The sequence below is a fragment of the Pseudomonas sp. m6p genome (assembly GCF_055760375.1).
Genome location: NZ_CM147084.1, coordinates 6,307,223 through 6,363,909 on the forward strand (window position 1 = coordinate 6,307,223; position 56,687 = coordinate 6,363,909).

Sequence of the window (56,687 nt, forward strand, 5' to 3'; positions counted from 1 at the left end):
TCGATGATGCGCTTGAGGCTGGCCGGCGCGCTGCCGTCGGCGGCGACCTGCTGCGACAGCGATTGCAGCAACTGGATGCGGCTTTCCAGCCAGGTCTGGATGTTGCTGGTCGTCAGACTCCCCAGCTCCTGCATCGAGGCTTCGGTGCTGCTGCCTAGGGCTTCGCGTTGTCGATAGTCGTTGAACAAAATGAAACAGGCGAACGCAACGGCCACCACGAGGGCGGCAGCCAACAAGATCTTGTGGCTGAATTTCATGTTTCTGGTCATCGAATGAACTACCGCGAAGGGGCTGGTCGAGAAAGGGCGGCAATTTGCCACACTCGGGGGCTTTGCGCTGCTCTTATTTCGACCGCTGTGCGCCAAAGATTAGGCGTCTTTGGTGAAATGCGACGAAATGCTCAATAGCCGCAGAAAGTGTCTGATTTGCCGACAAATGCCAGACGAGCGGAGCGATAAATAGCCATTTCTGAAGGGAACCAGATGAGGGTTTTCTCTTCTAAGCTTCTGGTTGGCACCATGCCATCCCCCTTCCGCTCCAGGAGTTACTTCATGTCGCTGCGATCTATCGCCCTTCTGACTTTTTGCGTGCTGTTGGCCGCGTGCAGCAAGGTCAATCAGGAAAACTATTCCAAGCTTTCGGCCGGCATGGCCAAGGCCGAGGTTGAGACGCTGCTCGGCAAACCCACCGACTGTTCGGGTGCGCTCGGCATGTCCAGTTGCACCTGGGGCGACAAAAACAGCTTTATCAGCGTGCAGTACGCCGGTGACAAAGTGCTGATGTTTTCTGGCCAAGGCCTGAAGTAAACCGGGGCCAAGCGCCCACGGGAGAAAAATAATGAAGCGGTTATTGTTCGTCCTTTTTGCCGGCCTGGTACTGGCCGGCTGCGCCACTCACGGTGAAGATCCGCTGGCGCCCAAGACGGCTCACAGTGTCAACCTCAAGCGTTATCAGGGCACCTGGTATGAACTGGCGCGCCTGCCGATGTACTTCCAGCGCAACTGCGCGCAATCCGAAGCCCATTATTCGCTAAGGCCGGACGGCAACGTCGACGTGCTCAATCGTTGCTTGACCGCCGACTGGCAATGGGAAGAAGCCAAAGGCAAGGCTTATCCACAGGTGCCAGGCAAGACCGACAAGCTGTGGGTCGAATTCGATACCTGGTTCTCGCGCTTGATTCCCGGAGTGGCGAAAGGCGAATACTGGGTGTTGTACGTCAGCGACGACTATAAGACCGCCATCGTCGGCGACCCGAGCCGCAAGTACATGTGGTTGCTGTCCCGCACGCCGACCGTCAACGGTGTGGTGCGTGAGGAGTTGCTGAGCAAAGCGCGTCAGCAGGGTTACGACACCACGCGACTGATCTGGCGAGCGTCGGATCGGCAGATGGCGAAGACTTCGAATTAAAGACCACCACCAATCAAATGTGGGAGCGAGCCTGCTCGCGAAGAGGGTGTGTCAGTTAACGAAAATGTTGCTGATACACCGCTTTCGCGAGCAGGCTCGCTCCCACATTTTTGTTTTGTGTCAGCCTAAGGAAACTCTGAAAAAGACTTTCTGATTTGGCAAAATACCGCGACCCCACCCACCGAGTTTCCCGATGAAGCAGATGACCTTCGCCGACGCCGAGTACGCTGGCAAGCGCAAGCAAACCCGCAAGGAGTTGTTCCTGATCGAGATGGATCGGGTGGTGCCGTGGAAGGGCTTGATTGCTTTGATCGAGCCACATTATCCGAAAGGTGAAGGTGGCCGTCCGGCCTACCCGTTGATGGCGATGCTGCGTGTGCATCTGCTGCAGAACTGGTTCGGCTACAGCGATCCAGCGATGGAGGAAGCGCTGTACGAAACCACGATCCTGCGCCAGTTTGCCGGGCTGAACCTGGAGCGCATCCCCGACGAAACCACCATTCTCAACTTCCGCCGCTTGCTGGAGAAACACGAGCTGGCGGCCGGCATCCTCGCTGTCATCAATGGCTATCTGGGCGACCGCGGCCTGTCGCTGCGCCAGGGCACCATCGTCGATGCAACGCTGATCAATGCGCCCAGTTCGACCAAGAACAAGGACGGCAAGCGCGACCCGGAAATGCACCAGACCAAGAAGGGAAACCAGTATTATTTTGGCATGAAGGCCCACATCGGCGCCGATGACGAATCGGGTCTGGTGCACAGCGTAGTGGGCACGGCGGCCAATGTGGCGGATGTCACCCAGGTGGACAAATTGCTGCATGGCGACGAAAACGTGGTCTGCGCCGATGCAGGCTACACCGGTGTCGAAAAGCGGCCCGAGCATGAAGGACGTGAAGTTATCTGGCAGGTGGCGGCACGCCGCAGCACCTACAAAAAACTCGATAAGCGCAGCGTGCTGTACAAAGCCAAGCGCAAGATTGAAAAGGCCAAGGCTCAGGTGCGCGCCAAGGTCGAGCATCCGTTCCGGGTAATCAAGCGCCAGTTCGGTTACACCAAGGTGCGCTTTCGCGGCTTGGCCAAAAACACGGCGCAACTGGTGACACTGTTCGCTCTGTCGAACCTGTGGATGGCGCGCCGACATTTACTGACGAATGCAGGAGAGGTGCGCCTGTAATGCGGGAAATGGCCACCGGAGTGGGGTCCGGGTGGCGAAAACGTAAGAAATACTCGTCGAATTGATTGTTTTTTGATCATTTGGCGAGTTTAAAAGTTGCGCTAGGTGGTATGCCGGGGAAATACATGGCTACTTCAGACCATCCCTAAAAGTTCGCGCAGAACCTGGGTGAAGGCGCGTGCGCTTTCCTCTTCGCCTGCATGCCGGCCATCGCGCACCACCCACTGGCCATTGACCAATACATCGCGCACCTGTCGGTCAGCGCCAGCGAACAACCAGCGATTCAAAATCCCGTCACCACTGGCCGTGGCCAGATACGGATCATTGCCGTCGAGCACGATCCAGTCGGCACGCTTGCCGACTTCCAGCGCGCCAATCGGCTGCCCCAACGCCTGCGTCCCGCCGTCCAGCGCCGCGTCATACAGCGTGCGCCCGACCATCGGCTGATCCGCCCCATACAAACGGTTGCGCCGCTGGTCGCGCAGACGCTGGCCGTATTCCAGCCAACGCAATTCCTCGACCACGCTGAGCGACACATGGCTGTCGGAACCGATGCCCATGCGTCCGCCCTGGGCGAGGAAATCCACCGCTGGGAAAATCCCGTCGCCCAGATTCGCTTCAGTGGTCAGGCACAGGCCGGCGATGGCGCGACTTTTGGCCATCAGCGTGACTTCCTCGGGATTGGCGTGGGTGGCGTGAACCAGGCACCAGCGCTGATCGACTTCGGTGTTTTCATAGAGCCATTGCAGCGGCCGACGACCGCTCCAGCTCAGGCAGTCATCGACTTCCTTCTGCTGTTCGGCGATGTGGATGTGCACCGGGCACTGCTTGTCGCTCGCCGCCAGCACTTCGCTGATCTGTTGCGGGGTGACCGCGCGCAATGAGTGGAAGCACAGCCCCAGCGATTGCGCTTTTTGCTGAGCCAGCAGCGGCTGCAGGCGCGCTTGCAAATTCAGGTAGTTTTCGGTGCTGTTGATAAAGCGGCGCTGCCCGTCATTGGGCGTTTGGCCGCCGAATCCGGAATGGCTGTAAAGCACCGGCAACAGGGTCAGACCGATGCCGCTGTCGCTCGCTGCCTGGCTGATACGCAGTGCCAGTTCGGCCGGATCGGCATACGGCTGACCGTTGTTGTCGTGGTGCACATAGTGGAATTCAGCAACCGAGGTGTAACCGGCCTTGAGCATTTCGATGTACAGCTGACGGGCAATCACGCCGAGCTGCTCCGGGCTGATTTTTCCGACCAACCGATACATCAGATCACGCCAGGTCCAGAAGCTGTCGTTGGGATTGCCAGCCACTTCGGCCAGTCCCGCCATCGCGCGTTGGAAGGCATGGGAATGCAGATTGGGCATGCCCGGCAGCAGCGGACCGCTCAGCCGCTCGGCGCCATCTGCGGTGGAATCGGCCTGGATTCGGGTCAGCATGCCATCGGCACTGACTTCGAGACGTACATGGTTGGCCCATCCGTTAGGCAGCAGCGCGCGTTCGGCAAAGAAGGCGGACATGGTTCAGCACCCCATCGTGTGTTATTTGTATATACATATACAGACGTTTGCCTGCCCGGTAAACTCCGGCAAGCTAGCAACCTTCATCCAATGAACAGGGATCCACCGTGCCGACTCCGCCTCCAGTCTCCCCGTTGGCCGCGAACCTGGGCGACAGTCCGGCGCCCTTGTACGCCCGCGTCAAACAGATGATCACCCAGCAGATCGACAGCGGTAACTGGCCACCGCACTACCGCGTGCCATCGGAAAGCGAACTGGTCAGCCAGCTCGGTTTCAGCCGCATGACCATCAACCGCGCGCTGCGCGAAATGACCGCCGACGGCCTGCTGGTGCGCATGCAAGGTGTCGGCACGTTTGTCGCCGAACCGAAGAGCCAGTCTGCGCTGTTCGAAGTGCACAACATCGCCGACGAAATCGCCTCCCGTGGCCATCGCCACACCTGTCAGGTGATCACCCTCGAAGAAGAGGCCGCCGGCTCCGAGCGCGCGTTGGCGCTGGACATGCGCGAAGGGCAGAAGGTCTTCCATTCGCTGATCGTGCATTACGAAAACGACATTCCGGTGCAAATCGAAGACCGTTTCGTCAACGCGCTGGTCGCTCCGGAATACCTCAAGCAGGATTTCACCCTGCAAACCCCTTACGCCTATCTCAACCAGGTCGCGCCGTTGACTGAAGGCGAGCACGTGGTCGAAGCGATCCTCGCCGAGCCGTCCGAGTGCAAGTTGCTGCAGATCGAGAAAGGCGAGCCGTGCCTGTTGATCCGTCGTCGTACGTGGTCGGGCCGTCAGCCGGTGACGGCGGCGCGCCTGATTCATCCCGGTTCTCGTCATCGTCTGGAAGGACGCTTTCATAAATGAGCAGTGAAGTGAAAGTTTTACGCGCCGAAGGTTACCCGCGCATGCCGTGGAAAAACGGCGGCGGCAGCACCGAAGAGATCACCCGTGACGCCGGTGCTGGCCTGGATGGTTTTGGCTGGCGTCTGTCGATTGCCGACATTGCCGAGTCGGGCGGTTTCTCGACCTTTGCCGGTTACCAGCGAGTGATCACCGTGTTGCAGGGTGACGGCATGACCTTGTGCGTCGATGGTGATGACACGCGTCCATTGTTACCGCTGGACCCGTTTGCATTCAGCGGCGAAAGCCAAGTGTCCTGCACCTTGCTCGGCGGTGCGATACGCGACTTCAACCTGATTTACGCACCGCAGCGTTACCACGCGCGGTTGCAGTGGCTGGACGGTGAACAGCGGTTTTTCAGCTCGGCCTCGACGGTGCTGGTGTTCAGTGTCAGCGAGCTGCTGCAAGTGCGGGTCGGTGACAGCACTGCGCAACTGGCCCGACATGATTGCCTGCAACTGCACGGTAACATCGGTCTGGTTGAAGTCGCGGTCAATGCCGCGTGCTGCGTGATCGAGCTGACGGCACGCTGATCCAACTCTGGTAACACTCCTGTGGTGAGGGGATTTATCCCCGATGGCGGTGCAGCAGACCTTTTGGGACCGCTACGCGCTCCATCGGGGATAAATCCCCTCACCACAATTGCATTTCAATTCCTGTTTCCCTCAGCGCACCAACTTGTTACCGAACGCCCCAGCGTGGCGCAAAGCCACGGGTTCGTAACGATCTTCCGCGACCTCAATTCTCCCCCCGCAAAAAATTTCATCCGCGCCACAACCCTTGTTTCCAGCGCTCTGTAGCCCTGTTCGCGATTTTTCTTGAACGGCTCTTCAGTGAGTTGGCCGCTTGATTGCATATGCTTGTATGTACAAGTAAAGACGTATGCGTATGAGTCCGCAGCGTCCACTGATTCGCTTGTCGCGCATTGAGGCGCGCAGGCTGCTTGCCCACTGCCAGGGTTGGTTTGAATTGATCGCTGAGGAGTCTTTTTCGTGACTGACACAAAACCTACTAAGTACCGTGACGTCGAGATCCGCGCTGCACGCGGCAACAAGCTGACCGCCAAGAGCTGGCTGACCGAAGCGCCGCTGCGCATGCTGATGAACAACCTCGATCCGGAAGTGGCCGAGAACCCGAAAGAGCTGGTGGTTTACGGTGGTATCGGTCGCGCCGCGCGTAACTGGGAGTGCTACGACAAGATCGTCGAAAGCCTGACCAATCTGAACGACGACGAAACCCTGCTGGTGCAATCCGGCAAACCGGTCGGCGTGTTCAAGACTCACAGCAACGCCCCGCGCGTACTGATCGCCAACTCCAACCTGGTGCCGCACTGGGCGAGCTGGGAACACTTCAACGAACTCGACGCCAAAGGCCTGGCCATGTACGGCCAGATGACCGCCGGCAGCTGGATCTACATCGGCAGCCAGGGCATCGTTCAGGGCACCTACGAAACCTTCGTCGAAGCCGGTCGTCAGCACTACAACGACAACCTCAAAGGCAAGTGGGTCCTGACCGCCGGTCTGGGCGGCATGGGCGGTGCTCAGCCGCTGGCTGCAACTCTGGCTGGCGCCTGCTCGCTGAACATCGAATGCCAGCAGGTGAGCATCGATTTCCGCCTGAAAAGCCGTTATGTCGACGAGCAAGCCAAAGACCTCGACGACGCCTTGGCGCGCATCGCCAAATACACCGCCGAAGGCAAAGCGATCTCCATCGCCCTGCTGGGTAACGCCGCAGAAATCCTTCCGGAACTGGTCAAGCGCGGCGTGCGTCCGGACATGGTCACCGACCAGACCAGTGCCCACGACCCACTGAACGGCTACCTGCCGGCGGGCTGGACCTGGGAAGAGTACCGCGCCCGCGCCAAGACCGAGCCGGCTGCCGTGATCAAAGCCGCCAAGCAATCGATGGCGGTCCACGTCAAAGCGATGCTGGCGTTCCAGAAGCAAGGCATCCCGACCTTCGACTACGGCAACAACATCCGTCAGATGGCGCAGGAAGAAGGCGTGGAAAACGCGTTCGACTTCCCGGGCTTCGTCCCGGCCTACATTCGCCCACTGTTCTGCCGTGGCATCGGCCCGTTCCGTTGGGCGGCGCTGTCGGGTGATCCGCAGGACATCTTCAAGACCGACGCCAAAGTCAAAGAGCTGATCCCGGACGACGCCCACCTGCACAACTGGCTGGACATGGCCCGCGAGCGCATCAGCTTCCAGGGTCTGCCGGCACGTATCTGCTGGGTCGGCCTGGGCCTGCGTGCCAAGCTCGGTCTGGCGTTCAACGAAATGGTGCGCAGCGGTGAGCTGTCGGCACCGATCGTGATCGGTCGCGACCACCTCGACTCCGGCTCGGTCGCCAGCCCGAACCGCGAAACCGAATCGATGCAGGACGGTTCCGACGCCGTGTCCGACTGGCCACTGCTCAATGCGCTGCTGAACACCGCGAGCGGCGCGACCTGGGTCTCACTGCACCACGGTGGTGGCGTGGGCATGGGCTTCTCGCAGCACTCGGGCATGGTGATCGTCTGCGACGGTACTGACGAAGCGGCCGAGCGTATTGCGCGCGTGCTGCACAACGACCCGGCCACTGGCGTCATGCGTCACGCCGATGCCGGTTACCAGATCGCTATCGACTGCGCGAAGGAGCAGGGGCTGAACCTGCCGATGATTACCGGTAAATAAACCGATAGCCCTGTAGGAGCTGCCGAAGGCTGCGATCTTTTGATGTTGATTTTTTAAGGTCAAGAGATCGCAGCCTCGTTTCACTCGACAGCTCCTACAGGTGTAGGAACCAACCCAGAATAACAATCCACAGAGGTTGAATCATGGCTGTAACCCCCGATCGTGCAGGTAACAAACCGTTGATCGAAAGGCGTTCGATCGACTACATCCCGGAAGCGGAAAGACACGGTCGTCTGTTGAGCCAGTTCACTCTGTGGATGGGTGCGAATCTGCAAATCACTGCGATTGTCACCGGGGCCCTGGCCGTGGTGCTGGGCGGTGATGTGTTCTGGTCGTTGATCGGTCTGTTGATCGGTCAACTGCTCGGCGGCGGCGTGATGGCGCTGCACGCGGCGCAAGGGCCGAAGCTGGGTCTGCCGCAGATGATTTCCAGCCGCGTGCAATTCGGCGTCTACGGCGCGGCGATCCCGATCGTGCTGGTGTGCCTGATGTACCTGGGCTTTACCGCCACCGGCACCGTGCTGTCCGGTCAGGCGCTGGGGCAGTTGTTCGGGGTCAGCGACACCGTCGGCATCCTGCTGTTCGCCAGTGTCATCGTGGTGGTCACCGTGCTCGGTTATCGGGTTATCCACTGGATCGGGCGGGTCGCCAGTGTCATCGGCGTGATTGCCTTCGTGTATCTGTTCAGCCGTCTGCTGAGCCAGGTGGATGTGGGCGCCCTGTTGCAGATCCGTCACTTCAGCTGGAGCAGCTTCCTGCTGGCGGTGTCGCTCGCGGCGTCCTGGCAGATCGCCTTCGGCCCGTATGTGGCGGACTATTCGCGTTACTTGCCGAGCAAGGTTTCCTCGGTGAAAACCTTCTTTGCCGCTGGCGCCGGTTCGGTCATCGGCGCGCAGGTGGCGATGGTCCTCGGCGTGTTCGCCGCGGCGTCGGCCAACGGCCAGTTCGCCGGGCATGAAGTGGCCTACATCGTCGGGCTGGGCGGCACCGGTGCCACGGCGGCGCTGCTGTACTTCAGCATCGCCTTCGGCAAGGTCACCATCTCGACGTTGAACTCGTACGGCAGCTTCATGTGCATCGCCACGATCATCAGCGGCTTCCGTGGGCACCTGACGGTCTCGCGCCTGCAGCGTCTGGTGTTCGTGCTGGTGATTGTCGGTGCGGCGACCCTGATCGCACTGCTTGGCCAGCACTCGTTCCTCGGTGCGTTCAAGTCGTTCATCCTGTTTCTGCTGGCGTTCTTCACGCCATGGAGCGCGATCAACCTGGTCGACTACTACTGCATCACTCGTGAACGCTATGACGTACCGGCGCTGGCCGATCCAAATGGTCGCTACGGCCGCTGGAACCTGCTCGGGATCAGCGTCTATGTGTTCGGTGTGCTGGTGCAGCTGCCGTTCATCTCCACCAAGTTCTACACCGGCCCGCTGGTGGCTGCCCTCGGTGACGTGGATATTTCCTGGATCATCGGCCTGGTGCTGCCTGCCGCGCTGTATTACCTGTGCGCGAAAAAATGGCACGGCTCGGTGCCTGATCAGCTGATTTTGCCGCTCGAGCAGAACAGTGTTGTACAACCTGAAAAAAGTGGGGCCGGGCGCGCTGCGGCGCAGGCCTGATTGGACGTGGACAGGGCTGGATGCCTCTTGACTGCCGTAAGCCAATTCATGATTAGGAGCGTCGCAATAATGAAATCGAACAAGACCCTGCTCACCACACTGCTGTCCATGGGCCTGCTGGCCAGTGCCGGCGCCACCCAGGCTGCCGGCTGGTGCGAATCCGGCAAACCGGTGAAATTCGCCGGCCTGAACTGGGAAAGCGGCATGCTGCTGACCGACGTGCTGCAAGTGGTGCTGGAGAAAGGTTACGACTGCAAGACCGACAGTCTGCCGGGCAACTCCATCACCATGGAGAACGCCTTGAGCAGCAACGACATTCAAGTGTTCGCCGAAGAGTGGGTCGGCCGCAGCGAAGTCTGGAACAAGGCTGAGAAGGCCGGCAAAGTCGTCGGTGTCGGCGCCCCGATCGTCGGCGCTATCGAAGGCTGGTACGTGCCGCGCTACGTGATCGAAGGCGATGCCAAACGCAAGATCGAGGCAAAAGCCCCGGACCTGAAAAACATTGCCGATCTGGGCAAATACGCGACGATTTTCAAGGACGCCGAAGAGCCGTCCAAGGGCCGTTTCTACAACTGCCCGGCGGGCTGGACCTGTGAGCTGGACAACAGCGAAATGCTCAAGAGCTACGGCCTGGAAAACAGCTACACCAACTTCCGTCCGGGCACCGGCCCGGCGCTGGATGCGGCGGTGCTGTCGAGCTACAAGCGTGGCGAGCCGATCCTGTTCTACTACTGGTCGCCAACCCCGCTGATGGGCCAGATCGACGCGGTCAAACTTGAAGAAAAACCGGGCGTCGACAAGAGCGTGAGCATCAAGGTCGGTCTGTCGAAAACCTTCCACGAACAGGCGCCTGAACTGGTGGCCGTGCTGGAGAAGGTCAATCTGCCGATCGATCTGCTGAACCAGAACCTGGGCCGCATGGCGAAGGAACGTATCGAGTCGCCAAAACTGGCGAAAATCTTCCTCAAGGAACATCCTGAGGTCTGGCACGCGTGGGTCAGTGACGACGCAGCCAAGAAAATCGACGCGGCGCTGTAGGTCGATACCTCCCGGTCAACCGTGAGGCTGGCCGGGAGATATGCCGTCATCGCTTGATTGAGATTTCTGATTGAGAGCCGCTTATGTTTCCCGAAAGCTTTACCTTTTCCATCGCCGACTGGGTCAACGGTTGGGTCGATTCGCTGGTCACCAATTATGGTGATGTGTTCCGCCATATCTCCGACACGCTGCTGTGGGCCATCGTCAACCTCGAAGGCCTGCTGCGTGCCGCGCCGTGGTGGTTGATGCTGGCGATCGTTGGCGTGGTCGCCTGGCACGCCACGCGTAAAGTCGTGACCACCGCCGTCATCGTCGGTCTGCTGTTCCTGGTGGGCGCTGTCGGCCTGTGGGACAAACTCATGCAGACGCTGGCGTTGATGATGGTCGCGACGATCATTTCGGTGCTGATCGGCATTCCGCTGGGGATTCTCTCGGCGCGTAGCAATCGCCTGCGTTCGGTGCTGATGCCGCTGCTCGACATCATGCAGACCATGCCCAGCTTCGTGTACCTGATTCCGGTGCTGATGCTGTTCGGCCTGGGCAAGGTCCCGGCGATTTTCGCCACGGTGATCTACGCCGCGCCGCCGCTGATTCGCCTGACCGATCTGGGCATTCGCCAGGTCGACGGTGAAGTGATGGAGGCGATCAACGCCTTCGGTGCCAACCGCTGGCAGCAACTGTTCGGTGTGCAACTGCCGCTGGCTCTGCCGAGCATCATGGCCGGGATCAACCAAACCACGATGATGGCCCTGTCGATGGTGGTGATCGCCTCGATGATCGGCGCCCGAGGTCTGGGTGAAGACGTACTGGTGGGGATTCAGACCCTCAACGTCGGACGCGGCCTCGAAGCCGGTCTGGCGATCGTGATTCTCGCAGTGGTCATCGACCGCATTACTCAGGCGTACGGTCGGCCACGGCATGAGGTGAGCAAATGAACAACGCAACCGTGAGCAAGATCGAAGTCAAAAACGTCTTCAAGATATTCGGCAACCGCGCCAAGGACGCCTTGGCGATGGTCGGCCAGGGCAAGACCAAGGATCAGGTGCTGAACGAAACCGGTTGTGTGGTCGGGGTCAACGACCTGTCGCTGAGCATCGGCACTGGCGAGATCTTCGTGATCATGGGCCTGTCCGGTTCCGGCAAATCGACGCTGGTGCGCCACTTCAATCGCCTGATCGACCCCACCAGCGGCGCGATCCTGGTCGACGGCGTGGACATCCTGCAATACGACATGGAAGCGCTGCGCGAATTTCGCCGGCACAAGATCAGCATGGTGTTCCAGAGCTTCGGCCTACTGCCGCACAAGACCGTGATCGAGAACGTCGCCTACGGCCTGAAAGTGCGCGGCGAGAGCAAGCAACTGTGCGCCGAACGTGCGCTGCAATGGATCAACACCGTGGGCCTCAAAGGCTACGAAAACAAATACCCGCATCAGCTCTCCGGCGGCATGCGTCAGCGTGTCGGCCTGGCCCGCGCGCTGGCGGCGGACACCGACATTATCCTGATGGACGAAGCGTTCAGTGCGCTCGATCCGCTGATCCGCGCCGAGATGCAGGACCAGTTGCTGGAGCTGCAAAAGACCCTGCACAAGACCATCGTCTTCATTACCCACGACCTCGACGAAGCCGTGCGCATCGGCAACCGCATCGCGATCCTCAAGGACGGCCGCCTGATTCAGGTCGGCACCCCGAGAGAGATCCTGCATTCGCCGGCGGATGAGTATGTTGACCGGTTCGTGCAGCGGCGGGCGGCAGTAGTCTGAAATGGATTGCCTTTGTGGCGAGGGGATTTATCCCCGATGGGTGGCGAAGCCGCCCCCAAACATTGCATGCGGTGCACCTGAAACATCCTGGCTGCAGGTTTTGGGGCTGCTGCGCAGCCCATCGGGGATAAATCCCCTCGCCACAGGGTGTATAAACAGAATAGGCATGAGGTTTTAGATGTCCCAGGCTGAAAAAATCATCATCACCGGCAGCCCCCTGCACTGGCAGGACGTGGTCGCCGTCGCCCGTCATGGCGCGCAACTGGAACTGTCGAGCGAAACCTGGGCACGCATCGAAAACGCTCAGGGCATCGTCCAGCGCATCGTCGAAAGCGGCGAGCGTGCTTATGGCGTCAATACCGGCCTGGGTGGTTTGTCCAATGTCTCGCTGAAGGACGAACAACTCAGCCAGCTCTCGCGCAACACCTTGCTCAGTCACGCCTGTGGTGTCGGCCCGGTGCTGCCCGATGAGCAGACCCGCGCGATCATCTGCGCGGCGATTCACAACTACAGCCACGGCAAATCCGGTATTCATCGCCGCGTGGTCGAAGCGTTGCTGGCGCTGCTCAATCGGGGCATCACCCCGCAGGTGCCGTCGCAAGGTTCGGTGGGTTACCTGACGCACATGGCGCACATCGGCATCGCGCTGCTGGGCGTGGGCAATGTCAGCTATCGCGGGCAAATCATCTCGGCGCAGCAGGCGTTGGCCGAAGAAGGCCTGCAACCGGTGCAGCTCGGCGCAAAGGACGGTTTGTGCCTGGTCAACGGCACGCCGTGCATGACCGGCCTCAGCTGCCTGGCGATTGCCGATGCGACGCGACTGGTGCAATGGGCCGACGTGATCGGCGCCATGAGCTTCGAAGCCCAGCGCGGCCAGATCGCCGCGTTCGACGCCGAGATCATCGCGCTCAAACCGCACCCGGGCATGCAGCAGGTCGGGAGCAATCTGCGTGCGTTACTCGATGGCAGTGAAGTGATCGCGACCAGCAAAGGCATTCGCACTCAGGATGCGCTGAGCATCCGCTCGATCCCGCAGGTGCACGGCGCAGCGCGCGATCAACTGGAACATGCGATCAGGCAGGTGGAAGCCGAACTCAATGGCTGCACCGATAACCCGTTGCTGCTGGGCACGCCGGACAACTTCCGGGTGATGTCGCAGGCTAACCCGCACGGCCAGTCAGTGGCGATGGCAGCGGATCTGCTGGCGATTGCCATGGCCGAAATCGGCTCGATTGCCGAGCGTCGTCTCGATCGCCTGGTCAACCCGCATGTCAGCGGTCTGCCGGCGTTTCTGGTGGCCAATCCGGGGGTGAACTCCGGGATGATGATCGTGCAATACGTCGCCGCCTCGCTGTGTGCCGAGAACCGCCAACTGGCGCAACCGGCGGTGCTCGACAACTACGTCACCTCGGGCCTGCAGGAAGACCACTTGAGCATGGGCACCAGCGCTGCGCTGAAGCTGCACCGCGCCCTGGAAAACTGCACGCAGATCCTCGCCATCGAGTACCTGCTGGCGGCGCAGGCCTTTGAATTTCTCAAGGCGCAGCGCTTTGGCGCGGGCACCGACCGGGCGTGGCGCCTGCTGCGTGAAACCGTCCCGGCCTACGATCAGGATCGCTGGCTTGCGCCGGACATCGCTGCCGCCGCAAGCGTTCTGAAGCACCCGGATTCGCTGCACAACGTATTACCGAATCTGCACTGACAATACCCATACCAGCGTGCCAAGGCGTGGATCGTCCACAAGACGAGAAACGACGGATAACGGAATGCTCCGGAGCGACTGGTAGTTAATAACAATGCCTAAACAGGAGCATTTAAATGACTGCGCTGAACCTGATTCCCGGCCAATTGAGCCTGGCCCAACTGCGTGACGTTTATCAGCAACCGGTCAAGCTGACCCTCGACCACAGCGCCTCCGCGCAGATCGAGGCCAGCGTTGCGTGTGTCGAGCAGATCCTCGCCGAGAATCGCACCGCCTACGGCATCAACACCGGTTTCGGCCTGCTGGCCTCGACCCGCATCGCCAGCGAAGACCTGGAAAACCTCCAGCGTTCGCTGGTGCTGTCGCATGCGGCCGGCGTCGGCCAGCCGATCAGCGATGAGCTGGTGCGGCTGATCATGGTGCTCAAGGTCAACAGCCTCAGCCGTGGTTTCTCCGGGATCCGCCGCGTGGTGATCGACGCGCTGATCGCGCTGATCAACGCCGAGGTGTACCCGCACATTCCGCTCAAAGGTTCGGTCGGCGCATCCGGTGACCTCGCGCCGCTGGCGCACATGTCGCTGGTGCTGCTGGGCGAAGGCAAGGCGCGTTACAAGGGCGAGTGGATGGAAGCGACTGAGGCGCTGAAAGTCGCCGGTCTGACCCCGCTGACGCTGGCGGCGAAAGAAGGTCTGGCGCTGCTCAACGGCACTCAGGTGTCCACCGCATTTGCCCTGCGTGGTCTGTTTGAAGGTGAGGACCTGTTTGCCGGTGCGCTGGCAATCGGCGGTCTGACGGTGGAAGCGGTGCTCGGTTCTCGCTCGCCGTTCGATGCACGTATTCACGCCGCTCGCGGTCAGAAAGGCCAGATCGATGCCGCTGCCGCTTACCGTGATCTGCTCGGCGAGCGCAGCGAAGTCTCCGATTCGCACCAGAACTGCGAGAAGGTGCAGGACCCGTACTCGCTGCGTTGCCAGCCACAGGTCATGGGCGCCTGCCTGACCCAGTTCCGTCAGGCCGCCGATGTGCTGGTGGTCGAAGCCAACGCCGTCTCCGACAACCCGTTGGTGTTCGCCGCTGAAGGCGATGTGATTTCCGGCGGTAACTTCCACGCCGAGCCGGTGGCCATGGCCGCCGACAACATGGCCCTGGCCATTGCTGAAATCGGCTCGCTGAGCGAACGCCGTATCTCGCTGATGATGGACAAGCACATGTCGCAACTGCCGCCGTTTCTGGTGGCCAATGGCGGCGTCAACTCGGGCTTCATGATCGCTCAGGTGACCGCCGCGGCACTGGCCAGCGAGAACAAGGCGCTGGCCCATCCGCATTCGGTCGACAGCCTGCCGACCTCGGCCAACCAGGAAGACCACGTGTCGATGGCTCCGGCCGCCGGCAAGCGCCTGTGGGAAATGGCCGAGAACACCCGCGGGATTCTCGCGGTGGAATGGCTGGCGGCGGTGCAGGGGCTGGACCTGCGCAATGGTCTGAAGACCTCGGCCAAGCTGGAACAGGCGCGGGCGATTCTGCGCCGCGAAGTGCCGTTCTATGAGAAGGATCGCTTCTTTGCGCCGGACATCAATGCGGCGACCGAGTTGTTGGCTTCGCGGTGCTTGAGCGAATGGGTTCCGGCGAAATTACTGCCTAGCCTGTAATGGCCTCTTCGCGAGCAGGCTCGCTCCCACAGGGGAATGCATTTCAACTGTGGGAGCGAGCCTGCTCGCGAAATCGATTTTGAATACTGTGGAGACTAAGGGATGAAAACCCTCTGGCAACACTGCCACGTCGCAACCATGGCGCAAGGCGTCTACTCGATCATCGAGGATGCGGCCATTGTGACGTCCGGTGCGCACATCGAGTGGATCGGCCCGCGCAATCAATTGCCCTCTGGCGAATACCCGGCGGTCAACGACCTGCAAGGCGCGTGGGTCACCCCCGGCCTGATCGACTGCCACACCCACACGGTGTTCGGCGGCAACCGCAGCGGCGAATTCGAAAAGCGTCTGCAAGGCGTCAGCTATGCCGAGATCGCGGCGCAGGGCGGCGGTATCGCCAGCACTGTGCGCGCCACCCGTGAAGCGAGCGAAGACGAGCTGTTCGCCAGCGCCGCCAAGCGTTTGAAAAGCCTGATGCGCGACGGCGTGACCACGGTCGAGATGAAGTCCGGCTACGGTCTGGATCTGGCCAGCGAACGCAAGATCCTGCGGGTCATTCGCCGGCTCGCCGCGCAACTGCCGATCAGCGTGCGCAGCACCTGTCTGGCCGCCCACGCCTTGCCGCCGGAGTACAAGGATCGCGCTGACGACTACATCGAGCACATCTGCGCCGAGATGCTCCCGGCATTGGCCGCCGAAGGTCTGGTCGACGCCGTGGATGCGTTCTGCGAGTACCTGGCGTTCTCGCCGGAGCAGGTCGAGCGGGTATTCATCACCGCGCAAAAGCTTGGTCTGCCGGTAAAGCTGCATGCCGAACAATTGTCGTCACTGCATGGCTCCAGCCTGGCTGCGCGCTATAAGGCGTTGTCCGCCGATCACCTGGAGTTCATGGATGAAGACGACGCCATCGCCATGGCCAAAGCCGACACCGTCGCCGTGCTGTTGCCGGGCGCGTTCTATTTCCTTCGCGAAACCCAGTTGCCACCGATGGACGCCCTGCGCAAGCACAAGGTGAAAATCGCCATCGCCAGCGACCTCAACCCCGGCACCTCGCCGGCGCTGTCGTTGCGCCTGATGCTGAACATGGCCTGCACCTGTTTCCGCATGACCCCGGAAGAAGCCCTGGCGGGCGCGACCCTCCACGCGGCGCAAGCGCTGGGCATGGCTGACACCCACGGTTCGCTGGAAGTCGGCAAGGTCGCGGACTTTGTCGCCTGGCAGATCGACCGCCCGGCAGACCTGGCCTATTGGCTCGGGGGCGATCTGGACAAACGCGTCGTGCGTCACGGCGTTGAATCAAGTCTGTAGGAGAGCGGTTGTGGATAAGGTTCTGAACTTCAAACAAGGTCGCGTGCCGCTGCTGATCAGCATGCCTCACGCTGGCGTACGTCTGACCCCGGCGGTCGAGGCCGGATTGATCCCGGACGCGAAAAGCCTGCCGGACACCGACTGGCACATTCCGCAGCTTTACGATTTTGCCGAGGCGTTGGGCGCCAGCACGTTGGCCGCCGAGTACTCGCGGTTTGTCATCGACCTGAACCGCCCGTCCGACGACAAACCGCTGTACGCCGGCGCCACCACCGGGCTGTACCCGGCGACGCTGTTTGACGGTATCCCGTTGTTCAAGGAAGGCCTGGAGCCTTCGAAAGAGGAGCGCGCGACCTATCTGGAACAGATCTGGACGCCCTATCACCGCACCCTGCAGCAAGAGCTGGCGCGGCTGAAGGCTGAGTTCGGCTATGCGCTGCTGTTCGACGCGCACTCGATCCGCTCGGTCATCCCGCACCTGTTCGACGGCAAACTGCCGGATTTCAACCTCGGCACCTTCAACGGCGCCAGTTGCGATCCACAACTGGCGACGCAACTGGAAGCCATCTGCGCCCGTCACGACCCTTACAGCCACGTGCTCAACGGGCGCTTCAAGGGCGGCCACATTACCCGCCATTACGGCAACCCGGCCGAGCACATCCACGCCGTGCAACTGGAGCTGTGCCAGAGCACCTACATGGAAGAGTTCGAACCTTTCCGCTACCGCGCCGATCTGGCGGAGCCGACGCGGGTGGTGCTCAAGGCGTTGCTGCAGGGTTTGCTCGCCTGGGGCGAGAGCCACTACCCATCCTGAACACAGACCCACACCCCCTGTGAGAGCGAGCTTGCTCGCGAAAGCATCGTGTCAGTCGATTATGAGGTGACTGATTCACCGCATTCACGAGCAAGCTCGCTCCCACGAGGGGGCGGTGGTCCGTCCGGGTCGCCGCTGTGCAAAACACAGTCGCCACCGTTCATCTTTCCCTCTCGTCGCCTGCGTAATGTTGCGGCCACGGTGCACCAGACACCGACCTGACAATAATCCGCTGCCGCACGAGAACCCCCGAATGAAAAAGCTCTTCACTCGTTGTGCGTTAATCCTCACCGGTAGCGCGCTGTTCAGCGCTGGCGTCATGGCCAATGACGACGCCTCCTGCAAAACCGTGCGCATGGGCGTGGTCAACTGGACCGACGTGATCGCCACCAGCGGCATGGCCGATGTGTTGCTCAATGGTCTCGGCTACGACAGCAAGCAGACCAGCGCGGTGCAGCAGATCATCTTTGCCGGCATTCGCGACAAGCGTCTGGACATCTTCCTCGGCTACTGGAGACCGGCGATGGACAACAACATTGCACCCTTCCTCGCTGCCAACCAGGTCAAAGTCCTGGACAAGCCGAGTCTGGCAGATGCTCAGGCGACGCTGGCGGTGCCGGATTACGTGGCGGCGGCCGGGTTGAAAACCTTCGCCGACATCGCGAAGTTCAAGGATCAGTTGGGCGGCAAGATCTACGGCATCGAGCCGGGCAGTGGGGCCAACACCACCATCAAGAGCATGATCGAGACCAACCACTTCGGTCTGAAGGATTTCAAGATCATCGAGTCCGGTGAGGCAGGCATGCTCGCCGCTGTGCAACGCGCGGTGAATCGCAAGGAGTTTGTGGTGTTCGTCGGCTGGACCCCGCACCCGATGAACATCAACATGAAGATCACCTACCTGACCGGCAGCGAAGACGTCTACGGCCCCAACGAAGGCGCCGCCACCGTGTCCACCGTGACCGCGCCGGATTACGCCGAACGCTGCCCGAACGTCCATCGCCTGCTGCAAAACCTGACATTCACTGCCGCCCAGGAAAGCCAGCTGATGGTACCGATCATGGCGCGCAAGACGCCGCAGGAAGTGGCGAAGAACTGGCTGCGTGAACACCCCGAGGATCTGCAGCGCTGGCTGGCCGGGGTCAGCAGTTTCGATGGCAAGGATGGCGTGGGCGCGGTTCAGGCCAGTCTGAAAAACTGATGAGCCATTATCCGCTGACGCCGGCCATGGCGGCCTTCGTTACCCGAACTGAAAGTTTCGTCAGTGATGACAGCAGTCTCGCAGGACTGCGCCAGGCCTATGACGCCATGTGTCGGGTCTTCACCCCTGAACGGCCCGCAGGGCTGGAGGTCGTCGACTTCCAGTTGAGCGGCGTACCGGTGCGTTCCTACCGGCCGCCGCTCAAGCCACCGGCCAGCGGCTGGCCTTGCGTGTTGTACTTGCATGGCGGTGGTTGGGTCGTCGGTGGGCTCGACTCTCACGACTTCATCTGTTTCGAGCTAGCCATGGCGCTGGGTGCGATGGTGGTGGCGGTGGATTATCGGCTGGCGCCAGAACATCCATACCCGGCGGGGTTCGAAGATTGCCTGAGTGTCTGGCGCGCGTTGCGCAGCGGGCCGTTCTGGTTTGACCCGCAGAAACTGCTGGTAGCCGGCGACAGCGCCGGTGGCAATCTCGCCGCCGCGTTGTGCCTGGCGTTGCGCGATGCCGGCGAGGCAATGCCGGCGGCTCAAGTGCTGATCTATCCCGGCCTTGGCGGTGACGACCGGTTGCCGTCACGCAGCGAATGCGCCGATGCACCGTTGCTCGGCAGCCATGATGTGCACAGCTATCACGCGTTATACCTGCGCGGCAGCCCTCGGCCGGATGCTTATGCCATGCCGCTGCTCGCTGACGATTTCAGTGGTTTGCCGCCAGCCTGGATCGCCGTGGCGCAATTCGATCCGCTGCGCGACGACGGCGTGCGCTACGCCGAACGACTGGCCAGCGCCGGCACAGACGCTTCGCTCTATTACGGCGAAGGGTTGGTGCACGGTTGTTTGCGTGCGCGAGGTCAGGTCGCCGAGGTCGACCGGCTCTACGAAAACCTGTTGAGGTTCATGGCTGACAAATTGTGACTGCGTGCGGGCATGCTCATTGATGTAAATCGGGTTTATGATGCCGGACGGCAGAATAATAGAAGTCCCCCCAGGGATGACCTCGACCCCTTACGGAGCACGCAATGCAGACATTGTTTCCGCAGATCAAACCCCATGCCCGGCACGATCTGGCTGTCGATGACACCCACACGCTGTACGTCGACGAAAGCGGTTCGCCGGAAGGCTTGCCGGTGGTGTTCATCCACGGTGGCCCCGGCGCCGGTTGCGACGCGCAGAGCCGTCGCTATTTCGACCCGAATCTGTATCGCATTGTCACCTTCGACCAGCGCGGCTGCGGACGCTCCACCCCCCACGCCAGCCTGGAAAACAACACCACCTGGGATCTGGTCGCCGACCTCGAGCGTATCCGCAAGCACCTGGGCATCGACAAATGGGTGCTGTTCGGCGGTTCGTGGGGCTCGACCCTGGCGCTGGCCTACGCACAAACCCATCCGGAGCGTGTTCACGGTCTGATCCTGCGTGGGATCTTTCTCTGCCGTCCGCAGGAAATCGAGTGGTTCTATCAGGCCGGTGCCAGCCGTCTGTTTCCTGATTACTGGCAGGACTACATCGCGCCGATCCCGCTGGACGAGCGCGACGATCTGCTCAGCGCTTTCCACAAGCGCCTGGTCGGTAATGATCAGATCGCCCAGATGCACGCGGCCAAGGCCTGGTCGACGTGGGAAGGGCGCACCGCGACCCTGCGGCCGAACCCGCTGGTGGTCGACCGTTTCTCCGAGCCGCAGCGCGCCCTGTCGATCGCGCGGATCGAATGCCACTACTTCACCAACAATGCGTTCCTCGAGCCGAACCAGCTGATCCGCGACATGGGCAAGATCGCTCATCTGCCGGGGGTGATCATTCACGGTCGCTACGACGTGATCTGCCCGCTGGACAACGCCTGGGAATTGCATCAGGCCTGGCCGAACAGCGAGCTGCAGGTGATTCGCGATGCTGGCCACGCCGCCTCCGAGCCAGGCATTACCGACGCGCTGGTGCGTGCCGCGAGCAACATGGCCCGCCGCCTGCTCGACCTGCCGCCTGAAGAAGCATGAAGGGGCTGCTACAGCGCGTGCGCGGTGCGCGGGTCGAAGTCGCGGGAGAAATAGTCGGCGCGGTGGATCAGGGTTTGCTGGTGCTGGTGGCGGTCGAACCCGACGACACCCGTGCCAGTGCCGACAAACTTCTGCATAAGCTGCTTAACTATCGGGTATTCAGTGACGCCGAGGGCAAGATGAATCTGTCCCTGGCGGATGTGGGCGGCGGGTTGCTGCTGGTCTCTCAGTTCACCCTGGCTGCCGACACCAAGAGCGGGTTGCGTCCGAGTTTCTCGACCGCAGCCCCTCCGGCATTGGGCGAGGAATTGTTCGACTATCTATTCAGCAAAGCGAAACAGATGCATGGCACTGTGGCATCAGGTAGATTCGGCGCGGATATGCAGGTGCACCTGGTCAACGATGGCCCGGTAACCTTCCTGTTACAGACATGAAAGCGCTTGAAACATCTTTTCAAAGGCTTTTCGACTGAAAACAGGCGTTTTTCGCGATAAATACTTTGTTACCCCTGATGCGTTGTCACGCGGGCTACTAGATAATCGCGCGCTATGGGGATCAGCGTTCGCTGGTCCATTTTTGACTTAGGTAGAGACTTGTCTGGATCCGATTGGGGAATCATTTTGCCCCAGTGGAGTCGGAACAATGCTCGCCAACCTGGCATATAGATAGCTGGCCGTTGGTTTTTTGATCTGTTTTCGGCGAGGGTTGCTCGTGATTGTTAGTCCCTGTAATGCAGCAAAAATGTCTGCCAAACGCATGCGAAGTGCCCTGGTAGCGGGTTCGGCGCTCCTGTGCCTGCTCAGCGCCGGCCAGCTTTGGGCGTTCAATCTTGACGATGTATCAGCCAAGGCTAAAGAGCTCGCCGGGCAGAAATTCGAAGCCCCGCGCAGCAACCTGCCGAACGAATTCCGCGACATGAAATTCGCGGACTATCAGAAAATCCGCTTCCTCACCGAAAAGGCTGAGTGGGCCGATCAGAAGACCCCGTTCAAGCTGTCCTTCTATCACCAGGGCATGCACTTCGATACGCCGGTGAAAATCAACGAAATCACGGCGAACACCGTCGAAGAGATCAAATACGATCCGACCCGCTTCGATTTTGGCGACCTCAAGTTCGATCCGAAGGCCACCGAGCAGCTGGGCTACGCCGGTTTCCGTGTGCTGTACCCGATCAACAAGGCCGACAAGCAAGACGAAATCATGACCATGCTTGGCGCGAGCTACTTCCGCGTCGTCGGCAAGGGTCACACCTACGGTCTGTCGGCCCGTGGTCTGGCGATCGACACCGCGCTGCCGTCGGGCGAAGAGTTTCCGCGTTTCCGCGAGTTCTGGATTCAGCAGCCGAAGCCGGGCGACAAGCACCTGGTGATCTTCGCCCTGCTCGATTCGCCGCGCGCCACCGGTGCCTACCGTCTGATCCTGCGTCCGGGCAGCGACACCATTGTCGACGTCAAGGCGCAGATGTTCCTGCGTGACAAGGTCGGCAAACTGGGCATCGCGCCGTTGACCAGCATGTTCCTGTTCGGCGCCAACCAGCCGTCGAAAGTCCTCAACTACCGTCGTGAACTGCACGACTCCAGCGGTCTGTCGATCCATGCCGGCAACGGCGAGTGGATCTGGCGTCCGCTGAACAACCCGAAACACCTGGCCGTGAGCAACTTCAGCGTCGAGAACCCGCGTGGTTTCGGTCTGCTGCAGCGTGGCCGCGACTTCAGCCACTACGAAGACCTCGACGACCGCTACGACAAGCGCCCAAGCGCCTGGATCGAGCCGAAGGGCGAGTGGGGCAAGGGCACCGTTGATCTGGTAGAGATTCCGACCGCCGACGAAACCAACGACAACATCGTTGCGTTCTGGAGCCCGGAAACCATGCCGGAGCCAGGCAAGCCGCTGGACTTCGCCTACCGTTTGCACTGGACCATGGACGAAGCGGCGATTCACGCCCCCGACAGCGCCTGGGTCAAGCAGACCCTGCGTTCGACCGGTGACGTCAAGCAGTCGAACCTGATCCGTCAGCCGGACGGCAGCGTCGCCTACCTGGTCGACTTCGAAGGTCCATCGCTGGCAGCCCTGGCGCCGGATGCCGACGTGCGCAGTCAGGTCAGCGTTGGCGATAACGCCGAGCTGGTCGAGAACAGCGTGCGCTACAACCCGGAAACCAAGGGCTGGCGCCTGACCCTGCGGATGAAGATCAAGGACGCGAGCAAGTCCACCGAGATGCGTGCTGCCCTGGTCCAGCCAGTGGTCACCGCTGATCTGGCCAAATCTTCGGTACCGGCGTCGAATTCGTCGGTGGCCAAGGCTGACAAGATCGCCGCCAAGCAACAAGAGAAGGAAGACAAGGAAGCCAAGGCCGCTGAAGCCAAACAGGCCGACGCCAAGCCCGCCGCAGATGCCAAGGACAAGGCCAACAAAGACGCCAAGCAGCCAGCGGCTGCGAACGCGGCCCCAGCCACACCGGAATCGGCACCGACTGAAGAAGTCCTGACCGAGACCTGGAGCTATCAGTTGCCTGCCGATGAGTAACTCTCAAGTACAGCCAGAAACTCTGTCGGAGTATCTGGCGCATCTGCCGATGACCGACGAGCAGCGCGCGGAACTCGCGGGCTGCCAGTCTTTCAGCGAACTGCACCAGCGCCTGTCGTCGCCAATGTTCGACGCCTCTGCCGAAGCCGCCCAGGCTTCGGTGGGCAAGCGCCTGACCCTGAGCACCGCCGAGGAACTGGAAGAGGCGGAAATGCTGGTGCTCGACGCCAGCGGCCGGGTCGCCATGAAGGCGACGCCGCCCATCCACCGGACCAAAGTCGTGCCAGAACCCTGGCGCACCAATATTCTGGTGCGTGGCTGGCGCCGTCTGACCGGTCGCACCAACCCGCCGCAGCCGCCAAAAGATGCGAATGTGTTGCCGGCCGCGCGCTGGCGCACCGTCGGTTCGATCCGTCGCTACATTCTGTTGCTGCTGATGCTCGGCCAGACCATCGTCGCCGGCTGGTACATGAAAGGCATCATGCCGTACCAGGGCTGGTCGTTCGTCGATCTTGAAGAGGTTCTGCACCAGCCGCTGCTGCAAACCGCCACGCAAGTGCTGCCGTATGCGCTGCAAACCAGCATCCTGATTCTGTTCGGGATTCTGTTCTGCTGGGTGTCGGCCGGCTTCTGGACGGCGCTGATGGGCTTCCTCGAGTTGCTCACCGGTCACGACAAATACCGTATCTCCGGCAAAAGCGCTGGCAACGAGCCGATTCCGAAGGACGCCCGTACTGCGCTGGTGATGCCGATCTGCAACGAAGACGTGCCCCGGGTATTCGCCGGTCTGCGCGCCACCTTCGAATCGGTCGCGGCCACCGGTGATCTGGATCGCTTCGACTTCTTCGTCCTCAGCGACAGTAACGACACCGATATCTGCGTCGCCGAGCAACAGGCCTGGTTGGACGTCTGCCGCGAAGCCAAAGGCTTCGGCAAGATCTTCTATCGCCGCCGTCGCCGTCGTGTGAAACGCAAGAGCGGCAACCTCGACGACTTCTGCCGTCGTTGGGGCGGTGACTACAAGTACATGGTCGTGCTCGACGCCGACTCGGTGATGAGCGGCGAGTGCCTGACCAGTCTGGTACGCCTGATGGAAGCCACGCCGGACGCCGGGATCATCCAGACCGCGCCACGTGCGTCGGGCATGGACACGCTGTATGCGCGCATGCAGCAGTTCGCCACCCGCGTTTACGGTCCGCTGTTTACCGCCGGTCTGCACTTCTGGCAGTTGGGTGAATCCCACTACTGGGGTCACAACGCGATCATCCGCATGAAGCCGTTCATCGACCACTGCGCCCTGGCGCCGTTGCCGGGCAAAGGTGCGTTCTCCGGGGCGATCCTGTCTCACGACTTCGTTGAAGCCGCGCTGATGCGTCGTGCCGGTTGGGGCGTGTGGATTGCCTACGATCTGCCGGGCAGCTACGAAGAACTGCCGCCAAACCTGCTCGACGAACTCAAGCGTGACCGTCGCTGGTGCCACGGCAACCTGATGAACTTCCGCCTGTTCCTGGTCAAGGGCATGCACCCGGTGCACCGTGCGGTGTTCCTGACTGGCGTGATGTCGTACCTGTCGGCGCCGTTGTGGTTCTTCTTCCTGGTGCTGTCGACCGCGCTGCTGGCGGTGAACACGCTGATGGAGCCACAGTACTTCCTGGAACCACGTCAGCTTTATCCGCTGTGGCCGCAATGGCACCCGGACAAGGCGATCGCGCTGTTCTCGACGACCATTGTGCTGCTGTTCCTGCCGAAACTGCTGAGCATCATCCTGATCTGGGCCAAGGGCGCGAAAGAGTTCGGTGGCAAGTTCAAGGTGACCCTGTCGATGCTGCTGGAGATGCTGTTCTCCATGCTGCTGGCACCGGTGCGGATGATTTTCCACACCCGTTTCGTCCTGGCCGCGTTCCTCGGCTGGGCCGCGACCTGGAACTCGCCGCAGCGTGACGACGACTCCACGCCATGGAGCGAGGCGGTCAAGCGCCACGGTCCGCAGACCTTGCTGGGTTTCTGCTGGGCGCTGCTGGTGATCTGGCTGAACCCGAGCTTTCTGTGGTGGCTGGTGCCGATCGTCGGTTCGCTGATGCTGTCGATTCCGGTGTCGGTGATTTCCAGTCGTGTCGGTCTGGGCCTCAAGTCCCGTGACGAGAGCCTGTTCCTCATCCCCGAGGAATACAATCCGCCACAGGCGCTGCTGGCGACCGATCAGTACACCCACGAAAACCGTTGGCACGCGCTGAACGACGGCTTCATCCGAGCCGTAGTTGATCCGCAGCAGAATGCCCTGGCGTGTTCGCTGGCGACGTCCCGTCACGGTCAGGCCGAGCCGATCGAGTGGCTGCGTCAGGAGCGTGTGCGTCACGCGATCAAGGTCGGTCCGGCCGGGCTGAACAACCATGATCGCCTGCAACTGCTGAGCGATCCGGTGGCCCTGGCCCGTCTGCACGAGCAGGTATGGGCCGAAGGTCACGCCGAGTGGCTGGATGCCTGGCGCGCTTCGGTGAAAGCCGATCCCCACGCGCCGCTGCTGCCGCTCAAGCCTGTGAGCTTGCAGGCGCAACCGGCTTAAGAAAAAGCCCCGCCAATGCGGGGCTTTTTTTTAAAAGATCGCAGCCTTCGACAGCTCCTACAGGTGTGCACATAACCCTGTAGGAGTTGCCGAAGGCTGCGATCTTTTGCTTTTAAAACCCTCCCCGCAACAACAAATCGCCGCAAAAAACCTTGTGCAAACGGACGAGTGCGTTAGCATCCGTCCCCGAATTGGCGCACCCGGGCATTTTTGCCCATCACGGCTGTTTTTCGCGCCGCACATGCAATGGTTTTGGGGACTTGAAGATGAAGAAGTATCTGTCGATGCTGCTGGTCGGCGTCACGGCACTGGTTGCAGTCAATGCGGCGCACGCCGGTGCAATCGATGACGCGGTCAAGCGCGGCACATTGAAAGTCGGTATGGATCCGACCTACATGCCGTTCGAAATGACCAACAAGCGCGGCGAGATCATCGGCTTCGAAGTCGACATCCTCAAAGCCATGTCCAAGGCCATGGGGGTCAAGCTGGAGCTGGTGTCTACCGGTTACGACGGGATCATTCCGGCCCTGATGACCGACAAGTTCGACATGATCGGCAGCGGCATGACCCTGACTCAGGAACGCAACCTGCGCCTGAACTTCAGCGAACCGTTCATTGTGGTCGGCCAGACCCTGCTGATCCGCAAGGAGCTGGAAGGCACCATCAAGTCCTATAAAGACCTGAACACCGCCGACTACCGCATCACCTCCAAGCTCGGCACCACCGGTGAGATGGTCGCCAAGAAGCTGATCGCCAAAGCCAAGTACCACGGCTACGACAACGAGCAGGAAGCCGTGCTCGACGTGGTCAACGGCAAGGCCGACGCGTTCATCTACGACGCACCGTACAACGTGGTCGCGGTGAACAAGGTCGGCGCCGGCAAACTGGTGTTCCTCGACAAGCCCTTCACCTACGAGCCACTGGCCTTCGGTCTGAAGAAGGGTGATTACGACAGCCTCAACTTCATCAATAACTTCCTGCACCAGATCCACGAAGACGGCACTTACGATCGCATCCATGACAAGTGGTTCAAGAGCACCGAGTGGCTCAAGGACATGGAATAAGCCCGGTCGCATAGACCGAGTTGCCCCATTCGCGAGCAGGCTCGCTCCCACATTGGAATGCATTCCGCTGTGGGAGCGAGCCTGCTCGCGAAGAGGTCCCCCAGAGCAACAAAAATTCCGGAACCTGCAATGAAACAGAAACAAGCCCAATGGCCCTGGCACGTCCTGACCGTGCTGGTGCTGGTCGGCCTGGCGGGCGCGTTGTATTACGCCACGTCGCTGATGTCCTACGAATGGCGCTGGAACCGCGTGCCGCAGTACTTCGCCTATCAGGCCGAAGAGTCCCAGCGCGCCAGCGACATCTCCACCGTCACCGAACTGGTGCGCAAGGGCGGCAGCGCGCAGGTCACCCTGCGCAACGACGCCGGTGACGAGCAGCACCTGACCGTCGACGAAAACAGCCTGCAATTCGCTCAGGGCGACGATGTGGCCGAAGGTGACGTCGTAGGCGTGACCCGGCATTGGGCGGCAGGGCCGCTGCTGTGGGGCCTTTGGACCACGCTGTGGCTGTCGGTAGTGTCCGGCGTACTCGGTCTGCTGATCGGTCTGGTCACCGGGCTGTGCCGCTTGTCGAGCAACCCGACCCTGCGCGACCTGTCGAGCATCTACGTCGAACTGGTGCGCGGCACGCCGCTGCTGGTGCAGATCTTCATTTTCTACTTCTTCATAGGCACGGTGATGAACCTGTCCCGGGAGTTCGCCGGGATCGCCGCGTTGTCGCTGTTCACCGGTGCCTACGTGGCCGAGATCATCCGCTCCGGTGTGCAGTCGATTGCCCGTGGCCAGAACGAAGCGGCCCGCTCGCTGGGTCTGAGCGCCGGCCAGTCGATGCGCCATGTGGTGCTGCCGCAAGCGTTCAAACGCGTGCTGCCACCGCTGGCCGGACAGTTCATCAGCCTGGTCAAGGACACCTCGCTGGTGTCGGTGATCGCGATTACCGAGCTGCTGAAAAGCGGCCGTGAAGTTATCACCACCTCGTTCTCGCCGTTCGAAATCCTGTTCTGCGTTGCTGGCCTGTATCTGTTGATCAACCTGCCGCTGTCGAAAATCGCCAGCCGGCTTGAGCGGAGGCTCGCGCAAAGTGATTGAAGTCCGCGATCTGGTAAAAGTCTTCGACACCCGTGGTCAGGTAGTGCGGGCGGTGGATAACGTCACCACCACGGTGGCCAAGGGCGAAGTGCTGGTGGTGATCGGCCCGTCCGGCTCCGGCAAATCGACCTTCCTGCGCTGCCTCAATGGCCTGGAAGCGTTCGACTCGGGTTCGGTGAGCATCGACGGCCTGCAACTGGCCGACCCGAAAACCGACGTCAACGCCTACCGCCGCGAAGTCGGCATGGTCTTCCAGCACTTCAACCTGTTCCCGCACATGACCGTGCTGGAAAACCTCTGCCTGGCGCAGAAGGTCGTGCGCAAGCGCGGGCAGAAGGAAAGTGAGGCCAAGGCCTTGGCGTTGCTGGAGAAGGTCGGTATTGCGCAAAAAGCTCGCGAATACCCGTCACGTCTGTCCGGCGGTCAGCAGCAGCGCGTAGCGATTGCCCGGGCGCTGGCGATGGACCCGAAAGTGATGCTGTTCGACGAGCCGACATCGGCCCTCGACCCGGAAATGGTCGGTGAAGTGCTGGATGTGATGAAGAACCTGGCCGTGGAAGGCATGACCATGGTCTGCGTCACGCACGAAATGGGCTTCGCCCGGGAAGTGGCGGATCGGGTGCTGTTCTTCGATCACGGCAAATTGCTGGAAGATGCGTCCCCGGCGGAGTTCTTCGATGCGCCGAAGGATCCGCGGGCGCAGGCTTTCCTGCGTCAGGTCCTGTAAAGCAAAAAAGATCGCAGCCTTCGGCAGCTCCTACAGAGTCATGTGTACACCTGTAGGAGCTGCCGAAGGCTGCGATCTTTTGCTGTGACGGTTAGACCTTGAACCGCCCTACCAGCATCTGCAGATGAGTCCCCAAGCGCGCCAGCTCAACGCTGGAAGCCGCCGTCTCTTCACTCGCCGCCGACGTCTGATCCGACACATCCCGCACATTCAGCACGCTGCGGTTGATCTCTTCAGCCACGGCACTCTGCTGCTCGGCTGCCGCTGCAATCTGCTGGTTCATCGCCTGAATCGCCGAGACGGTGCGGGTGATGCTTTCCAGCGAGCCACCGGCGCGGCGGGTCAGTTCGACGCTGCTGTCGGTCAGGCTGCGGCTGTTGTCCATGATTGTCGCCACTTGCTGGGTGCCGGTCTGCAGGCCGACGATCAGCTCTTCGATCTCTTCGGTGGACTTCTGTGTGCGCTGGGCGAGGCTGCGCACTTCATCGGCGACCACCGCAAAGCCACGCCCGGCTTCACCGGCACGCGCCGCCTCGATGGCGGCGTTGAGCGCCAGCAGGTTGGTTTGCTGGGCCACCGACTTGATCACGTCGAGCACGCTGCCGATCTTGTCGCTCTCGCGCTTGAGTTCGCCCATGGCCTCGGTGGAGTGGCCAACCTCGGCCGCGAGGCGCTCGATCTGCGCGATGGCTTCACCCACCACCTTGTCGCCTTCGCGGGCCTGCTGGTCAGCAGCGACGGCCGCTTCCGAAGCTTCCTCGGCGTTGCGCGCGACTTCCTGCACCGTGGCAGCCATTTCGTTCATGGCGGTGGCGACCTGGTCGGTTTCGACTTTCTGATTGTTGACCCCGGCGCTGGTCTGCTCGGTGACGGCAGACAATTCTTCGGCGGCACTGGCGATCTGCGTGACGCCGTCGCTGATGCCACCGATCAACTCGCGCAGGCCTTGGGTCATGCTCTGCATCGAACGTTGCAACTGGCCGAGTTCGTCGCGACGCTGCGACACCAGGTTGTGGGTCAAGTCACCGGCAGCCACACGTTCGGCGACTTTCAGGGTCTGGTTCAGTGGAATGATGATCTGCCGGGTGATCGCCCACGCAGCCAGCAAACCGAAGGCCACGGCCAGCAGGGTGGCGATGATCAGCATGTTCTTGGCGTGCGCGGCATCGGTATCGCGCACTACGGTTTGCGATTCGGTGAGTTTCTTGCTGACGTCGAGGAGGATGTCGCCCTGAGCCGTCATGGTTGCCCCGGCCTTGGCATTGCTCACCTGCGAGTCGCGGAACTGGGCGACCGCCGCGCGATAAGCCTTGATCGAGTCGGTGGCCTGTTGCAGGTTGGCGATGTGCTGTTCGGGCAGTTTCGCCGGCAGGCTGTCGAGGTTTTTCAGTGCATTGTCGATGGCGTCCAGCGCTGGCTGCTCCGCCTCGGCCTTGCCGCTGTAGGTGTAGCCGCGCACCTGATAGCGCGCTTGCTGCAACAGTCTGCTCAGTTCGATCACGCTGTTGAATTGCGCGACGCTGTCACCCTGCAGCATGGATTTCTCGACTTCCGAGACTTTGGCCACGGCATTGTCGGCACTGGCGCCAAGCTTGCTGCGCGCGTCCTCACGCTGCACGGTGGCCTGTGTCATGTCGGCGAAGGCGCGTTTGTACTCGGCGACAGCGGCCAGTTGCTGATCGACCATGGCCGCATCTGAGGGCTGCTCGATCAGGCCGCGCGCGGTTTGCAAGCCGCTGGCGAGTTTGGCCAGCAACTCGTTGACCGCGCCCGGGCCTTGTTCGCCACGACGCGCTTCATAGTCCAGACGCGCCAGGCGCAGGTCCTTGGTCAGTTCATTTAGGCTGGAGATGAAGCCGAGCTTGTCGCCACGGCTGATAATGCCGCTCATGCCGGTCCAGCCGGTAAAGGTGATCAACAGGGTGAGCAACAGCACCAGGCCGAAACCGATACCCAGCTTGCGTTTGACGCTGACGTTTCCAAGATTCTCGGCTAACCAACGGTACATGCGACGACTCCCCTCGGACCACTAATTGGACTTATGGGCACTGTATCGGCGGGGTGATGGCAATCTGTAACCCGAATTGAATGCCAACCCGGTTTCTGTAGGAGCTGACGAGTGCAACGAGGCTACGATCTTTTGATCTTGCCGTTAAAAAACAAGATCAAAAGATCGCAGCCTGCGGCAGCTCCTACAGGGAGAGGTGTGTCAGAACAGGCGGGCGAGGAGGGCGGTGACGGCGGTTTCGACGCGCAGGATGCGCTCGCCCAGTTGCACCGGTTGCAGGCCGGACTTGGCAAGCAGGTCGATCTCGTAAGGAATCCAGCCACCTTCGGGGCCGATCGCCAGCGTTACCGGTTCGCTCAATGCGCGCGGGCACGGCGGAAAATCGCCGGGATGGCCGACCAGGCCGAGGGTGCCTTCGGTTATCGCAGGCAGTCGATCTTCTACAAATGGCTTGAAGCGCTTCTCGATGAGGATCTCCGGCAGCACGGTATCGCGGGCCTGTTCGAGGCCGAGGATCAGATTCTCGCGAATCGCTTCCGGCTCCAGAAACGGCGTCTGCCAGAAGCTCTTCTCGACGCGGTAGCTGTTGACCAGAATCACCTTCGACACGCCCATGGTCGCCACGGTCTGGAACACCCGGCGCAGCATTTTCGGCCTTGGCAGGGCCAGTACCAGCGTCAGCGGCAGCTTGGCCGGTGGCGGTTGATCGAGGCTGACGCGCAACTCGGCTTCGCCAGCCTCAAGGCGCAACAGTTCAGCCGAACCCATCAGCCCATTGATGCGCCCGACACGCAGGCTGTCGCCGACTTCGGATCGATGCACTTCCTGCATATGCGTCAGGCGCCGGTCGCGCAGCACGACGCGGTCGGCCGCGATGAAGTCGGCCTCTTCGAGCAACAGCAGGTTCATGCCTGGGTCGCTGGCGGCTGGTCGTTGTGATCGTCAGCCGGCGTTTCGTCCGGGCGTTCGCGTTTGCTGACCAGGTTGCCAAACAGAATGCCGATTTCAAACAGCATCCACATCGGCACGGCCAGCAGGGTCTGCGAGAAGATGTCCGGCGGCGTGAGGATCATGCCGACCACGAAGCAGCCGATGATCACGTACGGACGGATCTTCTTCAGGTATTTGACGTCGACCACGCCGATCCACACCAGCAGCACCACGGCCACCGGGATTTCGAACGCGACGCCAAAGGCGAAGAACAGCGTCATCACGAAGTCGAGGTAGCTGGTGATGTCGGTCATCATTTCCACGCCGGCCGGGGTGGCCGCGGCGAAGAACTTGAAGATCAGCGGGAACACGAAGTAATAGGCGAACGCCATGCCGGTGTAGAACAGCAGGATGCTCGACACCAGCAGCGGCACGGCGACGCGCTTCTCATGCTTGTACAGGCCCGGCGCGATGAAACCCCAGATCTGGTGCAGGATCACCGGAATCGCGAGGAACAGCGAGACCATCATCGTCAGCTTCAGCGGCGTGAGGAACGGTGACGACACATCCGTGGCGATCATCGTCGCACCGGCCGGCAGGTACTGGCGCAGCGGCGTCGAGACGAAGGTGTAGATCTGCTGGGTGAAGGCGAACAACCCGGCGAAGATGATGAACACCGCCGCCACACAACGCAGCAGGCGGGTGCGCAACTCGGTGAGGTGCGATACCAGCGGCATGTGCTGGTCGTTTTCGGGGAGATCGCTCATGGGGCTCGCGGCGGCAAAGTGGTGTCGTGAGGCGCAGGTGTGATCGGCGCGGCGGTTGGAGATACGTGTTCAACCGAAGTTTCTGTAGCAGTCGACACGGGGGCTGGCGGCGCTACAGCGGCGGCAGGTGCAGGTATCGGAGCTGTTACGGCTGGCGCGGCTGGCGCATGAATCGTCTGCTCACCCACATGCTCAACCGGCGTCGGCTCCTGCTGAACCGGCGTGAAAATCTTCCGCGCCTCCTGCTCCAGCGACAGAATGTGCTCGTTGTGCAGTTGCCGACGGATCTCGTCGGCACCGATTTCACGTTCAACTTCCTGTTTGATCGCGTTGAAGCTGCGCTTCAGCCGCCCGACCCACAGGCCGGCGGTGCGCGCAGCGCCCGGCAGACGCTCGGGGCCCAGCACCAGCAGGGCAACGAGGCCGACGAGCAGCAGTTCAGAGAAGCTGATACCAAACATTTGTCAGTCTCACACGTCTTTGCGGATCGGCTCTTCGACTTTCTGCGCCTGCACGTCGATGGTGTGCGGCGGGTTGGCCTGAGCAGTGGCTTGCGGCTGCACCGGTGGTACCGGCTGCGCAGGCGTTACGGTCGGATCGGCGGCCGGTTTTTCGTCATCGTTCATGGCTTTACGGAAGCCCTTGATCGACTCGCCGACGTCGGTGCCGAGGTTTTTCAGTTTCTTGGTGCCGAACACCAGCACCACGACTACCAGAATGACGATCCAGTGTTTCCAGTCAAAAATGCCCATGTTGCTGTTCCTCTCTAAAAATTGTTCAGGCGGACGGACGCGAGGCTTTCTCGACGTGTCCGGACAGACCGAAGCGACGATCCAGTTCATCCAGCACGGCCTGCGGATGCTGCCCCAGTTGGGCGAGCATGACCATGCTGTGGAACCACAGGTCGGCAGTCTCGTAGATCACATCGCTGCAGTCACCGCTGATGGCGGCGTCCTTGGCGGCAATAATGGTTTCGACCGACTCTTCGCCGACTTTCTCCAGAATCTTGTTCAGGCCCTTGTGATACAGACTAGCTACATATGAGCTGTCGGCAGCGGCGCCCTTGCGCTCTTCAAGTACCTGAGCGAGGCGGGTCAGGGTGTCACTCATGTTTGTGTCCTGCGGAATAGATTGCGTGCGGGTCTTTCAAGACAGGGTCGACCGTTTTCCAGTCGCCGTTTTCGAAGACGCGGTAAAAGCAGCTTTGACGGCCGGTATGGCAAGCGATGTCGCCAATCTGTTCGACCATCAGGATGATCACGTCGGCGTCACAGTCCAGACGCATTTCATGCAGGGTCTGTACGTGGCCGGACTCTTCGCCCTTGCGCCACAGCTTGCCACGGGAACGTGACCAGTAGATTGCACGGTTTTCCGCAGCGGTCAGTTCCAGCGCTTCACGGTTCATCCAGGCCATCATCAGCACGCGTCCGGTCTTGTGATCCTGGGCAATCGCTGGCACCAGGCCATCGGCGTCCCACTTGATCTCGTCCAGCCAGTTTTTCATCTTCGACTCCGACAGCGAACCCGCACTTCAATAGTCGGGTTCAGGCGTTGAAACAGTGTGCCAGCCGATCAGCGAACTGGCTATCGGCGAACGACCAGATACAAGCCGACGGCCACCATGATGCCCGCCGGCCAATGCCCCAGTTCGTGCAGCGGGCCGCCGGCGGCGAGGATGGTACCGCCCGCCAGGTGCGCACTGCCGAGCAGGCGCAGGAACCAGTCGTCCTTGCGTTTGTGCCACGGTGGCGGCGGGTCGTAGGCGTGCGGTTGGGACATGCGTTCGAGCAGATCACGGGCCATGTTGGCCAAGTGCGGCAGCTGTTCGAACTGGCTCTGCACGTTGCCGATCAAGGCTTTCGGGCTGACGCGCTCGCGCATCCAGCGTTCGAGAAACGGTTGTGCGGTGTTCCACAGATCCAGATCCGGGTACAACTGACGGCCGAGGCCCTCGATGTTCAGCAAGGTCTTTTGCAGCAGCACCAGCTGCGGCTGCACTTCCATGTTGAAGCGTCGCGCGGTCTGGAACAGGCGCATCAGCACCTGGCCAAATGAAATATCTTTTAACGGTTTTTCGAAGATCGGCTCGCACACGGTACGGATCGCCGCTTCGAATTCGTTGAGTTTGGTTTCCGCCGGCACCCAGCCCGAATCGATGTGCAATTGCGCGACGCGGCGGTAGTCGCGCTTGAAGAAGGCGAACAGGTTGCGCGCCAGGTAGTCCTGGTCTTCCGGGGTCAGGCTGCCGACGATGCCGCAGTCGATCGCGATGTACTGCGGGCTCCACGGGTTGACGGTGCTGACGAAGATGTTGCCCGGGTGCATGTCGGCGTGGAAGAAACTGTCGCGGAACACCTGGGTGAAGAAGATCTCCACGCCGCGCTCGGCGAGCATTTTCATGTCGGTGCGCTGGTCGGCGAGGGTCGCCAGATCCGTTACCTGAATCCCGTAGATGCGCTCCATCACCAGCACTTTCGGCCGGCACCAGTCCCAATAGACTTGCGGCACGTAAAGCAGCGGCGAGCCTTCGAAGTTGCGCTTGAGCTGGCTGGCATTCGCCGCCTCACGCAACAGGTCGAGTTCGTCGTAGATGGTTTTTTCGTAGTCCTGCACCACGTCCACCGGGTGCAGCAGGCGGGCGTCGGCGGAGATCTTTTCGGCGGCGCGGGCGAGGATGAACAGCCACGCCAGGTCTTGGGCAATCACCGGTTTCAGGCCTGGGCGGATCACCTTGACCACCACTTCTTCGCCGGTCTTCAGTTGCGCAGCGTGCACCTGCGCCACCGAGGCCGAGGCCAGCGGCTCGACGTCAAAGCGGCTGAACACTTCGCTGATTTTCTTGCCCAGCTGTTCTTCGATCAGCTTGATCGACAGCTGCGAATCGAACGGCGGCACGCGGTCCTGCAGCAGCATCAGTTCATCGGCGATGTCTTCCGGCAGCAGGTCGCGGCGGGTCGAAAGAATCTGCCCGAACTTGATGAAGATCGGCCCCAGATCCTGCAGCGCCAGTCGCAGGCGCGCGCCACGGTTCAGCTCCAGCGGTTTGCGCGGGAACCAGCGCCACGGCAGCACGTAGCGCAGCGCCAGGAGAAACCAGGGCAACGGCAGCTCGAACAGCAGGTCATCGAGGCGGTAGCGGATCACGACGCGCTGGATGCGCAACAGACGGCGGACGGCAAGCAGCTTCATGCGTTATCGCTTGGGTCGAGGGATCGGGAAAGGCGCTCGAAACGCGCCTCGAGACGTTCCAGATCAAGTTTGATCCGGTCCAGCTCGCTGAACCGCGCTTCGGCTTCGCGCTGGCCGACGAGGGTGCGCGATTCTTCGGCGAGGTATTCGGCGAGGTTCTGGTTGAGGCTGGCAAATCCTTGTTGATACCAGCGCGCGCGGCTGCGCAGATGACCTCCGACCAATTGCGTGGCGACCGGGCCGAGCCAGCGCGAGAGTTCGTACTCCCAGTCCAGCTCGAGGTCCTGCAACACGCCGGCCAGTTCCAGCAACACACCGCTGTCACCGTCGAGCTCGACTTCCGGGGCGTGCAGCACCGCGGTCTTGTCTTTGCTCACGGCCAGTTTCACCAGGCTGGAAGCGGGTGCGCGCAGGGTGCAATCGACGCCGGTTTCCCAGTGCGAAGCGAGCATCAGGCCCTCATCGCTGGGCAGGATGAACAGTTGCAGCGCCGGGCAGCGGCAATCCACGGCAATCACTTTGCCGGTCAGATGCGCCAGCCGCGGCAGCGCCGTGCTGTCGAGACGCAGCACCCGGTTGAGGCCGAGTTCGACGCTGGCGAGCAGCCCGGTGAGCAACATCAGGGCTTGATGCCGCGGTGCAGGGCGACGATGCCTGCAGTCATGTTGTGATAGGTCACGCGGTCGAAACCGGCGTCGACCATCATCGACTTCAGGGTTTCCTGATTCGGGTGCATGCGGATCGATTCGGCCAGGTAGCGATAGCTTTCCGAGTCGTTGGTGATCAGCTTGCCCATCAGTGGCATGAAGGCGAACGAGTAGGCGTCGTAGGCTTTCGACATCAGCGCGTTGGTCGGCTTGGAGAACTCCAGCACCAGCAGGCGGCCACCGGGCTTGAGCACGCGCAGCATCGAACGCAGGGCGTCTTCTTTGTGCGTCACGTTGCGCAGGCCGAAGGCGATGGTCACGCAGTCGAAGTGGTTGTCCGGGAATGGCAGCTTTTCCGCATCGGCCTGGACGAATTCGACGTTGCCCGACACACCCAGATCCAGCAGGCGGTCACGACCGACCTTGAGCATGGATTCGTTGATGTCGGCCAATACCACCTGACCGGTCGGGCCAACCAGGTGCGAGAATTTCTTGGTCAGGTCACCGGTGCCGCCGGCGATATCGAGCACGCGGTTGCCTGCACGCACACCGGACAGTTCGATCGCGAAACGCTTCCACAGACGGTGCATGCCGCCCGACAGAAGGTCGTTCATCAGGTCGTATTTCGCGGCTACCGAGTGGAAAACCTCAGCGACTTTTTCCGCTTTCTGGCTTTCCGGAACGTTTTTGAAGCCGAAGTGAGTGGTGGGTTCGGCATCGCTGCCTTTGCGCTGATCAGTCATATCGCTGTCACCAAAAGAGAATGCGCGACATTCTAATCCCCAAGCCATGCTTTGTCTTGGAATGGCTAAAGGTAAGATGGGCGACCTTCGGGACGATTTGCCGCAGACGCGGTCAAGATTTACCGACACCCATTCATCAAGCAGGAGTCATTCAATGGCCAAAATCAGTGTTGAGCGTGCCCACAGCCTGGGCAAGGAAGCCGCCCGCGAGAAGGCCGACAAGCTGGCGCAGAAACTCTCCGATCAATATGGCCTGGAGCCGCAGTGGTCGGGCGACACCCTGAACCTCAAGCGCTCGGGCGTGAAAGGCGCAGTGCATGTGGCCGACGATTCGATCCGTGTCGACGTGGAACTGGGCATCATGATGTCGGCCATGAGCGGCATGATCAAAGCCGAGATCGAGAAGGCGCTGGATAAAGCGCTGGTCTGAACATCAAAAGATCGCAGCCTTCGGCAGCTCCTACAGGGGAATGTGTACCTCTGTAGGAGCTGCCGAAGGCTGCGATCTTTTCATTCAGGCACCCCTTATTTATGTCAGTTGTTAGGGTGCCGTTTCTAATTTTTCTCCCTACTTTGTGCCTGAGCCCGACACCTTTGCGGGCAGTTCCTCAAACCTTCTGCGCGTGAGGTGCACCATGGCCAAAGTCATTCTGAAGAAAAAAATCGACGCTTCGACTTCTGCTCTGAGCGACGTCAAATCCTATGCCCGCAAGATCTGGCTGGCAGGCCTGGGTGCCTACGCCAAGGTCGGCCAAGAGGGCAGCGACTACTTTCAGGAGTTGATCAAGGCTGGTCAAACTGTTGAAAAGAAAGGCAAAAAAGCCGTCACCGAAAAACTTGAAGCCGCCAACGCCGAGATCGATGAAGCCAAGGGTGAAGTCAGCTCGTTCAAAGGTCGTGTCGAAGTTCAGCTCGACAAGGTCGAGAAGGCGTTCGACTCCCGTGTGGCAAGCGCCTTGAATCGTATCGGCATTCCGTCTAAACATGACGTTGAGACACTCTCTGCTAAGCTCGATGAGCTGACGGCATTGCTCGAACGCGTCGCGCGTAAATCTTAAGGAGAACGGGATGGCTGGTAAAAAGAACACCGATAAAGAAGGCAGCTCGTGGATTGGGAAAGTCGAAGACTACTCCCGCAAAATCTGGCTGGCTGGTTTAGGCGTGTACTCGAAGATCGACACTGACGGCAGCAAGCTCTTCGAGTCACTGGTCAAAGACGGCGAGAAAGCCGAGAAGCTCACCAAGTCTGCAGTCGGCAAGAAAGTCGATGCCGCCAAGGACTCCGCTTCGTCGGCCAAGTCGCGCATCAGCGGCGTGAAAGATCGTGCACTGGGCAAGTGGGACGAGCTGGAAGGGGCTTTCGACAAGCGCCTGAACAGCGCGATTTCGCGCCTGGGTGTACCAAGCCGCAATGAAGTCAAAGCGCTGCACAGCAAGGTCGAAACCCTGACCAAGCAGATCGAGAAACTCACCGGTCTGAAAACCCAACCGGTCGCGGCGAAAACTGCAGCGGCCAAACCGGCAGCCAAATCGACCGCCAAGCCACTTGCTAAAGCGGCTGCGAAACCAGCTGCCAAAGCTGCAGCCAAGCCAGCGGCAAAAACCGCTGCCGCCAAGCCTGCTGCTAAAACGGCCGCTGCCAAACCAGCCGCCAAGGCTGCCGCGAAACCGGTTGCTGCCAAAGCGGCTGCGAAACCTGCGGCCAAGTCCGCGGCCAAACCAGCCGCCAAGCCAGCAGCGAAAACCGCTGCCGCGAAACCGGCTGCCAAACCTGCGGCCAAACCGGCTGCGGCGAAAAAACCGGCAGTGAAAAAACCGGCCGCGCCGAAGGCCGCTGCTCCGAAGCCAGCTGCACCCGCAGCAGCCAAGCCAGCCACCCCGGCAACCCCGGCCAGCGCGTCGAACTCCGCCGCTGCACCGACTCCGGCAGCCACCCCGACTGCTGCATCGACCCCGTCGACGCCAACCAGTCAGTCCTGATTTTTCAGGGCAAAACAAAACGCCCGGCCTGTGAAGGTCGGGCGTTTTTTTGAAGATCAAAAGATCGCAGCCTGCGGCAGCTCCTACAGAATCGTTGCCAAAGCGAAAAATGGGTGGCGAACATGGTCAATGTAGGAGCTGCCGCAGGCTGCGATCTTTTGACGTTAATGATCTTCGAGATACTGCAGGGCCATCCGTTCAGTAGCGACTTTCACCGGCGGCAGCAGATGCGGCGCCACCAGCATCATGATCTGATACACGACCAGCCTGACCTCGCCCGCGCGATCGAGTATCCGTTGATAGTCCAGCGAGAACAGCAGGGTCATGGTGATCTGCTCCACCAGTTGCCCCAATGCCTGAGTATCACTGACCAACTGCCCTGCCGCCTTCAACCGCGCCAGCAATGACGCCAGGGTGCGCTTGAGCGCATTGAGCAGATGACGAATGCCTTTGGCCAGTTTCGGTAGTCGCCCGGCAAGGTTCGACAGGTCCTGGAACAGAAACCGGTATTGCGCCAGGCGCTCGACGATCAAGTGCAGAAACAGCCAGTAATCCTCCGGCGCCAGCTCGACGTCCGACGGTGGGTCGAGCAGTGGCGTCAGTTCATTCTGGAAACGCTCGAACAGGCCGAGAATCAGCGGCTCCTTGCCGTGGAAGTGGTAGTAGAGGTTGCCGGGGCTGATCCCCATTTCGTTGGCCACTTCCATGGTGGAGACGTTGGGCTCACCCTTTTCGTTGAACAGTTGCAGGGCACATTCGAGAATCCGGTCGCGGGTTTTCATCCAGTCTTCTTAGAAAAGTTCGGTTAAGCGTCAGCGCACATGCACGTAGGTGCCGGGTGCTGCCTCCATCGGTGGATAGTTCGGGTTGCCGAGGGTAAACGTGGTTTCGCGCTGGGCGCCGGAGCGTTGCTGAATCCACTCCAGCCACTGTGGCCACCAGCTGCCGTCGACGCGTTTGGCGTCGTAGTACCAGGCGCGTGGATCGCTGCTGAGCTTGCCGTTCTCGACGTAGTTGGCTTTCGGGTTGCTCGGCGGGTTGAGGATGCTTTGCACGTGGCCACTGTTGGACAGCACGAAGCGCCGCTCCCCGCCAAGCAACAGGGTCGAGCGGTACACCGCGTCCCACGGCGTGATGTGGTCATTCATGCCGGCCACGCTGAAGCTGTCGACGGTGACTTTCTGCAGGTCGATCGGCGTGCCACAGACTTCCAGCCCACCCGGATGGGTCAGCGGGTTGTGCTTGAAGAAGTCCAGCAGGTCGCCGTGAAACGCGGCGGGCAGGCGGGTGTTGTCGTTGTTCCAGTAGAGGATGTCGAACGCGGGCGGCTCTTTGCCCAACAGGTAATTGTTGACGAAGTAGCTCCAGATCAGATCGTTGGGGCGCATCCAGGCGAAGACCTTGGCCATGTCGCGCCCGTCGAGCACGCCTTTCTGATAGGAGCGGCGCTTGGCGGCTTCGAGGGTTTGTTCGTCGGCGAACAGCGTGGCCGGGGTTTCAATCTGACTGTCGAGCAGGCTGACCAGGTAGGTCGCGCTGGAGACACGTCGCAGCTGCCGATTGGCCTGCAAATGCCCCTGCAGGGCGGCAATGGTCAGGCCACCGGCGCAGGCGCCCATCAGGTTGACGTCGCGGGCGCCGGTGATCGCCCGGCAGATGTTCATCGCTTCTTCCACCGCTTCGACGTAGGTCGACAGGCCCCATTCGCGATGGCGTACGTCTGGATTGCGCCAACTGATCATGAACGTCTGCAGGCCATTTTTCAGCGCGTACTGGACGAAGCTGTTCTGCGGGCTGAGGTCGAAAATGTAGTACTTGTTGATTTGCGGCGGCACCACCAGCAGCGGCTTGGCGTATTGCTTTTCGCTCATCGACTTGTACTGGATCAGTTCAAGCATCTCGTTGCGAAACACCACGGCGCCAGAGGTGGTGGCGACGGTCTTGCCGACCTCGAATGCCTGTTTGGTGACCTGGCGCGGCAGGCCGTCGTTGTGCAGCAGGTCATCGAACAGATGACTCAGACCGCGCACCAGACTTTGCCCGCCGGAGTTGAACAGCTCCTTGACTGCCAGCGGGTTGAGCAGCGTATTCGACGGTGCCACCGCGTCGTTGAGCAAGGTGAAGGCGAAGTGCGCGCGGGCGCGATCGTCATCGCTCATGTTGCTTTCATCAATCCAGCTCTTGACCTGTTTTTGCCAGGCCAGATAGGCCTGCAGGCTGCGCCGGTAGAACGGATTGAGGCTCCATGCCGGATCAGCGAAGCGGCTGTCGTTCGGGTTGGTCGGGTGCAGGGTTTCACCGAGCAACACGCGACCGAGTTGGCCACCGAGTTTCAAGGCGTGCTTCGCGCTGTGAATCGGGTTGCGTAGACCGTGGGCGGCGACGCTGCGCAAGGTCGAGATCAGGTCCCGGCCGCGCAGGCCGGTGATCGCACTTTGTGCGTTGATGAACACGGCGGGGCTGGGCACAACGCCCGTCGCTGGTTTGTCGCGCATGACTCAACACTCCTTCGTCTTCAGGTCAAAAACAAACTCACCGAACCAGAACACCATAGTCGCTGTTACGGGTTGCTGCCCGCGCGGCGTCCTGCCGCGCACTTTGTTCAAAACCCTGCATAAAGCCTGCCGCCGTGATTCAGCCGCCCAGTGGGGTCGGATGCGGATGCATCACGGCGCGCTGGCGTTCCTCCTCAAGGAATTTCATGATGATCGGCGCCACGGCTTCGGCGCGGGTGATCAGGAACAGATGGCCGTCGTCGATGATGTGCAGCTGGGCGTTGGGAATCCGCCAGGCAAGCATGCGCATGTTGATCAGCGGGATCAGCGGATCGTCGTCGCCGGCCAGTACCAGCGTCGGCTGATGGATCTTGTGCAGCCAGTGAATGCTGGTCCAGCCCAGGCCGGCGAACAGCTGCCAGTAGTAGCCGAGCTTGCCCGCCGAACGCACCTTGGCGGCATGGCTGGCGGCCAGCGTCGGGTCGCGGCGGAACGAGCCGCCGTAGATCAGCGGGGCGATACGGATCACGTGCGATGGCTGAATGTAGCGCCGCGGACTGGCCATCATCCACAGCACTTTCGGTTTACCCGGCACCATCACCGCACCGGCGGCGGTCGCTGCCAGCACCAGTTTTTTGCAGCGCTCGGGGTAGTCGTGAGCAAACTGCTGCGCCAGCGCGCCGCCCCAGGACACGCCGATGACGTTGACCTGGCCGTAATCGAGGTAGTCGAGCATCCGCGCGGTCAGCTTCGCCAGCCCGGGAAAGCGATACGGCCGGTTGGGCGTCGACGAGCCGCCGACACCGGGCACGTCGAAGGCGATCACTTCCAGATCCGGGTCCAGCGCCGCGACAAATGGAAACACCAGCTCCAGGTTGGCGCCGATGCCGTTGAAAATCAGCAAGGGCGTCAAATGAGGCTTGCCGGGGCGTACCGCCGTGCGGAGGGTCTGACCATCCAGGTCGACGGTACGGAAAATGAACGGTTGCGGCATGCTTCAGGCCCTGTGGATTAATTCATCCCTGCTCCCTCTGTAGGAGCTGCCGAAGGCTGCGATCTTTTGACTTTGATTCTGAAAACAAGATCAAAGGATCGCAGCCTTCGGCAGCTCCTACAGGGAGGGCGAGGTGTCAGTTACCGCTCATGTACGTAAGTGCCCGGCGATGCTTCGCCTGCCGGATAAGCCTTGTTGCCCAGTTTCAGTGGCGCCTTCTTCAGATCGCCCGAGCGCTCGGCCTGCCATGCCTGCCAGTACAGCCACCAGGAATCGGTGTGCTTGGTCGAGTTCTCTTGCCAGTCATCGGCATTGGCGGCCATGCCTTCGCTGGTCATGTAACGCGATTTCGGGTTGCCCGGCGGGTTCAGGATGCTCTGGATATGCCCGCTGCTCGACAGCACGAACTCGACCTTGCCGCCAAACAGCTGCGCCGACTTGTAGCAGGACTTCCACGGGGTGATGTGGTCGTTGGTGCCGGCCAGCGAGAAAATGTCGGCAGTGACCTGCTTGAGGTCGATCGGCGTGCCGCACACTTCCAGTGCATTGGGCCGAATCAGTGGGTTGTTTTTGAACATCTCGATCAGGTCGCCGTGGAACGCGGCCGGCAACCGGGTGGTGTCGTTGTTCCAGAACAGGATGTCGAACACTGGCGGCTCGTTGCCGAGCAGGTAGTTGTTGACCCAGTAGTTCCAGATCAGGTCGTTGGGGCGCATCCACGCGAAGACCTTGGCCATGTCTTTGCCTTCGAGCACACCGGCCTGATAGGAGTGGCGCTTGGCGGTCTCCAGGGTCTGCTCGTCGACGAACAGGGCGACGTCGCTGTCCAGCGTGGTGTCGAGCACGCTGACCAGCAGCGTGAGGGCGTTGACCTTGTTCTCGCCGATCGCGGCGTAGTGGCCGAGCAGGGCGGTGCAGGTAATGCCGCCGGAGCAGGCGCCGAGCATGTTTACGTCTTTGCTGCCGGTGATGGCCGTGACCACGTCGACGGCTTCCTTGAGCGCATCGATGTAAGTCGAAAGGCCCCACTCGCGCTGGGCCTTGGTCGGGTTGCGCCAGCTGACGATGAAGGTCTGCACGTTATTGCGCAGGCAGAAGCGCGCCAGACTTTTGTCCGGGCTCAGGTCGAATACGTAGAACTTGTTGATCTGGGGTGGCACCACGAGCAGCGGGCGCTCGTGGACTTGCTCGGTGATCGGCTTGTACTGGATCAGCTCCAGCACGTCGTTGCGAAACACCACCGCGCCTTCGGTCACGCCCAGGCTCTTGCCGACCTCGAACGCGCCCATGTTGACCTGGCTCGGCATGCCGCCGTTGTGCACCAGATCCTTGGCCAGGTGCGAGAGGCCATCGAGCAGGCTTTTGCCGCCGGTCTCGAAGAAGCGTTTGACCGCCGCCGGGTTGGCGGCGGTATTGGTCGGGGCCATGGCTTCGGTCATCAGGTTGATCACGAAGTGGCCGCGCGCGATGTCTTTGGGCGACAGGCTGCTGTCGTCGATCCAGGAATGGAGCTCCTTGCGCCACGCCAGGTAAGTTTGCAGATAACGTTTGTAGAGCGGGTTCTGACTCCACGCCGGATCAACGAAGCGACGGTCATCGCTGGCCGGTTGCAGTTCGGATTTGCCGAACAGCACGTTCTTCAGTTCGAGGCCGAAATGGGTGACGTGCTTGACACTATGGATAGGTTGTTTGATGGCCTGGGTCAGCACCATTCGAGCAGAGGCCAGCAGATCCTTTCCGCGTAGCCCAACGACGGGATTAAGCCCCAGGGTGTTTTCCGAGGCTTGGTACTTCAGGTCATCGTTATTCTTGTTACTCATCTACGACGCTCCATTGTCCTGAGACGAGTACCCGGTTTCGGCTGTGCAGTTCCACAGCCAATGCCAGGTACTACTGCTCGGGTGACCGTTAATTCTGCATAGCTGCTTTACAGTTCATAGAGCACTGCAGGGAACTTGCCAGCTCCATTGGTTACCCGAGTTTAATTTTTTTCGCAAGCAGCCGATCCTCGACCGCCAGGCGCAGCATTCAAACAGATGAATTTAGAAAATGCCCTCTAAAGAGCAAGAGTCTCGGACTAGAGCATCAGCTTGACAATCGACTGGTCCGGATCGCGGGTTTTTCCGGCGGCTTTGAGCTCGGCCAGATAATCGGCCCAGAGTGCGTCATAACGTCGCCCCAGCTCGTAGAGGTAATCCCAGGTGAACAAGCCGCTGTCGTGACCGTCGTCGAAGGTCAGTTTCAGTGCGTAGTGACCGGCCGGTTCCAGGCCGCTGAGGCCGACATTGAGCTTGCCGAATTGCAGGATCGGTTTGCCGTGGCCCTGGACCTCGGCGGAAGGGGAGTGCACGCGCAGAAATTCCGCGGGCAGGGTGTACTCCTCGCCGGACGCGTACTTGAGCGTCAGGGTTTTCGAGGCTTTGTGCAGTTTGATGTCGGTGGGGATCGTGGTCATTGCAGGTCATCCGACTGTGATGAACCCCTGTAGGAGCTGCCGCAGGCTGCGATCTTTTGATTTTGCTTTTCAAGATCAAAAGATCGCAGCCTGCGGCAGCTCCTACAGGGAAGAGTGACCTACAGGATATAACGGGACAGGTCTTCGTTCTGCGCCAATTCGCCCAGATGGCTGTTGACGTACGCAGCGTCGATCAGGATCGGCTTGTCGTCATGCGCGCTGGCCAGGTCGCCGGCACTGAACGACACCTCTTCCAGCAGACGCTCGAGCAGCGTGTGCAGGCGACGGGCACCGATGTTCTCGGTCTTCTCGTTGACTTGCCAGGCGATCTCCGCCAGACGCTTGATGCCTTCCGGCTGGAACTGAATGTTCAGGCCTTCGGTTTTCAGCAGCGCGCAATATTGCTCGGTGAGCGATGCGTGCGGCTCGCTGAGGATGCGCTCGAAGTCTTCCGGGCTCAGCGCCTTGAGTTCGACACGGATCGGCAGACGGCCTTGCAGCTCAGGCACCAGATCGCTCGGCTTGCTCAGGTGGAACGCACCGGAGGCGATGAACAGGATGTGGTCGGTCTTGACCATGCCCAGCTTGGTGTTGACGGTGCAGCCTTCGATCAGCGGCAGCAGGTCGCGCTGTACGCCTTCACGGGAGACATCGGCGCCGCCGACATTGCCGCGTTTGGCGACCTTGTCGATTTCGTCGATGAACACGATGCCGTGTTGCTCGACCGCTTCCAGCGCCTTGGCCTTCAGCTCTTCTTCGTTGACCAGACGCCCGGCCTCTTCGTCGCGCACCAGTTTCAGCGCTTCTTTGACCTTGAGCTTGCGGGCTTTCTTCTTGCCCTTGCCCATGTTGGCGAACAGGTTCTGCAACTGGCTGGTCATCTCTTCCATGCCAGGTGGCGTAGCGATCTCGATGCCGGCCACTTCGGCGACTTCGATCTCGATTTCCTTGTCGTCCAGCTGACCTTCACGCAGGCGCTTGCGGAACAGCTGACGGGTGTTGGAATCGCTGCTCGGGGTTTCTTCGTTACTGAAACCCATGCGTGCCGGTGGCAGCAGTGCGTCGAGGATACGATCCTCGGCAGCGTCTTCGGCACGGTGACGCACGCGGGTCATTTCCTGCTCGCGGAGCATCTTGATTGCGGCATCGGCCAGATCACGGATGATCGATTCGACGTCACGGCCAACGTAGCCGACTTCGGTGAATTTGGTCGCTTCGACCTTGATGAACGGCGCGTTGGCGAGCTTCGCCAGACGACGGGCGATTTCGGTTTTACCGACACCGGTCGGACCGATCATCAGAATGTTTTTCGGGGTCACTTCAACGCGCAGCTCTTCAGGCAGCTGCATGCGGCGCCAGCGGTTGCGCAGGGCAATCGCGACGGCGCGCTTGGCATCGTCCTGGCCGATGATATGGCGGTTGAGTTCGTGGACGATTTCGCGGGGAGTCATGGACATAGTAATTGACGGTCCTCAAGCAGAAAAAAGCCGTGGCATTTAGGCCGCGTCAGGCTTATTCAGCGAGATCCTGCTCCTCAATGGTCTGAGTGTGGTTGGTGAATACACAGATGTCGCCGGCGATACCGAGGGCGGTTTCGACGATCTCACGGGCCGACAGGTCGGTCTTTTTCAGCAGCGCGCTGGCCGCAGCTTGTGCGTAGGCGCCGCCGGAACCCATGGCGATCAGGCCGTCTTCGGGTTCGACCACGTCACCGTTGCCGGTGATGATCAGCGAGGCGTCCTTGTTGGCGACCGCGAGCATGGCCTCGAGGCGGCTCAGGGAGCGGTCGGTGCGCCATTCTTTGGCGAGTTCGACAGCGGCGCGGATCAGGTGGCCCTGGTGTTTCTCGAGCTGGCCTTCGAAGCGTTCGAACAGGGTAAAGGCGTCGGCGGTGGCACCGGCGAAACCGGCGATGACCTGGCCGTGGTACAGGCGACGAACTTTCTTCGCGTTGCCTTTCATCACGGTATTGCCGAGAGAAACCTGGCCGTCGCCGCCCATGACGACTTTGCCGTGGCGGCGGACTGAAACGATGGTGGTCAAGGGAAGAGTCTCCACGCAGCGGGGCGAAAATGCCTTATGCCCATTCATATGGGGGTGCTGGAGAGGATTTCAACCACAGCGCGGGAGAAGGGACGAGCGGTGATGGAGGGGGATGCAAATCCCTGTGGCGAGGGAGCTTGCTCCCGCTCGGCTGCGCAGCAGTCGTAAAACCTGCAACCCCGGTCTGTCTGATGCACCGGATTCACAGGGTTTGGGGGCGCTTCGCACCCCAGCGGGAGCAAGCTCCCTCGCCACAAAGTCCGCCGAACGATTACGTTCGGCGAGAGGTCAGCGGCTCTGGCGTTGTTGTAACAACAGGTTGCTGAAACCGCTGCCGGCCAGTTGTTTCTGTGCGGTGGTCAGTTGCTCGCGATTGCTGAACGGGCCGACCAATACGCGGTACCAGGTTTCATCCTTCACCGTGCCCGACTCAACCGAAACAGCCTGGCCCAGCAGAATGATCTGCGCCCGCACCTTGTCCGCGTCCGCCTCTTTGCGGAACGAGCCGGCCTGGAGGAAGAACTTGGTCACCGGCGCCGCTTTCGCCACCGGCGGCGCTGGCGGCGGGGTAATACCTGACAGCGCAGCCTGCGCCCGCGCGGTGTCGATCTTCGCCGCTTCCGCCGGGGTGACCGGCGTGGTCGGCACTTGTGGCGTCGGCAAGGTTTTCTCCGGCACGGCATCCGGCGGCACGATCACTTCCGATTCCGGCAGCAGGGTGTAGAAGTCGTACTTCGGCTTCACCGGTTGCGTCGGGCTCGGCGGGGTCTTGTTGGCCTCGGCGATCTTCGACGCTTTCTGCTGCTGCGCCTGCTCGACTTTCTCGCGCTTGACCGTGTCGCTGCCCTTGCCCGGCTCCAGTTTCATCAGGAATACGATGAACGCACCGACCGTCAGGCCGATGGCCATCCACAGCCAGCCCGGAATCGGTTGCTTTGCAGGAGCTTGGTAACGGCTGGCGCCACGCTTGGGTGCAGGTTTTTTCTTGGCAGCCAACTTACATGCGCTCCAGAGTTTCCAGGCCCAGCAGTTCCAGGCCTTGCTTGAGAGTACGACCGGTCAGCGCGGCCAGGCGCAGACGGCTCTGCATCTGGGCCGGCGTCTCGGCGGCGAGGATCGGGCAGTTCTCGTAGAAGCTGGAGAACAGACCGGCGACGTCATACAGATAAGTGCAGAGGATGTGCGGCGTGCCTTTTTCCGCGACGTTGTTCAGCACTTCGCCGAACTGCGCCAGTTTCGCCGCCAGCTCGTGTTCGTGCTCGGCTTCGAGAACGATCTGGCCGTCGACTTCGCTGAAATCCTTGCCCAGTTTGCGGAACACGCCGGCCACGCGAGTGTAGGCGTACAGCAGATACGGTGCGGTGTTGCCTTCGAAATTCAGCATCAGGTCGAAGTTGAAGCTGTAGTCGCTGGTGCGGTGCTTGGACAGGTCGGCGTATTTCACCGCACCGATGCCGACGACCTTGGCGATGTTGCGCAGTTCGTCTTCGGCCAGCTCCGGGTTTTTCTCTTTGACCAGGTTGTAGGCACGTTCCTGGGCTTCGGTCAGCAAATCGATCAGCTTCACGGTGCCGCCATCACGGGTCTTGAACGGACGGCCATCGGCGCCATTCATGGTGCCGAAGCCCATGTGCTCCATTTCCATCGGATGGGTCACGAAACCGGCCTTGCGCGCCACGGCGAACACTTGCTGGAAGTGCAGGGCCTGACGCTGGTCGACGAAGTACAGCGCGCGGTCGGCTTTCAGTTTGCCAGAACGGTAGCGCACGGCTGCCAGGTCAGTGGTGGCGTACAGGTAACCGCCATCGGCCTTGACGATGATTACCGGCAGCGGATCGCCGTCGGCGTTCTTGAACTCGTCGAGGAACACGCACTGGGCGCCGTTGCTCTCGACCAGCATGCCCGCGGCTTTCAGGTCGTTGACCACGTTGATCAGGTCGTCGTTGTAGGCGCTTTCGCCCATCACGTCGGCCATGGTCAGTTTGACGTTGAGCAGTTCGTAGATCTTCTGGCAGTGCGACAGCGAGATGTCCTTGAACTTGGTCCACAGCGCCAGGCACTCGGCATCGCCGGCCTGCAGCTTGACCACCAGGCCACGGGCGCGGTCGGCGAACTCTTCGGACTCGTCGAAACGCTGTTTGGCGGCGCGGTAGAAGTTTTCCAGATCGGACAGCTCGTCGCTGGTGATCGGGTTTTCCTGCAAGTAAGCCATCAACATGCCGAACTGGGTGCCCCAGTCGCCCACGTGGTTCTGGCGGATCACCTCGTCGCCGAGGAACTCGAGAACACGGGCCACGCCGTCGCCGATGATCGTCGAGCGCAGGTGGCCGACGTGCATCTCTTTGGCCAGGTTCGGTGCCGACAGGTCGACCACAGTGCGCTGCACCGGGCCGGCCTTGCGCACGCCAACGTGAGCATCGGCCAGCGCAGCGTCGAGGCGCGAGGCGAGGGCCTGGGTGTTCTGGAAGAAGTTGATGAAGCCGGGGCCGGCGATTTCGGCCTTGGTGACGTTGTCGTCGGCCGGCAGCGCAGCGATGATTTTCTCCGCCAGATCGCGCGGCTTCATGCCCGCAGGCTTTGCCAGCATCATGGCGATGTTGCTGGCAAAGTCGCCGTGGGTCTTGTCACGGGCGTTCTCCACCTGAATCGCCGGCGACAGGCCTTCAGGCAACACACCTTCGTTGACGAGTTGGGTGAGGGCTTGTTGGATCAGCTGGCGAATGGTGTCTTTCATGGTCTTCTCTTTCGACCGCAAGCGCGGCGGCGCATCGATGCGCGGGTGGAAAAACTGGGCATTATCCGTTGCGAAGACGGGCTTGCCAACCTTAGCAGGCAGGATGTGGATATGTGGTGACATTAAAAGCAAAAGATCGCAGCCTGCGGCAGCTCCTACAGGGGAACACGCTCGATTCTGTAGGAGCTGCCGCAGGCTGCGATCTTTTGATCTGCTAGTACAAATCCACCGGATCGACATCCAGCGACCAGCGCACGGCCCGCCCGCTCGGCATCTGCTCCAGCTCCAGCAACCAGCTGGCGAGCAACCGATGCAGCGGTGCCCGCGCTGCCGCCTGCACCAACAGCTGCGCCCGATAGCGACCGGCTCGGCGCTCCATCGGCGCCGGCACCGGCCCGAGCAGTTCGATCCCGCCCAGCTTCTGCTCGGCCAGCAAGCGCTCGGCGGCGCTGCACGCCTCATCGAGGAAACTTTCGGCCTGCCCCGGTTTGTGCGCTTCGGCACGCAACAGGGCCAAGTGTGAAAACGGCGGCAGTCCCGCAGCGCGGCGCTCGCTCAGCGCCTGTTCGGCAAAGGCGAAGTAGCCCTGCTCGGTCAATTGCACCAATAAAGGATGGTCGGCCAGGTGGGTCTGGATGATCACCTTGCCCGGCTCTTCCGCCCGTCCGGCGCGCCCGGCCACCTGCACGATCAACTGCGCCATACGCTCGCTGGCGCGGAAGTCGCCGGAGAACAGCCCGCCGTCGGCATCCAGAATCGATACCAGCGTGACCCGGGGGAAGTGATGCCCCTTGGCCAACATTTGCGTGCCGACCAGAATGCACGGCTGACCCTTCTGAATCGTCGCGAACAACTGATTCATCGCGTCCTTGCGCGAGGTGCTGTCGCGGTCGACGCGCAGCACCGGGTAATCCGGGAACAGAATCGCCAGGCGTTCTTCGGCGCGTTCGGTACCGGCGCCCACCGGGCGCAGATCAACTTTATTGCACTTGGGGCATTGGCGCGGCGTGCGCTCGACGTTGCCACAGTGGTGGCACCGCAGTTCGCCGTAGCGTTGGTGCACGGTCATTCGCGCGTCGCAGCGCGAACACTCGGACATCCAGCCGCAATCGTGGCACAGCAGCGTCGGCGCAAAGCCGCGCCGGTTGAGGAACACCAGCACCTGCTGGCCGGCCGCGAGGGTCTGGCCAATGGCTTGTTGCATCGGCCCGGAAATGCCGCTGTCCAGCGGACGGCTTTTCACGTCCAGCCGCAGGAAACGTGGTTGCCTGGCGCCGCCGGCCCGCTCGTTGAGGCGCAGCAGGCCATAACGACCGGTGTAGGCGTTGTGCAGGCTTTCCAGCGAAGGCGTGGCGGAGCCGAGGACGATCGGGATGTTTTCCTGTCGCGCGCGCACCAGTGCCAGATCCCGGGCGTGATAGCGCAGGCCTTCCTGCTGTTTATAGGAGCCGTCGTGTTCTTCGTCGATGATGATCAGCCCCGGGTTCTTCATCGGGGTGAACAGCGCCGAGCGGGTGCCGATAATAATGTCGGCCTCGCCGTCGCGGGCAGCGAGCCAGGCGTCGAGGCGCTCGCGGTCGTTGACCGCCGAATGCAGCAGGGCGATGCGTGCGTTGAAGCGCTGCTCGAAACGCGCCAGGGTCTGCGGGCCGAGATTGATTTCGGGAATCAGCACTAGCGCCTGCTTGCCGGCTTCGAGGGTTTCGCGGATCAGTTGCAAATAGACTTCGGTCTTGCCGCTGCCGGTGACGCCCGCCAGCAGAAACGCGTGATAACTGTCGAACCCGGCGCGGATCGCCTCGTAAGCGGCGCGTTGTTCGGTGTTGAGTGGCAACTCCGACTGGGCCAGCCAGTGCTCATGGCGCACGCCGGGCGCATGCCGGCGGATTTCAACCTGCACCAGACCCTTGGCCAGCAGCAGGTCGAGGCTGTCTTTGCTCAGCATCAGCTTGCTCAATAACTGATGAGCCACACCGTGCGGGTGCTGTGCCAGCGTCGCCAGCGCTTCCCGTTGCCGTGGCGCACGGGCGATGCGCGGATCATCAAGGCTGGCGCCGGGCGCGACAGACCAGAAGCGCTCCTGACGGGCCTCCGCCAGTTCGCCCTGACGCAGCAGCACCGGCAGTGCCCAGCTCAAGGTGTCGCCGAGGCTGTGCTGGTAATACTGCGACGTCCACAGGCACAGCTTGAACAGTGCGGGCGGCAGCGGCGGCTCTGCATCGAGCAGGGCCAACGCCGGCTTGAGTTTCTCCAGCGGCACGTCGCTGGTATCGGTGATCTCGACCAGAATCCCGATCATCTCCCGCCGCCCGAACGGCACCCGCAGGCGCATGCCCGGCTGCAACTGGGCGCGCAGCACCCCGGCCGGGGCCCGATAGTCGAACAGGCGGCGCAGGGGCGAAGGCAGGGCGAGGCGCAGAATGGCGTCGGGCACGCGGGGGGATCTCGATCAGCAGGCGATTAAAAGGACTGTGTACATAACCTGTGGGAGCGAGCCTGCTCGCGAAAGCGGTGTGTCAGGCGGCTGATAGGCTGGCTGATAGATCGTCTTCGCGAGCAGGCTCGCTCCCACAGGGACAGCGCAATGGGCCGGGAGCCTAGCAGACGGTCGGTCTCAGGGACAGCTTGCGCGATTGACATTGTCTGGTAGAATCCGCGGCCTAATTACGTGCGGTATTCAACAATAGTGTTGGGTGGCGGCACGCTAGCCTGAGGAATACACCATGAAAGCTGATATCCACCCGGATTACCCAGTAGTTGCTGTTACCTGCAGCTGCGGCAACAAGTTCGAAACCCGTTCGACCTTCGGCAAAGCCCTGGCGATCGACGTTTGCAACGAGTGCCACCCGTTCTACACCGGTAAGCAGAAGACTCTGGACACCGGTGGTCGCGTTCAGAAGTTCGCCGACCGTTTCGGTGCCTTCGGCGCCAAGAAGTAAGATTGGTCATCCTGGAAAGCCTCTACGGTTTTTCAAGGCTGATGAAAAAGGCGTCCCTTGTGGGCGCCTTTTTTGTGTCCGCGATTTGGCTGTCCGGCGCCCAGGCGTTTTGCCCGGCGCCGGGCGGCCTGAGCAGCGTTGCGGTACAGCGCGTGGTCGACGGCGACACCCTGCGCCTGAGCGATGGACGCAGCGTGCGGATGATCGGTCTCAACACCCCGGAGCTGGGCAAGCAGGGCCGCAGTGATGAGCCCTTCGCCGTGGCCGCGCGCAAGCGCCTTGAAGCTTTGGTGGCGGACAGCGGCGGTCGGGTCGGTTTGCTGCCGGGCAAACAGGCCCAAGACCATTACGGTCGCACCCTCGCGCATATCTACAGTTCAAGCGGCGCCAATCTTGAAGCGCAAATGCTTGCCGACGGCCTGGGTTTTCAAGTGGCGGTGGCACCGAATGTCGATCTGGTTGCCTGTCAGCAAGCCGCCGAACAGCGTGCACGACTCGCTGGGCGCGGGGTCTGGCGCCAGTCGCCTGTACTGAAAGCGGAGCAGATCCGCGCTTCGGGGTTCGCCGTGGTCAGTGGGCGTGTGAGCAAGGTTCAGCGCAATCGTGGCGGAATCTGGATCGAGTTGCAGGGCTCGGTTGTACTGCGCGTTGCGCCCAATCTGCTCGGACAATTCGACAATTCCCGGTTGCAGTCGCTCAAAGGCAGGCAGGTCGAGGCTCGCGGCTGGGTCGTTGACCGTTCGCGGCGTGGTGGGTTGAAACCGGGTCAGCCGCGTTGGCTACTGCCATTGACCGATCCGTCGATGCTGCAAAGTACGCGCTGAAGAAAAATTGTAGACATTTTTTCTATCGATTGTGAACAGTCCAGCCCTTGTGCACCGTGGCTCTTGGCCCAAAGTCGTAGGACAGGGCGCTTGACAGGGGTGACCGCTCAGTCTTGTGGGGACTTTGCGAGGCGCGTATCCTCGCTGACCAGTCTGTCCAACAGTAAAAAGCGGAATGCCAAAATGTCTGATCTGAAAACTGCCGCTCTCGAATATCATGCCAATCCTCGTCCAGGGAAGCTGAGTGTCGAGCTCACCAAGGCCACTGTTACCGCCCGCGACCTGTCGCTGGCCTACAGCCCCGGCGTAGCTGAACCAGTGCGTGAGATCGCCAGCAATCCTGAACTGGCCTACAAATACACCGGCAAGGGCAACCTGGTTGCAGTCATTTCCGATGGCACCGCGATTCTGGGGCTGGGTAACCTCGGCCCACTGGCTTCCAAGCCGGTAATGGAAGGTAAAGGCGTACTGTTCAAGCGCTTCGCCGGCATCGACGTGTTCGACATCGAAGTCGACTCCGAAAGCCCGCAGGCCTTCATCGACACCGTAAAACGCATCTCCATCACCTTCGGTGGCATCAACCTGGAAGACATCAAGGCGCCTGAGTGCTTTGAGATCGAACGTGCTCTGATCGAGCAGTGCGACATTCCGGTATTCCACGATGACCAGCACGGCACCGCGATCGTGACCGCAGCCGGCATGATCAACGCCCTGGAAATCGCCGGCAAAACCCTGCCGGAAGCCAAGATCGTCTGCCTCGGCGCCGGCGCTGCGGCCATCTCCTGCATGAAGTTGCTGGTGAGCATGGGCGCAAAAATCGAAAACATCTTCATGGTTGACCGTACCGGTGTGATCCACTCCGGCCGTGACGACCTGAACCAGTACAAAGCGGTATTCGCTCACGCCACCGACAAGCGCAGCCTGGCTGACGCTCTGCAAGGCGCTGACGTGTTCGTCGGTCTGTCCGGCCCGAACCTGCTGAGCGCTGAAGGCCTGCTGTCGATGGCGGCCAACCCGATTGTCTTCGCCTGCTCGAACCCTGATCCGGAAATCTCCCCGGAACTGGCGCACGCCACCCGCAGCGACGTGATCATGGCCACCGGTCGTTCCGACTACCCGAACCAGGTCAACAACGTACTGGGCTTCCCGTTCATCTTCCGTGGTGCCCTGGACGTTCGCGCCAAGCGCATCAACGAAGAAATGAAAGTGGCTGCGGCCAACGCCCTGCGCGAACTGGCCAAACTGCCAGTGCCACAGGACGTGTGCGACGCCTACGGTGGTGCGCCGCTGGAATTCGGCCGTGAGTACATCATTCCGAAGCCAATGGACAAGCGCCTGATCACCCTGATCTCCGACGCTGTGGCGAAAGCTGCGATCGAGACCGGTGTGGCGACCCTGCCGTATCCGAAGAACTACCCGCTGAAAAGCGTGGATGACGTGTTCAACGGCTAAGCCGTTGTAGCGCTCCAACGAAAGCCCCGGCTTGTGAGAGTCGGGGCTTTTTGTTTGGCAGATCAAAAGATCGCAGCCCGCGGCAGCTCCTACAGTTGGCCTTGGTGGCCGCCGATTTCGCGGATCGGCGCCGATTCTGTAGGAGCTGCCGCAGGCTGCGATCTTTTGATCTTGCTTTGAAGCACAAAAAAGCCCCGCGCTTCTCACGAAGGCGGGGCTTTTTGCTTGGGCTGGATCAGAACAGATCGATCGGCGCCTGCTCATCCGCTGGCAGCGGGCTGCCCGGTACGGCACCGTTGCCCAGCTCATTCACCGAGGGCGGCGTGTCTTCGGACTTGAACAGCTCGAAGTAGGCGCCCGGCGTGCTTGGCGTTGCCGCACGACCGCTGACCGGATCCACCCGCAGGCTGAGAATGCCTTCCGGCTCAGGCTGTACGTGCGGCGGCTTGTCCTTGAGCGCGGCAGACATATAGTTCATCCAGATCGGCAGCGCCACGGTGCCGCCGAACTCGCGGCGGCCGAGGCTTTCCGGCTGGTCGAAGCCGGTCCACACGGTGGTCACGTAATCGGCGTTGTAACCGGAGAACCACGCATCCTTCGATTCGTTGGTGGTACCGGTCTTGCCGGCGATGTCGCTGCGGCCCATGGCCAGCGCGCGGCGACCGGTGCCGAGCTTGATCACGTCCTGCAGCATGCTGTTGAGGATGTACGTGGTGCGGCCATCGACGATTCGCTCAGCCACCGCAGGCACTTGTGGCGCAGCCGCAGCGCCCGGGGCTTCGCCCGGAACCGGTGCGGCGTTGACGGTGATCGGCTGAGACTCCGGCGCTGCGATGCCATCGGTCGCCGAGCCGCCCTGTGGCACGGTCGGCGGGTTGGCGACGAACAGCGTGTCGCCGTTGCGGCTTTCGATCTTGTCGATGATGTACGGGGTGATCTTGTAGCCGCCGTTGGCGAAGGTGCTCCAGCCGGTAGCGATCTCCATCGGGGTCAGGGTCGCGGTACCCAGCGCCAGCGACAGGTTCGGCGGCAGGTCCTGCTTGTTGAAACCGAAGCGGGTGATGTAGTCGATGGTCTTGCCGACACCCATCGCCTGCAACAGGCGGATCGACACCAGGTTACGCGACTTGTACAGCGCTTCGCGCAGACGGATCGGGCCAAGGAAGGTGTTGGTGTCATTCTTCGGCCGCCAGACTTTGTCCAGGTACTCGTCGACGAACACGATCGGGGCGTCGTTGACCAGGGTCGCGGCGGTGTAACCGCTGTCCAGCGCAGCGCTGTAGACGAACGGCTTGAAGCTCGAACCCGGCTGACGCTTGGCCTGCAGGGCGCGGTTGTAGTTGCTCTGTTCGAAGGCGAAACCACCGACCAGCGAGCGAATCGCGCCGTTCTGTGGATCCAGCGACACCAGCGCGCCTTGCGCCTGCGGGATCTGGCTGAACTTCAGCGAGTTGTTCGGCTGGCGCTGCACGCGAATCAGGTCGCCGACCTGCGCCACGTCCGACGGCTGGCGCGGTGCGGCGCCCATGCTGTTGGTATTGAGGAACGGGCGTGCCCATTTCATGGTGTCCCAGGCGACGTGCTCTTCGCCGGTACGGGTCAGCACCTGCAAGCCATTCTTGTCGACCTGGGTGACGATGGCCGGCTCCAGGCTGCTGATGGTGCGCTGCTTGGTCAGTTCGGTGGCCCACGCTTCGTGGGTCTTGCCCGGCAGGCGCGACTCGGGGCCACGGTAACCGTGACGCTGGTCGTAGGTCATCAGGCCTTCGTGCAACGCGGTG

51 protein-coding genes and 2 pseudogenes (2 of these 53 running past the window's edge) are annotated in these 56,687 nt (G+C 61.2%); 29 read left to right on the plus strand and 24 right to left on the minus strand.

What is annotated here, in order from left to right:
• Positions 1–269, minus strand: a pseudogene (locus tag ACYZUM_RS28810) (cache domain-containing sensor histidine kinase) (its annotated part extends 766 nt beyond the left edge of the window); the annotation flags it as partial.
• Positions 270–551: 282 nt separating this feature from the next.
• Between ACYZUM_RS28810 and ACYZUM_RS28815 the strand changes: the two are divergent.
• The 3 genes from ACYZUM_RS28815 to ACYZUM_RS28825 all read left to right on the plus strand — a co-directional run bounded on the left by ACYZUM_RS28815 (position 552) and on the right by ACYZUM_RS28825 (position 2,581).
• The gene (locus ACYZUM_RS28815) at positions 552–806 is read left to right on the plus strand and encodes a hypothetical protein (RefSeq protein WP_003220802.1); all 255 of its coding nucleotides are present in this window, start codon (positions 552–554) and stop codon (positions 804–806) included.
• Positions 807–837: 31 nt separating this feature from the next.
• The gene (locus ACYZUM_RS28820) at positions 838–1,407 is read left to right on the plus strand and encodes a lipocalin family protein (protein WP_041071454.1); all 570 of its coding nucleotides are present in this window, start codon (positions 838–840) and stop codon (positions 1,405–1,407) included.
• A 193-nt stretch (positions 1,408–1,600) separates the two neighbouring features.
• A complete protein-coding gene (locus ACYZUM_RS28825; protein ID WP_010466230.1) occupies positions 1,601–2,581 on the plus strand; it encodes an IS5-like element IS1384 family transposase in 981 nt (326 codons plus the stop codon).
• Positions 2,582–2,715: 134 nt separating this feature from the next.
• Here the strand turns inward: ACYZUM_RS28825 and ACYZUM_RS28830 are convergent, their stop codons facing one another.
• The gene (locus tag ACYZUM_RS28830) at positions 2,716–4,086 is read right to left on the minus strand and encodes a formimidoylglutamate deiminase (protein ID WP_473061216.1); all 1,371 of its coding nucleotides are present in this window, start codon (positions 4,084–4,086) and stop codon (positions 2,716–2,718) included.
• A 188-nt stretch (positions 4,087–4,274) separates the two neighbouring features.
• On the opposite strand from ACYZUM_RS28830, the gene hutC reads away from it, so the two are divergent.
• The 20 genes from hutC to ACYZUM_RS28930 all read left to right on the plus strand — a co-directional run bounded on the left by hutC (position 4,275) and on the right by ACYZUM_RS28930 (position 28,706).
• Positions 4,275–4,943, plus strand: a complete 669-nt coding sequence (hutC, locus tag ACYZUM_RS28835; protein ID WP_230679353.1) for a histidine utilization repressor — start codon at positions 4,275–4,277, stop codon at positions 4,941–4,943.
• A complete protein-coding gene (locus tag ACYZUM_RS28840; RefSeq protein ID WP_108181422.1) occupies positions 4,940–5,512 on the plus strand; it encodes a HutD/Ves family protein in 573 nt (190 codons plus the stop codon). Before hutC ends, ACYZUM_RS28840 begins: the two co-directional genes overlap by 4 nt.
• 459 nt (positions 5,513–5,971) lie before the next feature.
• Positions 5,972–7,654: a urocanate hydratase gene (gene hutU, locus ACYZUM_RS28845; protein ID WP_108181423.1), complete on the plus strand. Its 1,683-nt coding sequence runs from the start codon at positions 5,972–5,974 to the stop codon at positions 7,652–7,654.
• Positions 7,655–7,797: 143 nt separating this feature from the next.
• Positions 7,798–9,270, plus strand: coding sequence for a purine-cytosine permease family protein (locus tag ACYZUM_RS28850; RefSeq protein ID WP_041071465.1), 1,473 nt, complete (start codon positions 7,798–7,800; stop codon positions 9,268–9,270).
• Positions 9,271–9,339: 69 nt separating this feature from the next.
• The gene (locus ACYZUM_RS28855; protein ID WP_041071468.1) at positions 9,340–10,308 is read left to right on the plus strand and encodes an ABC transporter substrate-binding protein; all 969 of its coding nucleotides are present in this window, start codon (positions 9,340–9,342) and stop codon (positions 10,306–10,308) included.
• Between the two features lie 83 nt (positions 10,309–10,391).
• Positions 10,392–11,243, plus strand: coding sequence for an ABC transporter permease (locus ACYZUM_RS28860; protein WP_007949591.1), 852 nt, complete (start codon positions 10,392–10,394; stop codon positions 11,241–11,243).
• A complete protein-coding gene (locus ACYZUM_RS28865; RefSeq protein WP_108181424.1) occupies positions 11,240–12,070 on the plus strand; it encodes a quaternary amine ABC transporter ATP-binding protein in 831 nt (276 codons plus the stop codon). The genes ACYZUM_RS28860 and ACYZUM_RS28865 overlap by 4 nt, the downstream gene beginning before the upstream one ends.
• A gap of 178 nt (positions 12,071–12,248) precedes the next feature.
• A complete protein-coding gene (gene hutH, locus ACYZUM_RS28870; protein WP_108181425.1) occupies positions 12,249–13,772 on the plus strand; it encodes a histidine ammonia-lyase in 1,524 nt (507 codons plus the stop codon).
• A gap of 116 nt (positions 13,773–13,888) precedes the next feature.
• On the plus strand, positions 13,889–15,421 hold the full coding sequence (hutH, locus tag ACYZUM_RS28875; protein ID WP_108181426.1) for a histidine ammonia-lyase: 1,533 nt from the start codon (positions 13,889–13,891) through the stop codon (positions 15,419–15,421).
• 102 nt (positions 15,422–15,523) lie between these two features.
• Positions 15,524–16,729 carry an imidazolonepropionase gene (gene hutI / locus ACYZUM_RS28880; protein ID WP_108181427.1) on the plus strand — a complete coding sequence of 402 codons (1,206 nt, stop codon included), beginning with the start codon at positions 15,524–15,526 and terminating at the stop codon, positions 16,727–16,729.
• Positions 16,730–16,739: 10 nt separating this feature from the next.
• A complete protein-coding gene (hutG, locus tag ACYZUM_RS28885) occupies positions 16,740–17,543 on the plus strand; it encodes an N-formylglutamate deformylase (protein WP_108181428.1) in 804 nt (267 codons plus the stop codon).
• Between the two features lie 253 nt (positions 17,544–17,796).
• A complete protein-coding gene (locus ACYZUM_RS28890) occupies positions 17,797–18,744 on the plus strand; it encodes a choline ABC transporter substrate-binding protein (RefSeq protein ID WP_108181429.1) in 948 nt (315 codons plus the stop codon).
• Positions 18,744–19,661, plus strand: a complete 918-nt coding sequence (locus ACYZUM_RS28895; RefSeq protein ID WP_108181430.1) for an alpha/beta hydrolase — start codon at positions 18,744–18,746, stop codon at positions 19,659–19,661. Before ACYZUM_RS28890 ends, ACYZUM_RS28895 begins: the two co-directional genes overlap by 1 nt.
• Before the next feature lie 104 nt (positions 19,662–19,765).
• Complete coding sequence (pip, locus tag ACYZUM_RS28900) at positions 19,766–20,737, plus strand: prolyl aminopeptidase (protein WP_003220824.1); 972 nt, start codon at positions 19,766–19,768, stop codon at positions 20,735–20,737.
• Positions 20,734–21,171, plus strand: coding sequence for a D-aminoacyl-tRNA deacylase (dtd, locus tag ACYZUM_RS28905; RefSeq protein ID WP_041071491.1), 438 nt, complete (start codon positions 20,734–20,736; stop codon positions 21,169–21,171). Before pip ends, dtd begins: the two co-directional genes overlap by 4 nt.
• A gap of 307 nt (positions 21,172–21,478) precedes the next feature.
• Positions 21,479–23,263 (plus strand): glucan biosynthesis protein G, encoded by a 1,785-nt coding sequence (locus ACYZUM_RS28910; protein ID WP_161794907.1) that lies wholly within the window; start codon positions 21,479–21,481, stop codon positions 23,261–23,263.
• The gene (gene mdoH, locus ACYZUM_RS28915) at positions 23,256–25,826 is read left to right on the plus strand and encodes a glucans biosynthesis glucosyltransferase MdoH (protein ID WP_108181431.1); all 2,571 of its coding nucleotides are present in this window, start codon (positions 23,256–23,258) and stop codon (positions 25,824–25,826) included. The genes ACYZUM_RS28910 and mdoH overlap by 8 nt, the downstream gene beginning before the upstream one ends.
• Positions 25,827–26,092: 266 nt before the next feature.
• Positions 26,093–26,890, plus strand: coding sequence for a transporter substrate-binding domain-containing protein (locus ACYZUM_RS28920; protein ID WP_041071500.1), 798 nt, complete (start codon positions 26,093–26,095; stop codon positions 26,888–26,890).
• 129 nt (positions 26,891–27,019) lie between these two features.
• Positions 27,020–27,979: an amino acid ABC transporter permease gene (locus ACYZUM_RS28925; RefSeq protein WP_108181432.1), complete on the plus strand. Its 960-nt coding sequence runs from the start codon at positions 27,020–27,022 to the stop codon at positions 27,977–27,979.
• Complete coding sequence (locus ACYZUM_RS28930; protein WP_041071506.1) at positions 27,972–28,706, plus strand: amino acid ABC transporter ATP-binding protein; 735 nt, start codon at positions 27,972–27,974, stop codon at positions 28,704–28,706. Before ACYZUM_RS28925 ends, ACYZUM_RS28930 begins: the two co-directional genes overlap by 8 nt.
• Positions 28,707–28,797: 91 nt before the next feature.
• Here the strand turns inward: ACYZUM_RS28930 and ACYZUM_RS28935 are convergent, their stop codons facing one another.
• From ACYZUM_RS28935 to ubiE, 11 genes and pseudogenes are all read right to left on the minus strand, one after another.
• Positions 28,798–29,670 carry a methyl-accepting chemotaxis protein gene (locus ACYZUM_RS28935; RefSeq protein ID WP_371260422.1) on the minus strand — a complete coding sequence of 291 codons (873 nt, stop codon included), beginning with the start codon at positions 29,668–29,670 and terminating at the stop codon, positions 28,798–28,800.
• A pseudogene (locus ACYZUM_RS28940) lies at positions 29,653–30,714 on the minus strand (methyl-accepting chemotaxis protein); the annotation flags it as partial. The pseudogene ACYZUM_RS28940 and the gene ACYZUM_RS28935, both read right to left, overlap by 18 nt.
• A gap of 201 nt (positions 30,715–30,915) precedes the next feature.
• Positions 30,916–31,623 carry a 16S rRNA (uracil(1498)-N(3))-methyltransferase gene (locus ACYZUM_RS28945; RefSeq protein WP_108181434.1) on the minus strand — a complete coding sequence of 236 codons (708 nt, stop codon included), beginning with the start codon at positions 31,621–31,623 and terminating at the stop codon, positions 30,916–30,918.
• Entirely contained in the window at positions 31,620–32,411 is a 792-nt protein-coding gene (tatC, locus tag ACYZUM_RS28950; protein ID WP_041071516.1) for a twin-arginine translocase subunit TatC, read from the minus strand. Before tatC ends, ACYZUM_RS28945 begins: the two co-directional genes overlap by 4 nt.
• Entirely contained in the window at positions 32,408–32,872 is a 465-nt protein-coding gene (tatB, locus tag ACYZUM_RS28955) for a Sec-independent protein translocase protein TatB (protein ID WP_108181435.1), read from the minus strand. The genes tatC and tatB overlap by 4 nt, the downstream gene beginning before the upstream one ends.
• Positions 32,873–32,881: 9 nt before the next feature.
• On the minus strand, positions 32,882–33,163 hold the full coding sequence (locus tag ACYZUM_RS28960; RefSeq protein WP_003220847.1) for a twin-arginine translocase TatA/TatE family subunit: 282 nt from the start codon (positions 33,161–33,163) through the stop codon (positions 32,882–32,884).
• Positions 33,164–33,188: 25 nt separating this feature from the next.
• Positions 33,189–33,521, minus strand: a complete 333-nt coding sequence (locus ACYZUM_RS28965; RefSeq protein WP_003220849.1) for a phosphoribosyl-ATP diphosphatase — start codon at positions 33,519–33,521, stop codon at positions 33,189–33,191.
• Positions 33,514–33,915 carry a phosphoribosyl-AMP cyclohydrolase gene (gene hisI / locus ACYZUM_RS28970; RefSeq protein ID WP_007909357.1) on the minus strand — a complete coding sequence of 134 codons (402 nt, stop codon included), beginning with the start codon at positions 33,913–33,915 and terminating at the stop codon, positions 33,514–33,516. Before hisI ends, ACYZUM_RS28965 begins: the two co-directional genes overlap by 8 nt.
• A gap of 80 nt (positions 33,916–33,995) precedes the next feature.
• The gene (gene ubiB, locus ACYZUM_RS28975) at positions 33,996–35,600 is read right to left on the minus strand and encodes a ubiquinone biosynthesis regulatory protein kinase UbiB (protein ID WP_108181436.1); all 1,605 of its coding nucleotides are present in this window, start codon (positions 35,598–35,600) and stop codon (positions 33,996–33,998) included.
• Entirely contained in the window at positions 35,597–36,220 is a 624-nt protein-coding gene (locus ACYZUM_RS28980) for a ubiquinone biosynthesis accessory factor UbiJ (protein WP_108181437.1), read from the minus strand. Before ACYZUM_RS28980 ends, ubiB begins: the two co-directional genes overlap by 4 nt.
• A complete protein-coding gene (ubiE, locus tag ACYZUM_RS28985) occupies positions 36,220–36,990 on the minus strand; it encodes a bifunctional demethylmenaquinone methyltransferase/2-methoxy-6-polyprenyl-1,4-benzoquinol methylase UbiE (protein WP_007961779.1) in 771 nt (256 codons plus the stop codon). Before ubiE ends, ACYZUM_RS28980 begins: the two co-directional genes overlap by 1 nt.
• Before the next feature lie 154 nt (positions 36,991–37,144).
• On the opposite strand from ubiE, the gene ACYZUM_RS28990 reads away from it, so the two are divergent.
• The 3 genes from ACYZUM_RS28990 (at position 37,145) to ACYZUM_RS29000 (ending at position 38,970) form a co-directional block, all read left to right on the plus strand.
• Entirely contained in the window at positions 37,145–37,420 is a 276-nt protein-coding gene (locus ACYZUM_RS28990) for a polyhydroxyalkanoic acid system family protein (protein ID WP_003220859.1), read from the plus strand.
• A gap of 205 nt (positions 37,421–37,625) precedes the next feature.
• Complete coding sequence (locus ACYZUM_RS28995) at positions 37,626–38,048, plus strand: phasin family protein (RefSeq protein WP_041074948.1); 423 nt, start codon at positions 37,626–37,628, stop codon at positions 38,046–38,048.
• A gap of 10 nt (positions 38,049–38,058) precedes the next feature.
• Positions 38,059–38,970 (plus strand): phasin family protein, encoded by a 912-nt coding sequence (locus tag ACYZUM_RS29000; protein WP_108181438.1) that lies wholly within the window; start codon positions 38,059–38,061, stop codon positions 38,968–38,970.
• Between the two features lie 164 nt (positions 38,971–39,134).
• On the opposite strand, the gene ACYZUM_RS29005 is transcribed toward ACYZUM_RS29000, so the two are convergent.
• The 10 genes from ACYZUM_RS29005 to ACYZUM_RS29050 all read right to left on the minus strand — a co-directional run bounded on the left by ACYZUM_RS29005 (position 39,135) and on the right by ACYZUM_RS29050 (position 52,125).
• Entirely contained in the window at positions 39,135–39,752 is a 618-nt protein-coding gene (locus ACYZUM_RS29005) for a TetR/AcrR family transcriptional regulator (protein ID WP_108181439.1), read from the minus strand.
• Between the two features lie 30 nt (positions 39,753–39,782).
• A complete protein-coding gene (gene phaC, locus ACYZUM_RS29010) occupies positions 39,783–41,465 on the minus strand; it encodes a class II poly(R)-hydroxyalkanoic acid synthase (protein ID WP_108181440.1) in 1,683 nt (560 codons plus the stop codon).
• Positions 41,466–41,604: 139 nt separating this feature from the next.
• Entirely contained in the window at positions 41,605–42,459 is an 855-nt protein-coding gene (gene phaZ / locus ACYZUM_RS29015; RefSeq protein WP_041074940.1) for a poly(3-hydroxyalkanoate) depolymerase, read from the minus strand.
• A gap of 140 nt (positions 42,460–42,599) precedes the next feature.
• Entirely contained in the window at positions 42,600–44,279 is a 1,680-nt protein-coding gene (gene phaC / locus ACYZUM_RS29020; protein WP_108181441.1) for a class II poly(R)-hydroxyalkanoic acid synthase, read from the minus strand.
• Between the two features lie 257 nt (positions 44,280–44,536).
• On the minus strand, positions 44,537–44,914 hold the full coding sequence (locus ACYZUM_RS29025) for a gamma-butyrobetaine hydroxylase family protein (RefSeq protein WP_086793902.1): 378 nt from the start codon (positions 44,912–44,914) through the stop codon (positions 44,537–44,539).
• 119 nt (positions 44,915–45,033) lie between these two features.
• Positions 45,034–46,371, minus strand: a complete 1,338-nt coding sequence (gene hslU, locus ACYZUM_RS29030) for an ATP-dependent protease ATPase subunit HslU (protein WP_041074934.1) — start codon at positions 46,369–46,371, stop codon at positions 45,034–45,036.
• A gap of 55 nt (positions 46,372–46,426) precedes the next feature.
• Positions 46,427–46,957: an ATP-dependent protease subunit HslV gene (gene hslV / locus ACYZUM_RS29035; protein WP_007968352.1), complete on the minus strand. Its 531-nt coding sequence runs from the start codon at positions 46,955–46,957 to the stop codon at positions 46,427–46,429.
• A 288-nt stretch (positions 46,958–47,245) separates the two neighbouring features.
• Positions 47,246–47,953 (minus strand): SPOR domain-containing protein, encoded by a 708-nt coding sequence (locus tag ACYZUM_RS29040; protein WP_041074932.1) that lies wholly within the window; start codon positions 47,951–47,953, stop codon positions 47,246–47,248.
• Between the two features lies 1 nt (position 47,954).
• The gene (argS, locus tag ACYZUM_RS29045) at positions 47,955–49,691 is read right to left on the minus strand and encodes an arginine--tRNA ligase (RefSeq protein WP_108181442.1); all 1,737 of its coding nucleotides are present in this window, start codon (positions 49,689–49,691) and stop codon (positions 47,955–47,957) included.
• Between the two features lie 214 nt (positions 49,692–49,905).
• On the minus strand, positions 49,906–52,125 hold the full coding sequence (locus ACYZUM_RS29050) for a primosomal protein N' (protein ID WP_108181443.1): 2,220 nt from the start codon (positions 52,123–52,125) through the stop codon (positions 49,906–49,908).
• Positions 52,126–52,414: 289 nt separating this feature from the next.
• On the opposite strand from ACYZUM_RS29050, the gene rpmE reads away from it, so the two are divergent.
• From rpmE to ACYZUM_RS29065, 3 genes are all read left to right on the plus strand, one after another.
• A complete protein-coding gene (gene rpmE, locus ACYZUM_RS29055) occupies positions 52,415–52,630 on the plus strand; it encodes a 50S ribosomal protein L31 (protein ID WP_041074926.1) in 216 nt (71 codons plus the stop codon).
• Between the two features lie 41 nt (positions 52,631–52,671).
• The gene (locus ACYZUM_RS29060) at positions 52,672–53,454 is read left to right on the plus strand and encodes a thermonuclease family protein (protein WP_108184355.1); all 783 of its coding nucleotides are present in this window, start codon (positions 52,672–52,674) and stop codon (positions 53,452–53,454) included.
• Between the two features lie 183 nt (positions 53,455–53,637).
• Positions 53,638–54,906 (plus strand): malic enzyme-like NAD(P)-binding protein, encoded by a 1,269-nt coding sequence (locus ACYZUM_RS29065; RefSeq protein ID WP_108181444.1) that lies wholly within the window; start codon positions 53,638–53,640, stop codon positions 54,904–54,906.
• 235 nt (positions 54,907–55,141) lie between these two features.
• Here the strand turns inward: ACYZUM_RS29065 and ACYZUM_RS29070 are convergent, their stop codons facing one another.
• On the minus strand, positions 55,142–56,687 hold the 3' portion of the coding sequence (locus tag ACYZUM_RS29070; protein WP_473061375.1) for a penicillin-binding protein 1A. The gene runs 899 nt beyond the window's last position; 1,546 of the gene's 2,445 nt are visible here — the last part of the coding sequence; its start codon lies off the right edge, out of view — the gene reads right to left on this strand; the stop codon is at positions 55,142–55,144.

What these genes read in the sequence shown, in the direction of transcription:
- ACYZUM_RS29005 (WP_108181439.1), bottom strand. Translation starts at nt 39,752, where the DNA reads ATGAAAACCCGCGACCGGATTCTCGAATGTGCCCTGCAACTGTTCAAC.
- ACYZUM_RS29060 (WP_108184355.1), top strand. Translation starts at nt 52,672, where the DNA reads ATGAAAAAGGCGTCCCTTGTGGGCGCCTTTTTTGTGTCCGCGATTTGG.
- ACYZUM_RS29025 (WP_086793902.1), bottom strand. Translation starts at nt 44,914, where the DNA reads ATGACCACGATCCCCACCGACATCAAACTGCACAAAGCCTCGAAAACC.
- hutI (WP_108181427.1), top strand. Translation starts at nt 15,524, where the DNA reads ATGAAAACCCTCTGGCAACACTGCCACGTCGCAACCATGGCGCAAGGC.
- ACYZUM_RS28890 (WP_108181429.1), top strand. Translation starts at nt 17,797, where the DNA reads ATGAAAAAGCTCTTCACTCGTTGTGCGTTAATCCTCACCGGTAGCGCG.
- ACYZUM_RS28815 (WP_003220802.1), top strand. Translation starts at nt 552, where the DNA reads ATGTCGCTGCGATCTATCGCCCTTCTGACTTTTTGCGTGCTGTTGGCC.
- ACYZUM_RS29065 (WP_108181444.1), top strand. Translation starts at nt 53,638, where the DNA reads ATGTCTGATCTGAAAACTGCCGCTCTCGAATATCATGCCAATCCTCGT.
- ACYZUM_RS28945 (WP_108181434.1), bottom strand. Translation starts at nt 31,623, where the DNA reads ATGAACCTGCTGTTGCTCGAAGAGGCCGACTTCATCGCGGCCGACCGC.
- phaZ (WP_041074940.1), bottom strand. Translation starts at nt 42,459, where the DNA reads ATGCCGCAACCGTTCATTTTCCGTACCGTCGACCTGGATGGTCAGACC.
- ACYZUM_RS28855 (WP_041071468.1), top strand. Translation starts at nt 9,340, where the DNA reads ATGAAATCGAACAAGACCCTGCTCACCACACTGCTGTCCATGGGCCTG.
- ACYZUM_RS28990 (WP_003220859.1), top strand. Translation starts at nt 37,145, where the DNA reads ATGGCCAAAATCAGTGTTGAGCGTGCCCACAGCCTGGGCAAGGAAGCC.
- ACYZUM_RS28865 (WP_108181424.1), top strand. Translation starts at nt 11,240, where the DNA reads ATGAACAACGCAACCGTGAGCAAGATCGAAGTCAAAAACGTCTTCAAG.
- ACYZUM_RS28820 (WP_041071454.1), top strand. Translation starts at nt 838, where the DNA reads ATGAAGCGGTTATTGTTCGTCCTTTTTGCCGGCCTGGTACTGGCCGGC.
- hslU (WP_041074934.1), bottom strand. Translation starts at nt 46,371, where the DNA reads ATGTCCATGACTCCCCGCGAAATCGTCCACGAACTCAACCGCCATATC.
- pip (WP_003220824.1), top strand. Translation starts at nt 19,766, where the DNA reads ATGCAGACATTGTTTCCGCAGATCAAACCCCATGCCCGGCACGATCTG.
- ubiB (WP_108181436.1), bottom strand. Translation starts at nt 35,600, where the DNA reads ATGAAGCTGCTTGCCGTCCGCCGTCTGTTGCGCATCCAGCGCGTCGTG.
- ACYZUM_RS28960 (WP_003220847.1), bottom strand. Translation starts at nt 33,163, where the DNA reads ATGGGCATTTTTGACTGGAAACACTGGATCGTCATTCTGGTAGTCGTG.
- mdoH (WP_108181431.1), top strand. Translation starts at nt 23,256, where the DNA reads ATGAGTAACTCTCAAGTACAGCCAGAAACTCTGTCGGAGTATCTGGCG.
- hutH (WP_108181426.1), top strand. Translation starts at nt 13,889, where the DNA reads ATGACTGCGCTGAACCTGATTCCCGGCCAATTGAGCCTGGCCCAACTG.
- ACYZUM_RS28965 (WP_003220849.1), bottom strand. Translation starts at nt 33,521, where the DNA reads ATGAGTGACACCCTGACCCGCCTCGCTCAGGTACTTGAAGAGCGCAAG.
- hutC (WP_230679353.1), top strand. Translation starts at nt 4,275, where the DNA reads ATGATCACCCAGCAGATCGACAGCGGTAACTGGCCACCGCACTACCGC.
- rpmE (WP_041074926.1), top strand. Translation starts at nt 52,415, where the DNA reads ATGAAAGCTGATATCCACCCGGATTACCCAGTAGTTGCTGTTACCTGC.
- ACYZUM_RS28860 (WP_007949591.1), top strand. Translation starts at nt 10,392, where the DNA reads ATGTTTCCCGAAAGCTTTACCTTTTCCATCGCCGACTGGGTCAACGGT.
- phaC (WP_108181441.1), bottom strand. Translation starts at nt 44,279, where the DNA reads ATGAGTAACAAGAATAACGATGACCTGAAGTACCAAGCCTCGGAAAAC.
- ACYZUM_RS29000 (WP_108181438.1), top strand. Translation starts at nt 38,059, where the DNA reads ATGGCTGGTAAAAAGAACACCGATAAAGAAGGCAGCTCGTGGATTGGG.
- tatC (WP_041071516.1), bottom strand. Translation starts at nt 32,411, where the DNA reads ATGAGCGATCTCCCCGAAAACGACCAGCACATGCCGCTGGTATCGCAC.
- dtd (WP_041071491.1), top strand. Translation starts at nt 20,734, where the DNA reads ATGAAGGGGCTGCTACAGCGCGTGCGCGGTGCGCGGGTCGAAGTCGCG.
- ACYZUM_RS28830 (WP_473061216.1), bottom strand. Translation starts at nt 4,086, where the DNA reads ATGTCCGCCTTCTTTGCCGAACGCGCGCTGCTGCCTAACGGATGGGCC.
- ACYZUM_RS28935 (WP_371260422.1), bottom strand. Translation starts at nt 29,670, where the DNA reads ATGCAGAGCATGACCCAAGGCCTGCGCGAGTTGATCGGTGGCATCAGC.
- argS (WP_108181442.1), bottom strand. Translation starts at nt 49,691, where the DNA reads ATGAAAGACACCATTCGCCAGCTGATCCAACAAGCCCTCACCCAACTC.
- ACYZUM_RS28925 (WP_108181432.1), top strand. Translation starts at nt 27,020, where the DNA reads ATGAAACAGAAACAAGCCCAATGGCCCTGGCACGTCCTGACCGTGCTG.
- ACYZUM_RS28980 (WP_108181437.1), bottom strand. Translation starts at nt 36,220, where the DNA reads ATGTTGCTCACCGGGCTGCTCGCCAGCGTCGAACTCGGCCTCAACCGG.
- ACYZUM_RS28840 (WP_108181422.1), top strand. Translation starts at nt 4,940, where the DNA reads ATGAGCAGTGAAGTGAAAGTTTTACGCGCCGAAGGTTACCCGCGCATG.
- ACYZUM_RS28895 (WP_108181430.1), top strand. Translation starts at nt 18,744, where the DNA reads ATGAGCCATTATCCGCTGACGCCGGCCATGGCGGCCTTCGTTACCCGA.
- phaC (WP_108181440.1), bottom strand. Translation starts at nt 41,465, where the DNA reads ATGCGCGACAAACCAGCGACGGGCGTTGTGCCCAGCCCCGCCGTGTTC.
- hisI (WP_007909357.1), bottom strand. Translation starts at nt 33,915, where the DNA reads ATGAAAAACTGGCTGGACGAGATCAAGTGGGACGCCGATGGCCTGGTG.
- ACYZUM_RS28910 (WP_161794907.1), top strand. Translation starts at nt 21,479, where the DNA reads ATGTCTGCCAAACGCATGCGAAGTGCCCTGGTAGCGGGTTCGGCGCTC.
- ACYZUM_RS28850 (WP_041071465.1), top strand. Translation starts at nt 7,798, where the DNA reads ATGGCTGTAACCCCCGATCGTGCAGGTAACAAACCGTTGATCGAAAGG.
- ACYZUM_RS28995 (WP_041074948.1), top strand. Translation starts at nt 37,626, where the DNA reads ATGGCCAAAGTCATTCTGAAGAAAAAAATCGACGCTTCGACTTCTGCT.
- hutH (WP_108181425.1), top strand. Translation starts at nt 12,249, where the DNA reads ATGTCCCAGGCTGAAAAAATCATCATCACCGGCAGCCCCCTGCACTGG.
- ACYZUM_RS28825 (WP_010466230.1), top strand. Translation starts at nt 1,601, where the DNA reads ATGAAGCAGATGACCTTCGCCGACGCCGAGTACGCTGGCAAGCGCAAG.
- ubiE (WP_007961779.1), bottom strand. Translation starts at nt 36,990, where the DNA reads ATGACTGATCAGCGCAAAGGCAGCGATGCCGAACCCACCACTCACTTC.
- ACYZUM_RS28920 (WP_041071500.1), top strand. Translation starts at nt 26,093, where the DNA reads ATGAAGAAGTATCTGTCGATGCTGCTGGTCGGCGTCACGGCACTGGTT.
- tatB (WP_108181435.1), bottom strand. Translation starts at nt 32,872, where the DNA reads ATGTTTGGTATCAGCTTCTCTGAACTGCTGCTCGTCGGCCTCGTTGCC.